The organism is Lewinella sp. IMCC34183 (assembly GCF_003390915.1).
Classification (GTDB): domain Bacteria; phylum Bacteroidota; class Bacteroidia; order Chitinophagales; family Saprospiraceae; genus Neolewinella.
Genome location: NZ_QMEM01000009.1, coordinates 1 through 57671 on the forward strand (window position 1 = coordinate 1; position 57671 = coordinate 57671).

Genomic DNA, 57671 nt, shown 5'->3' on the forward strand with positions numbered 1-57671 from the left:
GTCGCTCCCATCCGAGCACGCCGTACAGACGTACAGCGTAGCTAACATGGGCTCGGTCGTATTCGTTAATCTACGGCGTTGAACCTCGCCTGCCATTGATGTCAAAGATCGTGTCGCCGGTGCAGGCCCTCCGCTGAGAACCCCAACTCCGCACCGCATCAGTCCCCATGGACCCGCGCCGCGAAACCGGCTTTTTATCGTTTTTTGTTCGCCCCGTTTCCGAAGCGGCTGCAAAAGTACAGCAAGTTTTTCGTCCGTGCAAGTCAGAAGGAAAGTTTTTTCATTTTTCCTCCCGAGCTAAACCCGGGCAAAACCACCGCTCATTCGCGGGGGCCGCAAAGGTAGGCAGACTTCTTTCACTTCTGCAAGCATCTTGAAAGAAACTTTCAAAAGGCTTTTGAAGCACTTTGGTCACCGTCCGAAGCTGCACGTAACCCCCTGGGGGATGTTGTGCGTGCCGGGCAAACCCGGCCTCCGCTCGTTTGCGGGGGCGCAAAAGTACAACGCCTTCCACGACACCCGCAAGCCTACAGATGATTTATTTTCAAATCCTTTCGAGGCGAAGGTTTCAGCGCGCTGTGGCCGTTGCCACATGCGCCAGAACGCTACATACTGCCTGTTAAGGGGGGGCGCACCAATTCGACAAGGACTTGCCAGTGTTGGGGCGCAGGATTGTAAACGCACGGGCATAAGCATGGTTGAACGGGGGACCAATTTTTTTTGATCTGCCCGTATGTGGCCAACACGCCCCGTCCGGCTACCGGAGGACCTCCCCCGTGAAGGTAGCTGCGAAGGTGACGGTAGGTACGGTGGACATCAGCGCAAGTTCCTGCCATAACGAGCTTTCGCCATTTAGAAAGGCCAGCACCCGGTCCGCCGGGTTCTTGCGGAAGAGGTTCACGAATACCTGGTCTCCCGGCAGGGAGTTCTTCTCCAGAATCCTGAGCAGCGTGGCATCGTACAACAGATGACGGTTCGGCCACACCGGCTCTAGACCGATCTGCGGGAAGCGCGCGGCCATGGCGGCCAACTGCCGCTGCAGTCCGTAGAACGTATAGCCCGTCGACGGCCGCGCCGCGCCACCGCCGAGACCTATATATATAAGGTTACCCTGCCGCTGCGGAAAGGGATAGGTGGTCATAGGGATATTTCCGGCTTCCGTTTGCTCTATGCGGTAGCCGCCCCCGGTCCAGTGCTCGCGGATGTAGGTTGTCAGCAAGTCATCGTACTGCTCCGTACGCAGGTGATCGTTACTGAAGATAGCGATCTCCACTACCGCCCGCCGGGCGGTGAAGGGCAGCACGTAGAAGAACCGGGTTTCCCCCAGTTGCGGCGTACGGAAGTCCATAAGCGTTGCCCGTTCCGGATCGAAGACGTCTTCCTCCGTTTCCACGTACCACCCCCGGAAGTGCTGGTCCAGGTAGGGCTGCTTCACCTCGCGGTGATCAAGTGGATGCGGTAGGCTGCTGTACGCCACCCCGGACCGGTAGGCCTTTCCGGCTACCCGGAAGGTGACTTCCTTTCCATCGGTCTTCACGTCCGTTGCCAGTCCCGGCAGCCGCGTCAGCCCGTTGATGCCATCCACTACCCCATTCGCGTATGCGTAGAATTCGGTACTGCGGATCAGCTTATACGTGTAGGGGGCGAGGTCGCAGGTGCAGTGGTCGTTCGTGTTGTGCAGGGTGACCTGGTTCCAGTGCTTGTAGACGATCTCTTCGAAGGGCCCTTCCCCCCGTTCCCAGAAGGACCAGGTGCGGTCGTGGCCGCTTTTCCGCTCGGGATCGACCAGCAATACCTGCTTTCCCGCCAGCTTACCTGCCGTCTGCAGGTGGTACAAAATACTCAGACCCGCCAGTCCACCGCCTAGTACGGCTACGTCGTAGGTCTTCATAGCGCAATATTCAGGACCGCAAAGAAGAACAACTGCGCCAGCAGGTACACCAGCAACAACGGACTCCGGTACCGGATACCCAGCAGCTGCAGCGGCACGGAGATGACAAAGGCTACCAGGGCCCAGACCACGTAGTTCTGTAGCGGGATCTCTCCCCCGCCCCACTGCCAGTAGTCGAGGGTGATGGCAACCGGCTCAATGGCCACATCGTACAGCGCGATCAGCACGCTGGCCAGCGCAGCCACGGCCCATGGTCTGCGTCCTACCACACGTTCCGCCAGGTCGTTAGTCGCCAACGTGAGTACGCACCAGTTGAGCGCAATGACGAAGGGGACGCCCAGCCATTGCCACCACATCGTGGGACCGTAGGCGTATTCGCCGAAGACAGCACCGGTTGCCACCCCCACCGCTTCGGCGGTAAAGGTGAAGCAGTAGGCCACCACCAGCCACCACCACAGGCGTGCGTCGTCGTTGCGGCGGTACAGGCTGTACAGCAATAGTCCGTTGATGACCAACAATAGTCCGTCGGTGGTATAGCGGGTGACCGGCAGCACCGCCGGCAGAGTGTGGGCCAGGGCCCCGGAGGCGTAGGCAAAGAGCAAAAAGCCGGCCAGGTAGCGTTCCCACGAATTGGGTGCGGCGGAAGGATCGTCGATATCGGCCGATAGGGGCTGGGGCAAGGAGTCCGGTTTTGGATCAAGGTAAAGACGCGAGAGCTGCCAAATGGTTTGCCGGGGGAGCTGCCGGTCGTGGCTATCTTGGGCCTTGCCAACTACAAAGTACTCCTTCATGCGCAACCTTTTGAGTTTCCTGCTGGTCGCAATCTGCTTCCTGACCGCCGAAGCCCAGTCCGACTCCTCGTCCGCCGTACGGCCCCCGATCATCGACATCCACGTACACACCATTCCGGTCAACCCGGCCTTCTCGGCCCCGCTCTGTCCCTGGTTCCTGAGCGATATGCCCGGTGCCGACCCCAACGATCAGGCCCCGCCCTTCATGAACGCCGACTGCGTGGATCCCCTGCCCGCCGCCGCCAACGATGCCGAGCTGCAACAGGCTATCCTGGACCGCATCGAAAACATGAACCTGACCCTGGTCGCCTTCGGGGATTCCCGCATTCTCCACAACTGGGTCGATGCCGCCCCCGCCGGCCGCATCCTGCCGGGTATCGGGATCGACACCCGTATGCCGGTAGCGGACTTCCGAGATTCCCTCCGCAGCGGCTTCTACAAGGTAGTGGCCGAGGTGGCTCCGCAATACCAGGGGCTCTCTCCGAGCGATACAATCTTTACGCCCTACTTCTCCGTGGCTGAGGAGTTCAACATTCCGGTGGGTATCCATATGGGCACCGGCGGCAACGGGATGGCCAACCTTACCTCACCCAACTTCCGGGCCTCCCTCGGCAACCCCTTCCTGCTGGAGGACATGCTGGCTCGCCACCCGAAGCTTAAAATTTGGGTCATGCACGCCGGCTACCCCATGGTCGATGAGCTGATCGCGCTTATGGGTGCCAACGCCTACGTGTACCTGGACATCTCCGGCTTTATCTGGAGCTACCCGCTGGACGAGGTACACCACGTGATCCAGCAACTGGTGCGGGCCGGCTTCGGCAAGCGGATCATGTACGGTACCGATTTCCTCTTCTGGCCACGGATGATCGAGACCTCCATCGGCGTGGTACAGAACGCGCGGTACCTGTCTAAAGACCAGAAGCGCGACATCCTCTACAACAACGCGGCCCGCTTCTTCCGATTGGACTAGGCCGGCACCATACAGCATCACCTACTCCACAACTACGTCCAGCCCGAACCGGTCCCGTACTTCGGAGAGGATGCGCTTGCGGTTGGTATATATCAGGTAGCTCCCTAGACCGTAGGGTAGAACCCAGAACAGCACCATGCGCAACCAGGAAGGCCAGTCGGGAAACACGCCGAACAGGTGCGAGCCCCCGGCCATCACCAGGCCAACGTAGCTGAAGCACATCCACATATAGTGGTGGGCGAGCCACTTCCTGCGGTGGCGCAGGAAAAGCGCATAGACCATTCCCATGGACATCGTGACGAGAGAAACCAGGGCCATAATGTGAAACACCCCGAAGCCTCCGAAGAAGTCGTAAATGAACATTGAGGTAATAATCAGGATGAGCATGCTCAACACGTAGATCTTGCCCACCCGCACGTGCGACCTTGTCCCCTTTGCGTTCAGGAAAACGTAGCCGCCGGTTAGCAGAGCGGTGAGTGAGAAGGTCGTGTGGATCAGCGTGACAACGGTCATGACCTAATTTAACGGGCACCGGGCGTCCGGTAAAGGCTAACCGGCGATTAACCGACGGAGGATGCAAATTTTTGGATGAACCTGGCACCTGAGTCCCCGCCGCTTTTAGCAATCCGCCTATAGGAGATTGAAGCGGTGCTTGACGGCGGAGCTGGCCAGCAGGTAGACCTTTCGATGGTCGGCTACCCGGATGCGCCGCTCGGTCACGTGGCGGGCCGGGGCATTGCGGATCTTCTGGAAGAGCTTCGTGTAGTACACGTAGGCGAGGTAGACCCCGAAGCGGGCACTCGGCGGCAACTGTACGATACCGGTATAGGCGTGGTCGAAGTCAGCCTTGATATCGGCCTCGATGGTCGATTTGACGTCGTTGTCAAAGCGATCGTAGTCTACGCCGGGAAAGTACACGCGGCCGCGGTCGTGGTAGTCGGAGCGGATGTCCCGCAGGAAATTGATCTTCTGAAAGGCGGCCCCCAGGGAGCAGGCGGAGGCCTTCAGGCGCTCATACTCTTCGATGTCGCCATCCACGAAGACGCGCAGGCACATCAGTCCCACCACCTCGGCCGATCCGTAGATGTACTCCTTGTACAGGGAGGGGTCGTAGCGGGTGTTGTCGAGGTCCATCTCCATGCTGTCGAGGAACGGGTCGATGAGGTCGCGCCCGATGCCGTAGCGGTGGGCCACCTCCTGGAAGGCTTGCAAGATGGGGTTGAGGCTGATGCCGTGCTCCAGGGCGTGGTAAGTATCCTCCCGAAACCGCTGGAACAACTCCTGTTTGTCCTTGTGGTGGAAGGTGTCGACAATCTCGTCGGCGAAGCGCACGAAGCCGTAGATACCGTAGATGGGCGCCCGCAGGGGCTTGTCGAACACGCGAATACCCATGCTAAAGCTGGTGCTGTAGCGGCGGGTGACCAGGGAGGCGCACTCCCGGCAGACTTGTTGGTAGAGTTTAAGCATGCGCGGGGATAGCCTTGAGGATGTCACGGGCGGCTACTTCACCCGAAATGATACTGGGGGGCATACCGGGACCGGGCGTGGTCAGCTGGCCGGCGTACCAGAGGTTACTTAGTTTTTTGCTGCGGAGCTTGGGTTTGAGGAAGGCCGTCTGCCGCAGGGTATTGGCCAGACCGTAGGCGTTACCGCGGTAGGCATTGTAGTCCTCGCGGAAATCGCGGTGGGCGTAGCCGCGGCGGTAGACGACGTGGGGCCGGATGTCGAAGCCGATCCGCTGGGCGAGCCGGTCGCACATCAGGTTCCAGTAGTGGTCGCGCTTATCGTCGGCTTCGCTAAGGTCGGGGGCCAGGGGCAGGAGGAAGAACATATTCTCACAACCCGCCGGAGCGACGCCCGGATCGGTAACCGACGGCGCGCAGACATAAAAGAGCGGATCCGCGGGCCACTGGGGGTCCTCGTAAATCTCGCGGGCGTGACGGTTGAAGTCGGCATCGAAGAACAGCGTATGGTGGTGCAGCCCCGGCACCTTCCGGTCGAGCCCGACGTAAAAAAGCAAGCTCGAGGGAGCCATCGTGCGGCTGCTCCAGTACGCCTCGTCGTACACCCGGTCGGCCGGATCGAGTACTTCCTGCTCGAAGTGGTGATAATCGGCAGCGTTGACCAGTATGTCCGTGGGATAGACCGTACCGTCGGCGGTAGTGACCGTCCGTACCTCTCCCCCGGCGGTCTGTACGCTGGCTACGGCCTGCCCGGTGACGATCTTCGCGCCCTGCTCCCGCGCCACGGCAGCCATACCCTCGACGATGCGGTGCATGCCACCGAGGGGGTACCAGGTGCCGAGTTCCAGGTCTGCGTAGTTCATAAGGCTGTAGAGCGCCGGGGTGTTAGCGGGAGTAGCGCCCAGGAAAAGTACGGGAAACTCCAGTAACTGAATCAGTTGCGGGTGGGAGAAGAGCCGGCGTACGTAGGTGGCCATGTCGGTCAGCATCTGCAGCCGGAAAACGGACTTCAGCACTCGCGTGTCCGCGAAATCCATGACGCTGTGCCCGGGCTTCTGTACGAACTCGTTGATCCCGACGCGGTACTTGTATTCGGCCTCCTTGAGGAACTTGCGCAGGTTGTCCGAACTGCCCGGTTCCAGGCGCTCGAAGAGGGCAAACAGTTCCGAGGTAGTGGCGGGTACCTCCACGCGGTCCTCCGCCCCGAAGACCACTTCGTAACTGGGGTCCAGCCGCACAAGCTCGTAGTAGTCGGCGGCGCTGTGGCCGAAGGCGCGGAAGAAATCCTCGAATACCTCCGGCATCCAGTACCAGCTGGGCCCCATGTCGAAGGTGAATCCTTCGGCGGTAAATTGACGGGCGCGGCCGCCGATACCTTCGTTCTTTTCCAGGACGGTCACGGAATAACCCGCCCGCCCCAGGTAGGCGGCGGCGGACAATCCGGCAAAACCGGCGCCGATAATGGTAGCATGAAGACTCAAGCAGGCTGGGGATGGTGTATCGCCCTAACACCAATTCCCCGGATGGGTTTATCGGTTGTACGCACTCATGGTATTCGCCAGTCCGTGGGCGCAGAAGCTCAGGCTGGCCTCGGCGGCGTCCTCGATGACCTTGGGCAGGTCGATGCGCTCGTCCGGGGTCCATTCGCTGAGGACGTAATCGGCCTGTTGCCCGGGGTGAAAATCCTTGCCGATGCCGATGCGCAGGCGGGCGTAATTGTTGCCGCCGGTGAGGCGGTCGATGTCCTTAAGGCCGTTGTGGCCGGCGTCGCTGCCCTTGCCCCGCAGGCGCAGGCGCCCGAAGTCGAGGTGGAGGTCGTCCATGACCACCAGCAACCGCTCCTTGGGGATTTTCTCGGCCTGCAGCCAGTAGCGTACGGCCTTGCCACTGAGGTTCATATAGGTGTTGGGCTTGAGCAGCACGATCTGCTTGCCGCGGTGGGTGATGCGCGCAAGGTCGCCGTGGGTATCCGGCTTCCAGTCGTTGGTAATGTCTTCCAGAACCCGGAAGCCGATGTTGTGGCGGGTGTCTTCGTACTTGGGGCCGGGGTTGCCGAGGCCTACGATGAGGAACTTCATGGGACAAAGGTAATGGGTGGAGGGTCTCCAGGCCCGACTACGTGGAGTAGCAAGACATCGCGCCTGGAGGCGCTCAACCCGGGCTTCCCGGCGCCGCAGTACCTTCGCGGCCGATGCAGTTCGACCTACAGCACACCGACTCCGCCACGGCGGCCCGCGCCGGTACCGTAACCACCGACCACGGACAGATACAGACGCCCATCTTCATGCCGGTAGGCACCCTGGGCACGGTGAAGGCCGTCCATCAGCGGGAACTGAAGGAGCAGGTGAAGGCCCAGATCATCCTGGGCAATACCTACCACCTCTACCTGCGGCCCGGCACCGAAGTGCTGGAAGCGGCCGGCGGGCTCCACAAGTTCATGCAATGGGGCGGTCCCATACTCACCGACAGCGGCGGCTACCAGGTCTTCAGCCTCGCCCACCGGCGCAAGATCACCGAGGAGGGCGCCACCTTCGCCAGCCATATCGACGGCAGCAAGCACCTCTTCAGTCCCGAGAGCAGCCTCGGTATCCAGCGCTCCATCGGTGGCGATATCGTCATGGCCTTCGACGAGTGCCCCCCCTACCCCTCCACGCGCAAGTACACCGAAGACAGCATGCACCTCACCCACCGCTGGCTGGAACGCTGCGTGACCTATATGAAAGAGAGCACGCCCCTTTACGGCCACGGCCAGGCGCTCTTCCCCATCGTGCAGGGGGGCAGCTACGACGACCTCCGCCGCCAATCCTGTGAGTTTATCGCCGCCCGGGACCAGCCCGGCAACGCCATCGGCGGACTGTCCGTGGGCGAGCCCATCCCCGACATGTACCGCATTACCGAACTCTGCTGCGAGATCCTGCCGAAGGACAAGCCCCGCTACCTTATGGGCGTCGGCACCCCCGCCAACATCCTGGAGTGCATCGCCCGCGGCGTCGACATGTTCGACTGCGTCCTGCCCAGCCGCAACGCCCGCCACGGGATGCTTTACACCCGCGACGGCATCATCAACATCCGCAACGCCCGCTGGAAGAACGACCACTCCCCCATCGACGACCACCCCGAAGCGGCCCCGACCTCACAGATTCACAGTAAGGCCTACCTCTGCCACCTCCTCCGCTGCAATGAACTGCTCGCCGGTCAGCTGTCCACCCTGCACAACCTCACTTTCTACCTGTCCCTGGTCCGCGAGGCCCGCACGCGCATCCTCGACGGCAGCTTCCTGACATGGAAGAACGATTTAGTCCCCAACCTGGAGCGAAAACTTTAACCCCCTAACAGGGCCGAAGGCCCGTCTACCAGCGGGGAGCAAAGCGACCCGCGTCTACCAGGGCCGAAGGCCCGTCTACCAGCGGGGAGCAAAGCGACCCGCGTCTACCAAGCCCGCCAGGACCGTCTACCAGCAAGGGAGCGCCAGCGACCTTGCGTCTATTAACTACCTTTACGCAAACCCCAAATGACCATGGCCCTGAAATACCGCCGCATCATGCTCAAACTGTCCGGTGAGACCCTCATGGGGGAGCAGCAGTACGGCATCGATCCGAAAATGCTGGAGTACTACACCAAGCAGATCAAGGAGCTGATCGACATCGGCGTCGAAGTAGCGGTCGTCATCGGGGGCGGCAACATCTTCCGCGGCCTTTCCGCCGCCGAGTCGGGCGTGGAGCGGACCCAGGGCGACTACATGGGGATGCTGGCCACCGTGATCAACGGCATGGCCCTGCAGAGCATGATGGAGACACTGGGCGTCTATACCCGCCTGATCTCCGCCATCGAAATGCAGCAGATCGCCGAGCCCTACATCCGCCGGCGCGCCATCCGTCACCTGGAAAAGGGCCGCGTGGTCATCTTCAGCGGCGGCACGGGCAACCCCTACTTCACCACCGACAGCGCCGCCGCCCTGCGCGCCAATGAGATCGGCGCCGAGGTCATTCTCAAGGGCACCCGTGTCGACGGCATCTACACCGCCGACCCGGAAAAGGACCCCTCCGCCACGAAGTACGACCGCATCTCTTTCCGCGAAGTGATGAACAAGAACCTCCGCGTCATGGACCAGGCCGCCTTCGCCCTCTGCGCCGAGAACGACCTGCCGATCATCGTCTTCGACATCAACGAGCCCAGCAACCTGCGCAAGATCATGTTCGGGGAATCCGTCGGCACCCTGGTCTCTAACGGGGCCGCCGCCGCTCAAGCGCCAGCATAGCCCGCCCAAGCCGCCCGAAGAAGGGCATCCCGATCTCCTCGTATTCGTACACGCCGTCGTTGTAGATGCCGTTGGCGTTGGTGTGGATGCGCCCCGCCAGGATGAATTCCACTTCTCCGTCGGTGATGTAGGCCACGTCCGTTAGATAGCCGTAGGCCCACCCTACTTTGTTGAGGATACGGACGTTGTCCGGTATCCGGTAATCCTCCGGCCGGTCGCCGTAGATCCAGAATTTCACGTAGTTGTCGGGCTTGTCGTAGCGGGGAAAGTCACTCTCCCGCGGCCGCTCCGCCATGGCCCGCCGCAGCAGGGCGTAGTCGGCGTCGGTAAGCCGGAAGGGGTCGGCCACCGCCCCGGGCACCACCACCCGCAGCAGGATATCGTGGAGGTTACGCAGCGACAGGTAGTTCTTGTGGCTGAAGTCGAAGGGTTCATTGACCAGGCTGTCCCCCGCCGTGTAGCCCACGCCGCGCCGCTGTCCGGTGATGCCGGGCAGGGGGTCGTAATAGTCGTCGTACCGCTCCCCGATCTGGTACAGGCTTTCGTAGCCCGCCGCGAAGCGGACGGGGTTGAGGTAGCGATGCGAGAGCGTATCGAAGCCGCCCACGCCCACGCGGTGCAGGATCCGTCCGCCGGTGATCCCCACCTGCTGCAGGGAATTATTGATATAAGTTGGCCCCAGCCACTCGAAGAGTCGATTGTAGGCGTCGTTGTCGCTGGTCAGGAAGATCTTCCGGACGTAGTGGCCCACGCTCGGCAGCCCGTTGGCACTGCTCGTATCCCGGTCCACCGGGGTCTGTGGCGCGGACGCGGGTGCGGTGCCGGCACCGTGATACATCGGGGTGTGGCTATCCATCCCGATCACCCCCAGTTCATTCAGCCGTTGCAGGGCCAGCACGGCTACGGGTAGCTTGACGGTGCTGGCCGGGTAGTAGTAGTCGGTGGAGTCGCCCCAGTGAAAGGTGGTCAACTTGACTTCGCCGCCGGGCAGGCGATCGATCCGGGTGTAGAGCACCTCGATCTGGTACTGCTGGGGGGAGTCGACCCAGGGAATACTGTCGCGGATCGATTCGATGACCCCGTCCAGCGGGCTCGACTGAGCGACCAGGCACGTCGGAGCGGTCAGCACCGTCAGCAACACGATCAGCAGCGGGAGTAGTTGCGGCATCCCCAAATATACCTTCCGCCGGTCAGCACGTAATGGGCAGAAACCTGGCCACTTACCTTCCGGACCACAACTGGAGCGGGCTGGATGTCCTTACAACCGAAGACCGATCCGGAGCAGGGCATCCACGTTACTTTCCAGTGTATTGTCGTATGCGCGAGCAGCCAGGCGCAGGCCTAGGAGTACCCGGTCGGTAACGGTGTAAGTGTGATCTACGTACACCGCTCCACCGAATCCCCCGCGACGCTCATTTTCATACGTGGCGTGAACCACCTCTCCGTTTACCGTAGTTACCGTTGAACGCGCGGGGCTATCGACTGTAAGGTAACTGCCTGCCACACCGAGACGGAAGTCGTGCTTTCGTTGGTTGGTAAAGGGAGAGATGAACACTCCGACGTCGGAACGAAGAAAGGTGATCTTTGGTGAGAACTCCCCGGCGTCGCTGTCCGCGGCTCCCACGCTCCCCGCCAGGGTGAAGTACCGGTTGAGGGTGAAGTTGACCTCTCCCTCTACGCTGGCAATCACCCTGCTGTGCAGGGTCAGCAAGGTACTGCCGGCCCCAAATCGTACATCCCACCGGTGGTCTTGCGCGCTCGCCTCCGGTCGTATAAAGAGGAAGGAACAAAGCAGGAGTAGATAGCGAACTGCTGAGACCATAGTGGCGGGGTTTTCGGATTAAGGCAGGGGGTTGCAGAACGTATCCTGCTCGGCTAAAAGTAACGCGTTACTTTCCGAATCCCCCGTTTACCGTAAATATTCTCCGTCCACCATGCGCAGGATAGACAAGGGGTTGTCGTCCCGCAGCGCGGGGGGCAGCAAACTCTCCGGAAAGCCCTGGTAGCATACGGGCCGGGCAAATCGCAGGATCGCGCGGGTGCCCACCGAGGTCGTCCGACTGTCGGTAGTGGCGGGGTACGGGCCGCCGTGAACCATGGCGTGGCAGACTTCGACGCCGGTCGGAAAATTATTGACGATCAATCGCCCGGCCTTGCTTTCCAGAATGCTGACCAAGTCGCTATGCGCCTCGAGGTCTTCCGGGGTGCCGAACAGCGTCACGGTCAGGTGACCGCCGAGTCGACGGGCGCTTTCCAGCAACTGTTCCCGCGAGGCCCCGCCGATGAGTACGCTGGAGGGGCCGAATACTTCTTCCTCCAGGTCCGTGTTCGCCAGGTAGCGCTCGATGGAGGTAGTGAACAGGCGTGCTCGGCCGGTGTACCCGACGTTGCCTTCCGCCCCCTCTCCGACCAGTTCTACCCGCTCGGCCCCGCGGAGACGGGACACGCCCGTTTCGTAGGCGTCGCGGATCCGCTCGTTGAGCATCACGGCCGCGTCGACCCCCTTAAATTCCGAAGCAACCGCTTCAGTAAAGGCATCCGTATCCCCACTCGGCGGCAGGAACACGAGGCCCGGATTCGTACAGAACTGCCCCACCCCGAGGGTCACGGACTGGGTAAGGCCCTTGGCGATCTCGTCGCGGCGCTCGCGCAGGGCATTGGGGAGAATAAAGACCGGATTCGTACTACCCATCTCGGCATAAACGGGGATCGGCTGCTCCCGCTGGTTGGCCGCGCGGAAAAGCGCGGTACCGCCCCCGTAGGAGCCGGTAAAGCCGATGGCCTGGATGGCGGGATGCTCCACCAGCCAGGTACCGGAATCGTGGGAATCGCCCTGGACCAGGGAGAAGGTGCCGGCGGGCAGCCCGCACTTCTCCACCGCCCGGCCGATAGCCGTGGCGATCAGTTCACAGGTGCCGGGATGACTCGGATGCCCCTTCGCGACTACCGGACAACCCGCCGCCAGCGCCGAAGCGGTATCGCCGCCCGCCACGGAGAAGGCCAGGGGGAAATTGCTGGCTCCGAAAACTCCCACGGGGCCAAGGGGCCGCAGCATGGACCGGACGTCGGGCTTGGGTAGAGGCTCGCGATCCGGCTGAGCGCGATCGATGCGGGCGTCCACCCACGATCCTTCCTCCACCAAGTCGGCGAAGAGGCGCAGCTGACCTACCGTCCGGCCCCGCTCCCCCTGGATGCGACCGGCCGGCAAACCGGACTCCGCGGAGCACCGCTCCACGAGGGTGTCGCCGAGCGCCATAATTTCATCCGCAACGGTGCGCAGGAAAGCCGCCCGTTCCTGGGGGGTGATATCCCGGTAGCTGGAAAAAGCTTCCGCGGCGGCACGAGCGGCACGGTTGACTTCCGCTTCGGTGGCCGCGTGAAAATCGGTGGGTAGTTTCTCGCCGGTAGCGGGATTGACACCGCGGAAGGTGCGGGAGCCGGCGGCGCTCGTTTCGCCGGCGATAAAGTTCTTTCCTGTAAGGGTCATGCTACGGTATTTATGAGGGTTCCGATGGGTTCTATGGTAATGCGGATCTCGTCGCCGCTATGCAGCGTAAAGTCCGTATCCGGCACGATCCCGGTGCCCGTCATCAACAGGCAGCCGTGGGGGAAGGAGCACTCCCGGAAAAGGTAATCCACCAGTTCCGGCGGTTGCCGCTTCATCTGCCCCAGCGTCGTGGTGCCCTCGAAGACGTTCGCTCCGCTCCGGAGTACGCTCATGCTGATGGTCGTCTCGGCAGCTAACGGCTGTTTCGTGACCAGGATACAGGGACCCAAGCCGGCACAGGCGTCGAAAGTTTTCGCCTGGGGGAGATAAAGCGGGTTTTCCCCCTCAATGCTGCGGGAGCTCATGTCGTTGCCGATGGTGTAGCCGACGATCTTTCCGTTGGCGGTGACGACGAGGGTGAGTTCCGGCTCCGGCACGTCCCAGGTGGAATCCTTCCGGATGCGGACTTTCCCTCCCGACCCTACCGTCCGGGCGGAGGTAGCCTTGAAGAAGAGTTCCGGCCGGTCGGCCACGTACACCCGCTCGTAGAAGGTGCCGCCGCCCGCCTTTTCGGATTCCTCCTGCCGCGCCAGCTTGCTGTTGAAGTAGGTGACCCCACTGGCCCAGACCTCCTGAAGGCCGGCCGCTACGCTCAATTGAGCAGCCCCTTGCACCTGCGCACCGCCGCCCGCTGGTTGATCGATGGCGGCCAGTTTGTCGTAGAGGTTATCGTCGTTGATGAATTCGGTCCAGTCGGCGTCGATGCGGTGGACCTTGCCTTCCTTTTCCAGTACGATGGCATCGGGGGTACGGTAGAGTTTCATTAGTTGGTAGCGTTGCGGATCATCCGGCGATGAGGTGGATTAGAAAGAGGGTGACGGCGGCGGTGGTGCCGAGGACCAGCGACGAGAGGGTCATGAAGCGGTAGCCCGACTTGACGTCCATGCCCGACAGGCGGGTGACCACCCAGAAAAAACTGTCGTTGGCGTGGGAGACCACCGCAGAGCCCGCGCCGATGGCCACGACCACCAGCGCCCGGTCGAGGTCGCCGGTGAAGCCCAGGTCGCCGAGCATGGGCGCGACGATGGAGGCGGTGGTGATGAGGGCGACCGTGGAAGAACCCTGGGCCGTCTTGATGGAGGCCGCCAGCAGGAAGGGCAGCCAGATACTGAGATTTGCTCCGGCGAGCGCCTGCCCGAGGACTTCGGCGATGCCGGAGTCGCGCAGGATCTGGCCGAATACGCCCCCCGCGCCGGTGATGAGCAGGATGGAGGCTGCACCGGTGAGGGCCTTGCCGATCCAGCCGTCGGTGGAGAACATGTCACGCTCCAGGCGCTTGGGCAGGAGAAGGGAGAGCAGGCAGCCGATCAGTAGCGCGATGAAGGGCTCGCCCAGGAAAAAGACGATGCGGGGCCCGAGCGGCAGACTGCCGTAGCCTTCGGCCTCGTAGCCGAACGAAAGCAGTAGCGAGCGTACCACGATCAGAATGATCGGTACGAAGATCGGCACCGACGACAGCAGCGCGCCGGGGGCCTGCCGCATGCGCGCGTCGATCTCTTCCGGCGTGACCTCCGGCGCCGGGTCGATCCAGTGGGGCGCGACGAAACGGTGGACGAACAGCAGGGTCACCCCGAGGGCCAGCAGGCTGACGGGAATGCCGAGCAGCAACACCATGCCCAGGTCAGCCTCCAGGTAGTAAGCCGCCGCGATCGGTCCCGGGGTAGGCGGCACCATGGTGTGGGCGGCCATCAGTCCCATGGCCAGGGCGATCGCGGTGCCGGCCAGCGACAGACCGGCCTTCTTGGACAGGCTGCGGTTGAGGGGGGCCAGCAGCATGAAGCCGCTGTCGGCGAAGACCGGAATGGAGACCACCCAGCCGATGAGGCCCATGGCCAGCGTGACCCGCTTGCGCCCCGCGGCCCGCAGCACGCGCTCGGCCAGGGCGTAGGCCCCGCCGGTATTCTCGAGAAAGGCGCCGATGATGACCCCGAGGATAATGATCAGTCCGATGCCCCCGAGGGTGTTCCCGAAACCCTGGTTGACCGAGGCCACCACCAGGTCCAACGGCATGCCCGCCAGTATGCCGTACCCGATCGCCACCAGCATCAGCGCCACGAAGGGGTGGACATCGAGCTTCGCAGTGAGGTAGATGATGACGGCGACGCTGAGCAGCAGGAGGAGGACGGTCAGCATGGCGGATCAGTGCAGGTCACGATCCACGGTGGAGCCGGACTTGCCGGTGAGGATGTCCAGGTCCGCCCCCAGTTCGGCCTGCTCCACGTGGTCGAGGTAGACGCGCACCCAGCCGCGGGTGGCCCGTGGTGGCGGGGCTACCCAGGCTTCCTTACGCCGGGCGAGTTCTTCGTCGGTGATCTCGAGGCGGAGCAGGCGCGCCTCGACATCCAGCGTGATGAGGTCTCCGTCTTGCACAACGGCCAGCGTGCCGCCGACGGTCGACTCAGGCGAGACGTGCAGCACCACCGTGCCGTAGGCCGTGCCGCTCATGCGGCCGTCGGAGATACGGACCATATCCTTCACCCCCTGCTGTATCAGTTTATGGGGAAGGTCGACGTTACCCACCTCCGGCATGCCGGGGTAGCCCTTAGGCCCGACGCCCTTGAGGACGATCACGCAGTCGGCGTCGATGTCGAGGTCGGGCATATCGATGCGGGCGTGGTAGTCCTCCATGCTCTCGAAGACCACCGCGCGCCCGGTGTGCTTCATCAGGCGGGGGGTGGCGGCGCTCGGTTTGATGACGGCCCCGTTTTCGCAGAGGTTGCCCCGCAGCACGGCGATACCGGCGCTGTCCTGCAGCGGCTCCGAGCGGGAGCGGATGACGTCGCGGTTGTAGCAGGTGGCGGTGCGGCAGTTCTCGGCCAGTCCCTGGCCGTTAGCGGTGATGGCGTCGCCGTGCAGCAGGTCGCCGAGTTCACGCATGACAACCGAAAGACCCCCGGCGTAGTAGAAATCCTCCATCAGGAATTTCCCCGACGGCATGAGGTTGACGAGCAGCGGCACGCCGCTTCCGAGGCGGTCGAAGTCGTCCAGCACCAGGTCTACGCCGATCCGCCGGGCGATGGCGGTGAGGTGGATGATGAGGTTCGTGGAACCACCCACGGCGGCGTTGGTGACGATGGCGTTCTCGAAGGCCTGCCGGGTGAGTATCTTGGACATGGTAAGGTCCTCGCGCACCATCTCGACGATGCGGCGGCCGGAGAGCTGCTGCATCACCCGCTTGCGGGAATCCGCAGCGGGAATGGACGCGATACCGGGCAGCGTCAGGCCCAGGGCCTCGCTCATGACTGCCATGGTGGAGGCGGTCCCCATCGTATTGCAGTGCCCGATGCTGCGGGCGGCGCAGATCTCCGCTTCCCGCATGTCGTCGGCGCCGAAGGCCTCGTTGGTCTGCTTCTCCTTGATCATCCAGTTGAAGGAGCCGGAGCCGATGGTTTCCCCGCGGAAGCGGCCGTTGAGCATGGGCCCGCCCGGCACTACGATGGTGGGCAGGTCGACGCTGCAGGCGCCCATGATCGTGGAGGGGGTGGTTTTGTCGCAGCCGGTGAGCAGCACGATGCCGTCGAGGGGGTTGGCGCGGATGGACTCCTCGGTGTCCATACTCGCCAGGTTGCGGAAGAGCATGGTGGTGGGCCGCATAATGGTCTCCCCGAGCGACATAACTGGGAACTCCAGCGGGAAGCCGCCCGCCTCGATTACCCCGCGCTTGACCTGCTCGGCGACCTCACGGAGGTGGCCGTTGCAGGGGGTCAGGTCGGACCAGGTATTGCAGATGCCGATGACGGGCTTGCCGCGGAAGTAATCGTCGGGGTAGCCCTGGTTCCGCATCCAGGAACGGTGGACGAAGCCCATCTTGTCGTTGCCGCCGAACCATTCCTGGCTCCTGAGCTGTTGTGGCTTGCTGTTCTTTTCTTGCATGATCGTGGATAAGATAGCCCGCCTTCCATAGGTGGGAGGGCGATCGCTATTTTTTACGGCTGCCGGGTACGGCCAGGATGGCGTCTACCGCGGGCTTAGGCGATCCGTCGCGGTTAAAGGGAAGCACGTAATTGGTGCGGTTGGGTATGGGGTAGTCGTTCTTCCAGGACATATCGTCGGTGATCCCCCAGAAGGTGACGCGGTCGATCTTGTCGCGCCGGTCGTAGAAGATTTCGAACAGCTCCCGGTAGCGGTCGGTCAGTTGCTGCTGTACGCTGTCGGGCAGGCCTTCGGCGTAGGGGTCGAGGTACTCCTTGAACTCCTCCAGCTGGAACTGCGGGTGCATCATGCCGGTACCGATGATCTGGCCTTCGCGGGTCAGGGGCAGCACGTCTACGTCCAGCTCGGTGATCATCACCTTCACGCCCAGGGAAGCGAAGGAATCGATGGCCGCCTCGATGTACTCATTCTTCGGGAAGTTGAGTCCCCAGTGGCCCTGGATGCCGACGCCGTCGATGCGGATGCCCTCGGCCTGCAGCATGCGTACCATCCGCATGATGCCGTCCCGCTTGGCGGGCCGCCAGGCGTTGAAATCGTTGTAGTACAGCTCCGTATCCGGGCTGTACTGCTCGGCGTAGCGGAAGGCGAGTTTTACCAGCGTATCGCCGTTGCCGATGCCCTCCACCCAGGTGGTCGGCCGGTAGGAGCCGTCGTTGTCGATCACCTCATTGACCACGTCCCAGGCGTCCACCCCACCGGCGTAGCGACCCGCCACGGCCTCGATGTGGGAGCGCAGGCGCTCGGCCTGCTGTTCGGGGGTATTGGGTTCGCCGGCTTCGTTGGTGAAGAACCAGCCCGGGGTCTGGTTATGCCAGATCAGGGTGTGTCCCACGATAAACATATCATGCTCCTTGCCGAAGGCGACGTAGTCGTCGGCGTTCCGCCAGTCGTAGACGCCGGGCGCGGGATTGATGCGCTCGGCCTTCATGGCGTTCTCGACCGTGAGGGCGTTAAACTCCCGCAGGACGATAGTGGTGGTGGCGCTGTCCGCTCCGGAGACGATTCCGGGATTGACGGCCGTGCCCATCTTGAAGGCCCCCGCGTAGGCCTCCTTTAGGGTGGAGGGGGCTGCACCGGCAGCCGCCTGGGAAAGCAGGTAGTAGGGCATCGTCAATGCGAGGAAATAAAGTAGGCAGGTTTGCATGAGCGAGAAAGTAAGCGATAGTACCATCGATCACCTCGAAGACAATCGATGGCATAGAAAGCTGTAAGTTAATGGCCCGAGAGCGACCCGTCAAATAGCGTAGGAGAAGTCTGGCAGCAAATGGTCATTTAGACAATTAAGCGCTGACAAGCCCTATATTTCCCGCCGCTCGCTTCCCGGCTTAAATTCGACTGCTTTGTACACCCTCCCCTTTTCTTTCCTTCGCCTCGCTCCCCTGGCTCCGATTTGCTTTTTGCTACTGACGAGTCCGTGGTCATACTGCACCGCCCAGTCCGACGGTCCGGCGGCCCAGGATTCTTCGGCCCTGCTGCTGTGGTACGACGCCCCCGCCGCCATCTGGGAAGCGGCGCTGCCCATCGGCAATGGGAGAATGGGGGGCATGGTCTACGGCGATCCGGTTCGCGAGGTTATCCAACTGAACGAGGAGACCATTTGGGCCGGTGAGCCGGGCAACAACCTGCAGCCCGCCATCCGGGAAAGCCTGCCGGAGATCCGCCAGCTGTTGTTTGCCGGGAAATACGAGGAGGCCCAGCAACTGGCGAACAGCTACCTGCAGATGTCGCCGCCCGAGGACGGCAATAACGGCATGGCCTACCAGCCGGCGGGCAACCTGGTACTCACCTTCGCGGATACCTCGGCCGTGACCGACTACCGCCGCAGCCTCGATATCGGAAGCGCGGTCACCGACGTGCGCTACCGCCGGGGCGACGTCACCTTCCGGCGCGAGGCCATCGCCTCCCTGGCCGACGACGTCATCGCCATCTCCCTCACCGCCAACCGGCCCGGCGCTATCAATGTCACGCTCGGCCTGGAAAACCCGCACCCGGACCATAACATTGCCGTCGGCGACGACGGTTCCCTGCGGATGTCGGCGACCTCCAGCGACATGGAAAACAAGACCGGGCGGGTCAAATTCGCAGGCGTCGTCAAGCCCAAGCTCACCGGCGGAACGCTCACCCGTACCGACAGCACGTTGGTCGTGACGGATGCCGACGCGCTGGTTGTCTACGTTTCCCTGGCGACCAACTTCCAATCCTATAAGCAACTCGGCCGAAATCCGGAGCAGAAAGCGGATAGCCTGCTGGCCGCCGCCTATTCAAAGAGCTTCGCCGAGTTGAAGCAGGCCCACACCGACCGCTACCGGCAGTATTTCGACCGGGTAAGCATCGACCTCGGGACCACGGCTGCGGCACAACTGCCTACCGACCAGCGGGTAGAAAACTTCAAGGAGGGGGACGACCCCGCCCTCGCCGCCCTTTATTTCCAGTTCGGCCGCTACCTGCTCATCTCCAGTTCCCAGCCCGGTACCCAGGCCGCCAACTTGCAGGGGCTGTGGAACAAGGATCTGTTCCCGCCCTGGGACAGCAAGTACACCATCAACATCAACACCGAAATGAACTACTGGCCCGCCGAGGTCACCGCCCTGCCGGAACTCCACGAGCCGCTCTTCCAACTCATCGACGACCTGTCCGAAACGGGCCGGGCGGCGGCCGGTGAGCTGTACGGCGCCCGCGGCTGGGCCGCCCACCACAACACCGATACCTGGCGCATCTCCGGTGTCGTCGACGGGGCCTTCTACGGCCTCTGGCCCATGGGTGGGGCCTGGCTCAGCCAGCATCTCTGGCAGCACTACCTCTATTCGGGCGATACGGACTTTCTCCGGTCCAAGTACGATATCCTCAAGGGTGCCGCTCGTTTTTACCAGGACGTACTGCAGCGTGACCCGGCTACCGGTTACCTGGTGGTGGCCCCGTCCATGTCGCCCGAGAACGCCCACCACCCCGATGTCTCCATCGCGGCGGGGACCACGATGGACAACCAGCTCGTCTACGACGTATTCAACAACCTGATCCGCGCCTCCGAGGTCCTCGGCACGGACGCCTCCTATGCCGACACCATCAGCTCCCTCCAGCAAAAGCTCCCCCCGATGCAGATCGGCCAGTGGGGGCAGCTGCAGGAATGGATGGAGGACTGGGACAAGCAGGACGATCACCACCGCCACGTCTCCCACCTGTACGGCTTCTTCCCCTCCGACCAGATCTCTCCCTACCGCACGCCGGAGCTCTTCTCGGCGGTACGGACTTCGCTGGAAGCACGGGGTGACGAATCCACCGGCTGGTCCATGGGCTGGAAGGTGAACCTGTGGGCCCGCCTCCTCGACGGCAACCACGCCCTCAAGTTGATCCGCGACCAGCTCAACCCGGCCCTTCGTCCCGGCATGCGGGCGAAGGGGGGCACCTACCCCAACCTCTTCGATTCCCATCCCCCCTTCCAGATCGACGGCAACTTCGGCTGTACCGCCGGCATCGCGGAGATGCTGCTGCAATCCCATGACGGTGCCGTACACCTGCTGCCCGCCCTGCCCGGCGCCTGGGCCACCGGCGAAGTGTCCGGCCTGAAGGCGCGCGGCGGCTATACCGTCGGGATTCGCTGGAACGACGGAGCCGTGACCTCGGCCACGGTAACCGCCGAACGCGATGGCGTGGTGCGGCTACGCTCCTACACTCCCCTCGCCGGGGACGGCCTGACGACCGCCTCCGGTCCGAATTCCAACCCCCTGTTCGCGGTCAAGGCCATCCCGGCACCCCTGGTGCATACCGAGTCGGCCGCCGCCCCGGACGTGCGGCAAGTATTCGAATACGACGTGGAACTCAGGGCCGGTGAGACGCTCACCCTCAGGGGCAAATAGCGGCTACCCCCGAAGACCAGCACGAAGCCGTCGTTCGGGCCTACCGACAGTTCCTCGCGCCGGAAAGAGGGCCCGCCCGGCGAAAGTGCCGCGGCAACTATAGCGGGCCTCCTACCGCAAGTACCGCTCGATCAGCTCGGCGGTGACGGGCTGCATGTCGTTCCGGTGGGAATCGTACCGGACAATTCCCTCTTTGTCGATCAGGACGTACTTCGGCAGGCTTCCGGCACCGAAGAGGGTGGTGAGGGTACCACTCTTACGCCGGTTCCCTTCCTTGGTCTCGTCGTCAATGACCTGCGGCCACGGCAGCTCGTGGGAGGCGAGAAAGTCGCGCCACAGTTCGGGTTCGCTGTCCCGGGATACGCTGATCAGCACGAAATCCTCGTCCCGGTATTTGTCGTTCAGTTCCTTCATGTGGGGCAGTTGTGCGACGCACGGCGGGCACCAGGTAGCCCAGAAGTCGAGTACGATCACTTTCCCGCGCAGGGCGTCAAGATCGTACGACCGGCCCGCGGCGTCGGTCATGCGGAAGTCCGGGGACCGCTGGCCCGGCGGAATGCCGAGGTACGACTGCACCCACGCGCGGAAGGTTTCGGATGTCCCGGATGCGTACAGGTTGTCCACCCGCGCGGTGACCGCGCTCAGGTTACCTCCCGTGTGCGCCACGACGGCCCGCCGGTAGATCTCGCCGACGGTGGTCAGAACCCGGTGATCGTACTCCCCCCGCTTCGCCTCGAAGCGTTCGATGATCGGGGGGTAATCTTCTTCCTTTAGGAGCATAAAGTAGGCGTAAAGCTCCGCCTTGTCGCCGGTGATCTCGTTGGCGTGGCGGTCGTAGTAGGCCCGCAGCGACCGTACCGGTTCGCGGTAACTGGTGGTGTCGATCGCCCCGGCGTTGCTCTGTTCCCAGAGCGAGTCGATGTACCGGTTGAAGGTGGTGTCGATCGAGGGGTCGGTGTTCATCTCGTTCAGGTAGTAGCCGACGTCCTGACCGGACAGGGGTGCACCGACGGCAAAAACCGCGAGGAGGAGTTGAAGGGCGATTTTCGTCATTTCTGTAGGCTTATGTTTGCGCATCCCGGCGGGTAAGGCCAACCATCCAATATAGCGCAACTTTTCGCGGCAGGCCGTTACCGTTACTCCCCGAACTCGATCACGAAGCCGTCGCTGGGGCCCACGGATACCTCGAGCCTCCCGTCGGCCGGCAGGCTGATCTCCTCGCGCCGGAAGGAGGGCTGGTCGGCCGTCCCGTCCGCTCCGCCAGCGATCAGGGTGCCGGTGCGGCCGTTGAGGAAGCCGAGGTCGAGCGTGAAGGTCTTCGCCACGCCCTCGCCGTTGAGACCGGCGACGTACCAGCGGTCGCCGGTACGGCGCGCCACCACGTAATCCTTGCCGGGGTAGCCGGTCAGGAAGCGAACGTCATCCCAGTAGTCGGGCAGCCCGCGCAGGAAGTCGCGCACGTACTCCGGCACCTTCGCCATGCCTTCCGGCTGCTCGGCGTAGTGCTGGATGCCGGAGAGCAGCGCCACGGAGGTAGCCAGTTCGTAGGCCTCGCTCGTCACCCGCTTTACGCGCCCCGGGATGCCGCCGAAGTTGACCGGCGTGAAGTCCATCGGGTCGAAAACGTTGCGGATCATGGCCGAGCTCACGATGTGCTCCGGGGCCCGGTCGGCCGCGCCCTGCCCGAAGGTGATCATCTCGTAGCCGAAGACCGCCTCCGTGGTCATGAAGTTGGGGTAGGTCCGCTGCAGGCCCCGCGGCAGGGTGGCGCCGTGGAAGTTGAGCAGCAGGTCGTAGTCCGCCGCGTCCTCTAGGATGTCGTGGTAGTAGTTGATCATCGACTGCCCGTCGCCGCCGAAGAAGTCGATCTTGATGCCGCGGATGCCCATCTCCTTCAGTTTGGTAAACTCGGCAACGCGGCCCGCGTGGGTCAGCAGTTTATCCCGTGGCGTGAAGGGGACGGTGTTCCAGCTACCCGCCGAGTTATACCACAGGAGCAGTTCTACGTCCTTGGTGCGCGCGTAGTCGGCCAGCAGGGCGACGGAGTCGTAGCCGATCGTCACGTCCCAGTTCGCGTCGATGAGGCAGTACTGCCAGTCCATGTCCGCCGCGAAGTCGATGTAGTCCTTCTGCACCTCGTAGACCGTACCGGCGTCCTTCTTCAGGATCCAGCTCCACGCTGCCTTGCCGGGTTGGATGAATGAGCTGTCCATTTGTACGGCTGGAGCGGCCAGGTCGGTACCCAGGGTAGATTCCTGGATGGTCTTCAGGTCACCGATGGTGATGATGCGCCAGGGCGTCCTCCACGGCAGGGTAGATTCGGGCATCCGCGTCGGCGTGCCGTTCGTGAAGACCTCCTCCGGCTGGGGGAAGTTGACGGCGTATTCGTTGTCGGGCGACTCCTGCTGCAGGGCCGTGCCGCTGTAGGTCCGACCGAGATCGGCCTCCGTAAGCAGCATCCAGACGCTGTCGTAGCGGAACAGGGCCGGGTACACCCAGCCGTTGGGTCCGGGCGAGGGCGTACCGGTGGAGATATCCAGCTGGTAGTGTGCCTCGTAGCTCGGATTGCTGTGCTCGAAGCCGCTCTGCGCCTCGGTCTTGGGCTGCAGCCAGGCACGGGTACCCTCCCGGAAGTGGAAGGTGGTGGCCTCCGACACGATCTGCTTCACGTCGGCGCTCTCCCCCGGGAAGACGTAGCGGAAGGCCACGCCGTCGTCGGAGACGCGGAACACCAGGTTCATCCGTTGCCCGTCCTCGTTGCGGATTTCCCAGGTCCGTTCGGTGGCCTCGTAGGTGATGCTGCTTTTCTTGGCGTTGTGAGTTTGGTAGCTGTCGGTGACCACCGTCGGATCGGATACGGCGGCGGTGCGCAGGTGCTGTGAAAAGTCCCCGTCATCGCGCACCACACCGAACTTTCCTTCGTGCAGGATGACCTTGTCGCCGTAGCGGATGCTGTACTCCGCCCGGTCGACGTCGACAATTGCGGTAATGGCTCCATCCGGGCTGCTTACCGTTTGCTGCTCGTCCGTCGCGGCGGGGGCGTCCGTCCGGAAGGGGCGCGCGGGAAGGTCGGCGCTGTTGTAGAAATTGATGTGATCCGGGGCATCCGCCCAGGCGTAGCGTACGGCGACGGGGGCGGTCACTTCTTCGCTGCTAACGATTACGGTCTTGCCTTCGATGGTGGCGTTCGCCCGGACGAAACGGCCGTCCGCGCCGGCGATGGAGAAGTGGCGGAGGGGTTTGCCGTCGCTGCTCCGGAGGCCACCGGCCACGTGGTCGAAGCTGAGGATGGCGCGGTCGCCCGCGATCTTTAATTCACGGAAGGTAGGACCAGAGGCCACCACATCGTCGCCGTATACCTGCCGCTCGGCCAGGACCGCGAGGCGGTGGCCCACGTCCCGTTTATTCATGGGGTGGATGTCGTTCCACTCACCGATGTCGATGGTGGTAGCCAGCCCGGTGTTGTCCAACTGTAGGCTCTGCACCTGCGCTTCCCGCATAACGGCCCAGCCGCTTTCCCCGGGTGCGTCGCGGCGCTCTCCGAAGTTCGGCAGTTGCACGGACAGAAAGGGGAGCTCGGGTGCGTCCATGTTGGTACGCCAGTTTTCGATGAGGGCCGGGAACAGCGTGCGGTACTGGGTGGCGCGGCCTACGTTCGACTCGCCCTGGTACCAGAGTACGCCGCGCGTACCGTAGGACAGCAGTGGCGCGATCATGCCGTTGTAGAGGCCGACCGGTTTCCACTGGATGAAGGTCGGGCCCCGTAGTGGCTCCATTTTCGTGCCGAGTTTGTACTTCCAGGTGCCGGTGAGGTCCAGGGTATCGGTACCGGACACCAGGGCGTAGGTCTTGTCGGGCACGAACCCACCGCGGCCCGCCGGACTGACGACGCGTACCGCGATGTCGTTGGTGCCCGACTTTAGCACGCCCGCCGGGACGGTATACTGCCGGGGGATGTACTGCGATCCGCGGCTGCCGATGAAGGTGCCGTTGATCCACACCGAGTCCGCCTCCACGATGTTGCCGAAGGGCAGCTGCACTTCCTTGCCGACCCAGGCGGCGGGCACCTCCAGCTTACGGCGGTACCAGACCGCTCCGTTGACGGCACCGAGGGGCGTATCCTGCCAGAAGCCGGGCACTTCGGTGGATGCCCAGTCGGCATCGTCGTAATCCGGCAGGCTCCAGCTGCTCCCCGTGGCGGGGTAGCCGGCGTCGGAGGCAGCCAGCTCCCGGTACCAGTTACCGATGCGTTCGCGGTCGCCGTTGCTGATGGAAGAGACGTACGCCGTATCACGGTAGCGCACGGCTTCGTCGTACAGATCGGGAAAGGACCGCAGCGCGTCGGGACTCATCCAGGCTTCGGCGGGTGAGCCGCCGAGGGAGGCGTTGATCAGGCCGACGGGTACGTCGTAGCGCTCGTTGATCTCCCGCGCGAAGAAGTAGCCTACGGCCGTGAAGTCGAGGACGCTCTCCGGATCGGCGCTCGTCCACTCCCCGCCGGTATAGTCTTCGCGCGGTCCGTCAAAGTAGTGTTTCTTCGGCACGTTGAACTGACGGATCGCATCGTTCTTGGCGCTGGCGATCACGTCGGTGTAGCCGGCCCCGACCACGCGCATGGGGAGTTCCATATTCGACTGTCCGGAGCAGAGCCAGACGTCGCCGAACAGGATATCCCGTACCTCCACCGTGTTATTGCCGCTGACGGAAAGGACGAAGGGCCCTCCCGCGGCGTGGGGCGGCAGCTGCACCTGCCAGTGTCCGGAACTGGTGACTTCGGCCGGGTAGACCGTTCCTTCGAGGGAGACGGTCACCGCTTCACCGGTATCGGCCCAGCCCCAGAGGGTGAGCTCCGTATCGCGCTGCAGGACCATCCCGTCGCTGATTAACCGGGGGAGGCGAACCTCGGCGCGGACGGCGGTGGCCAGCAATACCAGCAGCAGAAGGGGAATTAGGCGGGTGGTGTGTTGTTGCATAGCGGGAAAAACTTACTTGAAGAGTTGTTGGGCGAATCCGAAGAGGTCGTGGCGCCACACCGGCCAGGCGTGGCCGCCGGCGTATTCGCTGTAGGCGTAGTCTACTCCCAGGTCATCGAATTTCTTCATCATGAGCTGGTTGTTCTTGTAGGCGATGTCCTCCTCGCCCCCCATGGAGATCCAGAAGAGGTCCAGGTTGTCGTTGATCCGGTCGGCGTTCTCCTCCAGGAAGGCGTACTGCGGGTTGGACAGCTCGGTATTCTCCGCCCACCAGCCGGAACTGAAGACGCCGAGGTAGTGGAACAGGTCGGTATTGCGCACGCCGGAGTACAGGGTGTGCAGGCCGCCCATGGACAGGCCGGCGAGGGCCCGTCCTTCGGCGTCGGTCCGGGCACGGAAGTCTTTCTCGACGAGGGGCATGACAGACATCTTCAACTCCGCCTCCAGCGCCTTGAGCTGGTTCTCGCCGAAGCCTCCGGGGCCGCCGCCGCCCGTATTGCCGTCGAACATGACGATCAGCATGGGCTCGGCCTTGCCGTCAGCGATGAGGTTGTCGAGGATCAGGTCCGCCTTGCCCTGGGTGGACCAGCCGCGCTCGTCTTCCCCGCCGCCGTGGAGGAGATACAGGACGGGGTACTCGGTATCGGTAGAATCATAGCCGGGGGGCGTGTACACATAGAGATCGCGCCACTCATTGAAGACCCGGGACCGGTAGCGCTTGCGGCGGACGTCGCCGTGGGGTACGTCCCGGAGGGCGTAGAAGCCGTCGTCCGGGAAAGGGATTTCGATGCCCGAGGCCATCCGGCCCATGCCGTAGAAAGTCTCGCTGGCGGGGTCGGCGATCGCCACGCCGTCGATGAGCAGAGAATAATAGTGAAAGCCGCGACTGACGGGCTCGGTGGTGCCGGTCCAGTAGCCGTCGTCTCCCTTCTCCAGGTCGTATTTCTTACCGAGATCTACCTGTACCTGCTGCGCTTCCGGGGCATTGACGCGGAAGCGGACGCGGTTATCGGGCATAATTTGTGGGTAGGTGGCGCCGGGCACGTTGGTGGACGCCGGGGTACCAAGCAGGCTGTACTGGTCCAGGGTCGACGTATCTACCGGCTGGAAAAGGAAGCGGGAGAACATGTACAGGCCGTTCTTCCACACCTTGAAGTCGTGGCCGCCGGGCTCGACGTAGTAGACGTGCGGCACATCGTTACGGTAGAGGTAGTCGTGCAGCCGGCGGCTGAAGGTGATCAGGCCGTCCTGGTCCCCGCAGGAGATCCAGAGCAGCTTCAGTTCCTCCCTGGCCTTCTCCGGATCGGGCACCAGCTCCTCGGGCAGCTTGGTATTGGGGGCGGAAGAGAATCCACCCACCCAGGCAAACCGGTCCAAGTTCTGCAGACCGAAGTTGAGCGACTGCCCGCCACCCATCGACAGTCCCGCGATGGCGCGGTGCTCGCGGTCGGTGAGCACGGGGTAGCGGTCCTCGATGAAGGGGATAAGGTCCTGCAGCAGGTCCTGTTCGAAGTCGGCGAAGGCCTGCACCTTGTCGGGCGCGAAGACGTTGCCCACCGCCCGGTCGTCCTTCATGGCCCGGCCGTTCGGCATCACGACGATCATCGGCTCGATCGCTTCCTCGGCGTAGAGGTTATCAAGGATGACCTCGGGGTGGCCGCCGTTGAGCCACTCCTTCTCGTCACCGCCAATGCCGTGCAGCAGGTAGAGTACGGGATAATCGGTATTGGCATCGTAGCCCGGCGGAGTATAGACCAGGGCCTTGCGGGTGGTGCCGACCGTGGCGGATGTGTAGGTCACACTATCGAGGATACCGTGGGCGATCCCTTGGCGGGGTACATCGAAGCCTTCCGGGGCTTCCATGACCATGTCCTGCGCCCGGAGGAGTAGTCCGCTGGATAGTGCCAGGATGAGAATTAGGAAAAGTTGTTTCATGATCGGTAGTGTTGGCTTTCCGTAAACGGGTGGTTAAAAGATGAGGCCGGCGAACTGCCGCAGCGAGCGGCGCCAGGTTTGCCACTCGTGACCCGTGCGCGGCGATTCGTAGTAGACGTGCTTGATACCGGCGTCCTCGAGCAGGCGGTGGAAGGCGTTGACACCCTGGTACATCCGTTCGGGCTCGTCGGTACCGATGCTCACGTACATCACCTTCACCTTATCGTTGAAAGCTTCTGGGTCCGCCCACACGCCATCGTACACTTCGGTGAGGTTGCCGTCGCGGACGAAGGCGGCCCCGCTGAAACCGCCGACGTAGGCGAACTTGTCCAGGTTGGTCATGGTCGTCTGGAAGGTCTGGAAGCCACCCATCGACAGGCCGGCCATGGCGCGGTGGTCGCGGTCGGAGACCGTGCGGAAAGTAGAATCGATCATGGGAATCACCTCCTCCACGAGGACTTCGGGGAACACATTACCGCTCATGAAGCCCCCGCCGGGCTGTACTTCCCGGTCGGGGTCGGTAGCGTAGCCGCGATCCATCACCACGATCATCGGCTTGGCGTCGCCGGACGCGATGGCGTTGTCAAGGATGAAGTCGGTTTTACCCTGGTTGGGCCAGCCGGTTTCGTCTTCCCCGCCACCGTGCTGCAGGTAGAGTACGGGGTAGCGGGCATCCGGGTCCTGGTCGTAGCCCGGCGGGGTGTAGACGAAGGCGCGGCGCCAGGCCTGGGTTATGTCGCTGTAGTAGTTGACGGAGCGGATCTGTCCGTGGGGCACGTCCTGCGGCTGGTAGTAGGCCATGTCGGCGTCCGGAATGTCAATTCCGCTGGCCATGCGCCCCATACCGTAAAAGGTCTGGCTGTTGGGGTCCATGAGGGCAATGCCGTCCACAATCAGGGAATAATAGTGGAAGCCTTCCACTACGGGATCGGTGGTCACGGTCCAGTAGCCACCGGTATCGCGTTGCATGTCGTACTTCTTCATGAGGTCGATCTGCAGGCTGTCGGCTTCCGGGGCGCGGACGCGAAATTCGACGCGGTTATCGGGCAGAATGCGGGGGTATTCCCGACCGGGAATGTTGGTTGACGCGGGCTCGCCGGCCGACTGTGCCGTGAGGCAGGGGGCCGCCAGAAGGGTGATGAGGAGGAGGTATAGTGGTTTTAGCATGATCGTATAAATTGAAGGATGAATCCCGGGTTCTATTCAGGCAACTCAGCTTCGTCCGTCACGTGGAAGTAGTCGAAGTCGGCGTGCCCGCCCGCAGTCTCGGTAGCGTAGTTGAACAGCGCGAAACGGTAGCCCATGAAGTGCGGCAGGGTGTAGGGCATCTTCAGCTGGTTGCCGATGGCGGTCCATTCCTTCCCGTCCAGGCTGTAGGCGAAGGTGGCCACGTCGGCCCGGTCGCGGAAATCGGCGACGGCCCGGAGGTATACGGTGGGTTGATTCAGTGGAAGCTGAGCGACCGTATCCGCCGTGCCGGTAGCGTTGACCATCAGCAGGTGGGGGGTTCCATCCGTGATTATTACCCCGACGAAGCCATAGTTCTTCTGTAGCAGGCCCAGGCCGGCGACGTCGCCTTCCTTCATCCCCGAGACGTCGAGCTTGGTGGTGCCGGTACTGGCCGGCCCGACCGTGCGCTGGGTCAGTGAATTGCGGGCCTGCACGAAGCTGGTGTCCAGTCGGCCGGTGGTCAGGCGCAGGTATCCCTTGCGTTCGCGTACGGACCACAGGTCGTCGTCCGGATTGTGGTTCCACTGCCAGACCAGTGGCAGGTCGGCGTCCTTTTTCTTCCGCTTGAATTCATCGGAAGCTACAATGCCCGGGATCAGGCCCTTGCTGACGGGCAGGTCGAGCGTATCCGGCACCTTGCCGTCTACGCCGAGTACGGGCCATCCGTCTTCCCACCGCACGGGGACGAGATAGGGGATGCGCCCTACCCCGCCGTAATCGCGGAAGAGGTAGGCGTACCAGTCGCCCTCGGGGGTATCGATCAGCCCCCCCTGGGCGACGCCCTTGTCCTGCAGCGCCACCCGGCCTTCCCAGGGGCCGGTGATCTTGTCCGCCCGGTGGATGACCACGGTACGCATGCCACCGCGCGGCCAGGTGATGTCGAAGAGGTAGTACTTGTCGTCGTGCTTGAAGAGCTGGGAGCCTTCGGCACCGAGCATGATGTTGTCGCCGGCCGGGGCGCTGGCGTTTTCGATCAGGACGGTGTCCAGGCCACCCGCCAGGGGGCCGCTCAGGTCGCCCTTCATCTCCTTGATGAATAGCTTGCCGCCACCCCAGATCATGTAGGTATGCCCGTCGTCGTCGAAGAACATGGTATGATCGTGGTACGACGGCCGGAAGGAGGTTTCGGTCCAGGGTCCGTTCTCGATATCGGGGCTGGAGTATACGTGGGTACGGCCCGAAGAGGCGGAGAAGGTGGAGACGTAGTAGGTGCCGTCGTGGTATACCAGGCTGCTCGCCCAGGAACCGCGGCCGTAGGCGTTCTCGCCATCGGTCAGGTTAAGTGCGCTGTTATCGGCCAGGGTATCGTAGGCGTAGCCGATGAGCTTCCAGTTGACCAGGTCCTCCGACTTCATGAGGGGCACGCCCGGACTCATGTGCATCGTCGTACTGCTCATGTAGTAGGTATCTCCGACCCGGATCATGGACATGTCCGGCACATCGGCGTGGATCAGCGGGTTGGTCGCCTGAGCGGCAAGTTCCCCTACCGGAAGTAGAAGCAAGAAAAAGAACAGGTTTCTGAACGGCATGATAGACGTATTTACACACCGGCTGCTGTAGTCCATGGAGGGCAACCGCAACCGCCGGCTTCGCAATGTAATAGTTGAAACGACAATTATTAAGTCTGAACGCGATCGATTGCGTAAATTCATCCGAAACCGGAGACCTATCTGATGTCCGGTTGGACCAAAATTACACCATACAGTTAAGCGAAAATTACCCAAATCGATGATACGTATTCTGTTTCTTACCCTGGTCAGCCTCGTGTGGCTGGGGTGCCAGCCCGCCCCGGACACCGTTGCCGACACCCAGGGTGGCGAGGCTTCCCACACCTTCCAAAATCCCATACTAGCCGGTTTCTACCCGGACCCCGCCTTCACGGAGGCGAACGGCAAGTACTACCTGACCCATTCTACGTTCAGCTACTTCCCCGGGCTTCCCATCTTCGAAAGCAGCGATCTCGTGAACTGGAAGCAGGTAGGCAACGCCATGCACCGCCGCGAACAGATGGACACCGACGGGGAGCCGATCACCCGCGGACTCTTCGCACCCGGGATCAGCTACCACGACGGCCTGTTCTACGTGATCTGTACCCGGATCGACCGCGGGGGGAACTTCATCGTCACGGCCAGCGATCCGGCCGGCCCCTGGTCGGATCCCGTATACCTGCCCGAAGTGAGCGGGATCGACCCTTCGCTTTTCTTTGACGGGGACTCCACCTACGTGGTGTACAACTCCGGACCGCCCAACGATGAGTCCCTCTACAGCGGCCACCGGACGATACGGATGTACGCCCTGGACCGGGAGACGCTCAAGGTAGAGGGCGAGCAGACGCTGTTGGTCAACGGGGGCGTGGACATAAGCCAGGAACCCGTCTGGATCGAGGCGCCCCACATTTACAAGATCGGCGAGTACTACTACCTGATGTGCGCAGAGGGCGGCACGGCCTACAATCACTCCGAAGTGGTGTTCCGCAGTACGGAGGTACGCGGTCCCTATGAGCCCTGGTCGGAGAACCCCATCCTCACCCAGCGGACGCTGGACCCCAGCCGACCGAATCCGGTGACCACCGCCGGTCACGCCGACATGGTACAGCTGCCCGACAGCAGCTGGTGGGCGGTATTCCTGGCCGTGCGGCCCTACGAGGGTAACTACTTCAATATTGGCCGGGAGACCTTTCTTACCCCCGTATCCTGGACGGACGACGGCTGGCCCGTCATCAACCCCGACTATGAGGAAATTCAGTACCGCTACCCCACCCCGATGAACAGCCGGATCGATACCAGCCTCTTCCCCCTCAACGGCAACTTCACGTTCCAAGACGACTTCGAAGACGGCGCGTTGGCGCTCCACTACCTCTTCATGCGGACACCGGCGGAACAGTGGTACTCCCTGGCCGGGGGTAAACTCACGCTGGAGGTTCGCCCCGAAATGGCCACCGAGCGTACGGTGCCTAGCTTCATCGGTCAACGGCAGCAGCACCACCGCGGGGAGATCTCCACCCTGCTGGAGTTCGATCCAAGTACGCCGGAAGAGAAGGCCGGATTGCTGGCCTTCCAGAGCGAAACCCACCATTACCTGCTGGCCAAGTCATTTGCCGGGGGGCAGCCCGTGGTACAATTGCTCAGGGCCGGTGAGAACGGTATGGAAGAACTGGCCAGTGCGCCCGTGGAGGCCGGCCCCCTGCGGCTTCGTATCTCCTTCGACGGCGGAGCATACGCCTTCTCCTACGCCCCGGAGGGTGGCGATTACCAGGAGCTGATCGCCGGCGTGGACGGCAAGTACCTCAGCACCGAGGATGCAGGTGGCTTCGTTGGTACGGTCATCGGGATGTACGCCACTTCCTCGGGTACTGCATCCGACAAGACGGCCTCCTTCGACTGGCTGCGCTACACCGGCAACGATGCGGTACTGGACCCCCGGGGTACCTGAGCCGGACAGAAGTAACCCCAAAGACAAAAGGGTTGCCCGCAAGCTTGCGGGCAACCCTTTTGTCTTTGGGATCGGTAAAGGAGCTACCAACCGACTACTCGTAGCCGGGGTTCTGGTAAAGGTCCTTCAGGTCTTCCTCCAGTTCCATGCCGTCGAGTTGGCCCTGGGGGATGGGACGTAGGTAGTGATACGGCTCAATGGTCCGCTGAACGGTGACGGGCGTATGGTCGCCGTAGGCGCTCCCGGCGATCATGTACTCTCCGGCCAATTCATTCCACGTCTGCGTACGCACCAGATCGTACCAGCGTACACCCTCGGCGTAGTACTCGCGGGAGCGTTCGGCCAGGAGGAAGTAGATGTCGACCTCGTCCGGGGTAGCCTCGGTAAGTTCCTCGCTGAAGTCGGCGTCGTAGACCATATCCTCACCGTTGTCGTAGCGCCACATGCCGGCCCGTGCGCGGATCACGTTGAGCAATTCACGGGCGGAACGGCCGCTCTCCGTGTTTGCGCCCATGATGGCCGCTTCGGCGGCGATGAAGTACAGCTCCGAAAACTTGACGATGTTGAACGGACGGGTACTGCCGGCGTTCGGCTGCCCCAGTCCGCCGTTGTTATCGGTACGGAAGGTTCCCAGTTTCCAGAGGCCGGGGTAGACGACGCGGCTGACGCCCAGGGGGCCGATCACGAAGTCCGAGCGACCCGGCAGGGTACCGGCACCGATGTTGCTGCGTCCCTGTCCTTCGGGATAGGAAATCCCGGGAGTCGGCTCGTCAAGGAAGGTCAGGATGGCATCGCCGGGGCTGACCGGCAGCCCGTTGGCGTTGTACAGGACTTCTTCCGGTGCACCCGCCCGGTCCCAGTTGCCGCGGTAGACCGAAGTGAACGTACCGTCGTAGCGCGAATCCTGATCTTTGTTTTCGAAGGTTTCGGTCAGTACGTCGACGGTGGGGGCCATCCGGGTCCAGGGGCGACCCAGGGGCTGGGCGGCTTCCCGCTGAACGGAAGCGATGGTGTTGGTAAAGTCGGGGTCGGTTCCGCTCCGGATGACGGTGTAGTTCCAGGTCATCATCCAGACGGCAAAGTTGTCGGGGGCTCCGCCACTTCCGTAGGTAAGGCTACCGCCGTTGTAGAACTCGCTTTCCTCGGTGTGATCGGCGTACAGCATGATTTCGCTGTTGCGGTCGTTCGGGGCGTAATGCACGTCGTAGTAGGTAGGCTGCAGGGCGAACGGGCCGGGGTTGTCGATACCCGAAAGCGCCATATCGTAGGCTTCCTGGAAGTACCAGGCCGCATCGTGACCGTCGGGGTCGGTGCGGTCGGTTTGCGGGTAGGTAGGGATGTTATTGGGGTTTTCCAGCCACCAGCCGTAGGTCAGATAGGCCTTGGCCAGCATCAGCCGGGCCAGCGGTTTGGTCACCGCTCCCGTTACGCGGGGCTGGTCGGGCAAATCCTCCACCGCCCGGCGCAGGTCGGGGAAAATGGCCAGGGTGTATACCTCTGGCACGGTATTGCGCGTGGAAACGCGCACCGGGTTGGTATTGAAGACCAGAGGGCCGGAACCCAGATCGAGGGGTACCCCCCCGTAGGTCTGCACCAGGTTAAAGTAGTCAAAGGCCCGGAAGAAGCGTGCCTCACCGATCAGCGCATCCGAGATGCCGACGTCCGTAGCATTCTCGATGATGCCGCTGGCGGTATTGATGTCACCAAAGGCCGTACCCCACAGAATACCGCCGGGGTACCAGGTGGAGTTGAGCTCACCCTGACCGGAAAGGTCGGCGACCAGGAAGTTGCCGTCGGCGCTTTGGGCGTAGGTAGCCTCATCGGTTCCCGTGATAAGTGAATTGTAGTAATACGCCTGCCCGTACAGGGACCGCAGGTTGGCGTAGAGCGCCGTAAGGCCGCCCTGTACGCCGCGCTCCGTCTGGAAGAAGCCGGGTTCGTAAAAACTGCGCGGTTGCTCCTCCAGAACATCCTGGCAGCCCGCCGAGAACACGAGGATCGCGGTGGCGCCAAGTAAGGATTTTATAGAGAATTTCATGATTCGACTGTTTAGAAAGTTACGTTAAGGCCCAGCAGGAAGACGCGGGTGGCGGGGTTGTTGTACCCGATCGTCAGCAGGCGGGAGTTGTAGCCGGCTACGGCGCTGTACTCATTTCCGCGGGCGTTGGTTTCCGGATCCATTCCCGTCATATCGTTGTAGGGCGAGAACAGTACGAAGGGGTTCTGGACGGAGGTGTAGATACGAAACTGGCTGAAGGCATCGGAGGTGAAGACGTTGCGGGTCAGGTCGTATCCGAGCGTAATCGTCCGGAATTTCAGGTAACCACCGTCGAAGTAGCTCAGGGTGGATCCGTACTCGGGGTTGTCGCCGCTCCGTACGCCGCTGGGTGCCGGGTAACGCGCACCGGTATTTTCCGGGGTGTAGTAGTCTACATCGATGTTGCTCTGCCGTCCGGAAAGCAGGTTGAGGTAGCTGGCTGAGCCGTACAGCGTACTGATGAGGGTACCTCCGCTCTGGAAGACGCCCACGGCGGTGAGGTCCAGGCCACGGAAGGTGAAGCGGGTATTGAAGCCGCCCTGGAAGTCGGGGCTGATGTCCAGAATCTGGCGGTCATCGGGACCGATCGCGCGGACCGGTTCGCCGTTCTCGCCGTACTCACCGGTGTACTCCACCTTGATCTGACCGACGTTGCCGCCGGGTTCGAGAATGTCCAGGTAGGGATCACCTTCCTGCCACAGTCCGATCCGGTTGTAGTCGTAGATCACGTTGATCGGGTATCCCACGAACCAGGAGTTGCCCTCGTCACGCTCCTGCCCGGAGGCCAGCGAGGTAAGGGTGTTTACGTTGCGGTATACGTTGAAGCCGGCTTCCCAGCTGAGTCCCTGCGGGTTGTCGACGATAAGTCCGTTGAGCGAGAACTCGACTCCCTTGTTCTGGGTGGTACCAATATTCGCCGTGTAACTGCCTACGCCGGACGTGCTGGGCAGGCTAACGCCCAGCAGGATGTCTTCGGTGTTGGTCACGTAGTACTCAAGGGTACCCGACAGGCGATTATTCAGCAAGGCGAAATCGGCACCTACGTTGGTGGTTACGGAGTACTCCCACCCCAGGTTGGGGTTGGGCAGCGTGCTGACGTAGTAGCCCGTGGCAAACTCCGAGCCGAAGTTGTACGGCCGGGTGGCCAGGCTACCGAGCGTGGAGTAGGGTGAGATGGCCTGGTTAGAGGTCTGTCCCCAGCCGACACGCAGCTTCAGGCGGTTCAGCCAGCTGAGGTCCTGCATGAAGGGCTCCTGGCTGATGTTCCATCCCGCGGATAGCGCCGGGTAGGTGTGCCACTTGTTGCCATCGGCCAGGCGGCTCGAACCGTCGGTCCGCAGGGTAGCCGAAAAAAGGTACCGGTTGTCGTAGTCGTACATGATCCGCCCCATATAGGAGATCAGACCGGTAACGCTGTAGTTCTGACTGCCGGGGTTAACGGTGATCTCACCGGCGGCCTGCCCGAGGTTGTAGTACTGGAAGGCTTCGTTCGGGATGTCGCGCGCGGAAACGGCGGAACTGTTGTAGCGGTCCTCCTGCACGGAGTAAAGACCCAGTACGCTCAGGTTGTGAACGCCGGCGAAGCTACGCTCGTAGTTCAGCAGGTTTTCCAGTACGTAGCTCGTCAGCAGGGAGTTGCCGATGCCGGCACCCGACAGGGTCGTGGGGTTGGTGGCGAATACGCCCTCGCCCGTGAAGTTTCCGTTGGTGTTGTTGCGCACGTTCAGGCCTAGGTTGAGGCGGTAGCTCAGACCATCAACGCCGGGAATGGTCAGTTCGCCAAACAGGGTATTGTAGGACCCCATACCCCGGTTCTCGCTCACGCGGCGATCGCCAAGCCGGTCGATGACGTCACGCGTGACCACGAAGGGCTCGTCCAGTGCCGTGCGGATGGTGCGGCGCGGGGCGCCCGTGGAATCGTACGGACTGGCCAGCGGAGACTGAAACAGTATGTTGCCGGGGCTCAGGTCGTTGCCGTAGGAGTGGGTATAGGTATTGTTGGTGGTAAAGCCGACCCGCAGCACGCTGCCGACACGCTGATCGAGCGAGCCGCGCAGGGTGTAGCGCCGGAAGCCCTGGTCGGGAATGACTGCCTGGTCGGTATTGTAGCCGGCACTGAAGCTGTAGGAACCCTTATCGGTGCCGCCGGCCAGGCCGAGGCTGTGGTTCATGAACAGTCCGTCGCGGTAGAACAGGTCTTGCCAGTCAGTATTGGTGCCCGCGACTTCGTCCTGCCCGTTGGTGTACAGGCCGGCATCCGCCCGCAGCTGGGCAAAATCATCGCCGCTCATGAGCGGGATCTTCGAAAAGAGGGTGTTTACACCCGCGAAGGAGTTGTAGCTCAGGCGCGCGCGCTGTCCCTCGAATCCGGTACGGGTGGTGATCAGGATGACGCCGTTGGCCCCCCGCGAACCGTAGATGGCCGTGGCAGAGGCATCCTTCAGTACGTCGACGCTCTTGATGTCGTTGGGGTTGATGTCGGTAAGGGAGCCCGCGAAGGGGATACCGTCCAGTACAATGAGGGGGTCGTTGCTGGCCGTGAGGGAGCGGGTACCCCGGATCCGGATCTGCGCCGAGGCGCCGGGCCGCGACGAGGTCGAGGATATGTCAACCCCGGGCAGGCGTCCCTGCAGGGACTGGGTGACGTTGGTAGCCGACACGTTGGTCAGTTCCTCCCCGTTAATGGAGGCCACGGAGCCGGTAACGGCTTCCCGGCGTTGGGTACCGTAGCCTACTACAACCACTTCGGAAAGGAGCTGGCCGTTGGGCTGCAGGGTAACATCCACAACGCTGCGGTTGCCGACGGCTTCCTCCGTAGTGGCGTAACCGAGGTAGGAAATGAGTAAAACGGCGTCGTCGCCCTCTACTTCGATAGAGTAGTTGCCGTCTACGTCGGTCGCGGTACCGCGGTCGGTGTCCTGTAGCAGAACGGTGGCGCCGATCAGCCCCATGCCGGAATCATCGGTGATGGTACCGGTCACCGTGCGTTGGGCAAAAGCAGCGGGTCCGCAGAGCAGGAGCAAAAGTAGTAGGAGCAAGTTCGCCGGACGTACCGGGAACGAGGCCGCCGGGGGGCGGGCAAAAAACTTGGTAATCATTGGTGCAAGATTGACGTGTGCTTAAGTTTCAAATTGACGCAGAGGACCGGTCGGCCGGCCGCATCAGGAGTTCCATGATTGAATACGGAGTAGGACGGAGCGAGCTGGGCTCCGGAATCGAGGACCGCGCGTGACCATAGCAGTCACCCCGCTCCGACCCATCCCGGGCCGGCAAACGATGAGGGGCGAGGTCACCGGGATAGTAGAAGTTTGCATGATCAAGCGCTTGGGCGGGCCTCCTGAGGGTGCTCCGGGAGGATGAAAATAGGAATTATTCGCAATCGATTGTCTCATTTCGCCGGAAAAATTTGTCGCGATGACATTTATCCATGTTGCTACAGTGATTTTCGGTCAGTTACCAAGGAGCCGCTTCCACAGATCGCTCAGCATAGTTTGCCGGTCCCCGCCGAAGTCCATCTCCCGCTGCATGACGCGTACGGGCCGGACCGTGGTGTCGATCTGCCAGGTAAAAAGGTAGGCATCGGCCACCGTCGGATCGTCTCCGAGGGCACCGTAGCGCAGGTCGCTGAGGGTTACCGTACCCGCTTCCCCCGGGCGGACCATATAGTAGTCTTGCGTGAACCACCGCAAAATTTCCATCCCCCGGTCTTCTCGGTAGGGCACTAGCAGGCCGCGGTGACCCGCAACGGGCGTAAAGGGGCTAAATACCGGCTCGCGGTCCAGGATGCTATACTGCCCTACGTAAAAGGTATCGTCGCTCACCTGTGCCGTGCCGGTCCACAGTAAATTGTTGCCCAGCGTGGGTCCGAGTACACTACGGTTAGCTGCCAGTCCGCGCTGCCGCAGCGTGTCGTCCAGCACCGTGCCCACGCGGTAGTGGTTCACGGCGGTAAGGAGGAGGTAGGCGGAGGAAACCACCAGACCCGCGGTGTTCAACCGCCGCCGCACCCGCGTCCCCCGCCCCCGGAAAGCCGCAATGAGCAGTAGCAAGAGAAATGGCAGGGTGTACAGGGGATCGACCACCGACACCGTATTCCAGGCTACGCGCAGGGCGGTGAAGGGCTGCAGTAACTGAGTGCCGTAGGACGTGAAGCAGTCCAACAGCGGATGGGTCACGATGGCGGCGAAGAAAAGGATCGTCCACCCGCCAGCACCTACGGTGGGCACGCGAGGGGTACTCCCCCGCCACCAGTCCCACGCCCCGACGGCACCGCACATGGCCCCGAAGACGAGCGTCATGACCGCCGCGATCGCGGGAATACCGAATACCGGTATCGGCATCAGGTAGCTTCCCATCACCAGTAGCACCCAGAAGGCCAGCAGGATGAGGGGGTAGAACAGCCGCCTGCGCTGCAGGGCATAGGTGCGCCCGCCGTAGATGCGGTGGACGGTCAGTCCGAGGAGGGGAGCGGCTAGTACCGCAAAGGAGATACTGTGGGTAAATGCACGGTGGTAGGCCAGCGCGCTCATGGGGTCGGTCACGAGACCGGAGAGCACGTCGAGGTCCGGCAGGGTACCGGCGATGCCGCCCCACACCATGGCACGATTGCCGACGCGGCGGCCGAGAACGGCTTCCCATACGGCCGCGCCGAGTACGACTTGGGTCAGTGAATCCACCCGCCCCTAGAAGCCGGTACCCCAGCCGCGGAACCCGACGGACAGCAATACCGAAACGCGGCTGCGGTCGGTGTTGATGGTTTGTCCGGAAATGTCGAGCGTAGTATATGGCAGCTGGAAGGAAGCGTAACTTTCGTACTGGGCAGCCAGGTCGACGAAGAACTTCCCGACGCTGTAGCCGACGCCCGCGTTATAGGTCAGGATGGCGGAGTCCTCGTTGTCGAAGATGTCGGCGTAGGGTATCTGCCGGTAGCCCACGCCGGCGCGCAGCTGCAGGGGATCGACGTTGAGCTCGCCACCCACCCGTACGGAAAAGGCGGAGGAGAGCAGGGCGTCGACATCAGCGTTCACCGCGTCCGATACTTCATTGGCGGTAGCGAAGTCGTCGAAACTGATCGTGTTGCCCTTGTAGTTTACGTAGTCGGCGTCGAGGCTTACGAAGCCGCGGGTACCGATCAGCGCGCCCACGCCGGCCAGAAACCGCCAGGGGGTGCGCAGGTTGTAGGCCTGGGACAGCTGGGGGCTCAGCTCCGTGCCCCCCTCGGGCGAGCCGGTATCGGGGTCGGTGTAGAAGTAACCGAAATTGGTAGCGAACTGCTCGTCGATCGTCCAGTACGTAGGCGTATGTACGGCGGCACTGATGCGGATCTGCTCGGTGGGCAGGGCGGTAAGGCCAAACTTGAGGTTGAAGCCGGTACCGGTATTGCTAAGGTTCTGGTCGTAGGTGCTGTTCTCGAATGCGGGGATTACGTCCTGGTCGTCCACTTCCTCGTAGGTGAGCACCTCGTCAAAACTGAAGAAGGGGACGCCCAGGCTGAAGCCCCAGAGCACCCGGTCGCGGTAGTTGCCGCCGATCCCCAGGGCCGCCTCATTGACGCTGCCCCGACGGTCGTACAGACCGTTGCGCTGGACGGGCTCGTTGCGGGGCTGCTGAGCGTCGAAGTCGTAAAAATCCGAGTATACGCGGTTGGTGGCGGGGTCCTCGATGAGGAAGGGCAGCGCAAGATCGGCCCCGTAGGGATCCGAAACGTTGATGTCGATGGTTTCGGCGAAACTTTCAATGATGCTGCCCGGGGTACGCCCGTCGAACCGGATCTGTTGGTTGAGGTCGGCCATCCGGGTAACGCTGACCCCGAAGTTGAGGGTAGACCAGTTCACCGACCGGGTCGTGCCGGCGAATACCGCGCCGATGCTGGGTAAATTGAAGTTGGCGGCGGACTCGTTGACGCTGGAGGCATCAACGTCTCCGGCCAGGTCGGCCCGCGTACCGGTGAAGGTAAAGCCCGGGGTCACCTGAGCCATATTGTAGCGGTTCCAGCCGATACCGGCGGGGTTGGTATGCAGCGTCGTGGCGTCGACGCCCATGGGCGTCAGGCTTCCTCCGGTTCCGGCGAAACGGGCTGATCCCTGCGGAGTCAGGAAGGAGTACCGCAGCACGTCGGTGTAGGTCTGGCCGCTGGCCGCGCCGATCGCAAACAAGACGATAAAGGCGCTCAGTAGGATTTTCATAGGACGGGAAAAATTAGCTTTCATGTAAGCGGGGTGCCGATGCAAAAGTTGGGCCCTGATATCCATTATCTGGTACGTTCCGTGACCAGACACAGAAAAGGGGGTGAGAACGGTTATTCTCACCCCCTTTTGGAGTCGTATCAATATCGGTCCGGGTTACTCACCACCACCGCCGCGGCGGCTGGGAGTGGAAGAGCGGCTCGGAGTGGCGGAGCGGCTGGGCGTGCTGCTCCGGCTCGGGGTTACCGAACGGCTGGGCGTGCTGCTGCGGCTGGGCGTGTAGCTGCGCTGGGGCGAGGCACTGCGGCTGGGCGTAACACTTCGCTGGGGAGTCGCGGAGCGGCTCGGAGTGTAGCTACGGCCGCTGTTGCTGCGGCTGGGTACGGCCCGGCGGGTAGGCGTAGTCGTCCGGCTCGGAGTGTAGCTGGGGTTGCTGCGCGAGGGCACGGCACGCTGCGGGCTAGCGCTGCGGCTGTTTGCACTGCGGGGGGCAACGGTCGTACGGGTACGGTCGATGCTACGGGTATCGTTCACCGAGCGGGTGCGGCCCACGGTACGGGTATTCTGACCGGTACGGGCAGGAGCAGCGCTGCGGGTGCCGTCAATCGAGCGGGGGGATACGGCGGCGTTGCGGCGGGCACGCTCTACGCGGTCGGCAATCGAGGTGGTAGCGGCACGGGGCGTATTCGATACGGTGCGGGCATTGCTGACGTCGTTGGGCACGGCGTAGGTGTTGCCGCCACCCCAGGCGGGGGGACAGTAGTATCCGCCACCTCCGAAGGCCGGGCCGCCGAAGGCACCACCGCCGAAGGCACCGTAGGAATTACCAAAGCGACCGTAGCCGAAGGGGTTACCGTAACCGGCACCAACCACGGGGTTGTAGGCACGTCCGTACAGGAAAGGATCGTTCCATCCGAAGGCACCGTAGGCGCCTCCCCATCCCCGGTTGAATCCGGCGTAGGCACCACTATTGATGTAGCGGACACCGAAAGCAGTCCGCACGGGGCGGTAGAACGACCGGTTGAAGTCGTTATAGATCAGCACCGTGGTACCGGCGGGGCGGAAGAAAGGATCGTAGTACGCCATGTCCACGTAGACCGGGTCGTAGTAGCCGAAGCCGGTATAGGGCCGGTTGAAGCGGCGGATACGGCTGGTATAGTAGTAATCGTAGTAATCGTCGTCGGCATACCGCTCGGAAGTCCGGCTGCGGTAATCGTCTTCGTTAAAATTAGAGGATTGCTCCTGGTTGGAGTAATCGGGGGCGCGCTCGACACTGCGGAAGTTATCCGGGTCGTAGTACATATCGTCGTACTGGGCCTGGGCGCTGGTGGAAACCAGCATCATCGCAACGAGCGAAGCGGCCGCGAAATATAGTTTTTGCTTGAGCATGATTGTTGAATTTAGGAGGTCCGGGGGTGGTACTTCTTCTTTACAAGGTCTAAAGTAGTAAGTTTGTGCCCCCCGATTGGTTAAAGCGGACTTAAAGCGCCTTTCTAATGCGTTAAAGGCCTGCTTTCCGACTAAAGCCTCTATATATCAACACATTACCCCCCTATAAAGTTGTCCCATGGCCAAAGCGATAACCTCCCGAGAAGCTAACTATTCGGAGTGGTACCTCGACATTGTCAAGAAGGCCAATCTGGCGGATAACAGCGCCGTCCGGGGCTGTATGGTGATCAAGCCCTACGGCTTCGGCATCTGGGAACGGATGCAGCGGCAGCTGGACGACATGTTCAAGGAGACCGGCCACGTCAATGCCTACTTCCCGCTCTTCATCCCCAAATCCTTCCTGAGCCGCGAGGCCGCCCACGTGGAAGGCTTCGCCAAGGAGTGTGCCGTGGTCACCCACTACCGCCTGAAGAACGCCGACGACGGCAGCGGCGTGATCGTCGACCCGGAAGCCAAGCTGGAGGAAGAACTGATCGTACGCCCCACCTCCGAAACCATTATCTGGCACACCTACCGCGACTGGATCAACAGCTATCGCGACCTGCCTCTGCTCATAAACCAGTGGGCCAACGTCGTCCGCTGGGAACTGCGTACCCGCCTCTTCCTCCGCACCGCCGAATTTCTCTGGCAGGAGGGGCACACCGCCCACGCCACCGCCGAGGAGGCCCTGGAGGAAGCCCTGAAGATGCAGGAGGTGTACGCCACCTTCGCCGAAGAATACATGGCCATGCCCGTACTGCGCGGCATCAAAACCGAGAACGAGCGCTTCGCCGGCGCCCTCGACACCTACACCATCGAGGCCCTGATGCAGGACGGCAAGGCTCTCCAGGCCGGTACCAGCCACAACCTGGGGCAGAACTTCGCCAAGGCCTTCGACGTCAAGTTCAGCAACGCCGAGAACCAGGAGGAGTACGTCTACGCCACCAGCTGGGGCGTCTCCACCCGCCTCGTCGGCGGCCTCATCATGACCCACAGCGACGACGAAGGGCTGGTGCTCCCCCCAAAACTGGCCCCCATCCAGGTGGTCATCGTGCCCATCCCGAAACCCAACGACACCCTCAATGCCAAGGCCAGGGAGCTGATGGATGAGCTGAAGGCGCGCGGCGTGCGCGTTAGCTACGACGACGACGAAAAACAGCGCCCCGGCTTCAAATTTGCCGAGAACGAGCTGAAGGGGATCCCCATCCGCCTCGGTATCGGCCAGCGCGACCTCGACAAGGGCACCATCGAGGTGGCCCGCCGCGACGAAAAGACCAAATCCAACCAGCCCATCGAGGGTATCGTGGACCACGTCGTCAACCTCCTCGACGAGATCCAGCAGAACCTCTTCGACCGGGCCGTTAAGTTCCGTGAAGAGCACAGCACCCACGTCGACACCTTCGAGGAGTTCGAGGAAGTACTCTCCCGCGACATCCCGGGTTTCATCTACGCCCACTGGGACGGCACCACCGAAACCGAACTCAAGATTAAGGAGCGGACCAAGGCCACCATCCGCTGCATCCCCAACGACGCCGCAGCAGAGGAAGGCACCTGCATCCTCACCGGTAAGCCGAGCAAGCAGCGGGTGGTGTTCGCGAAGGCGTATTGATGAAGAAACACCTCGTAGAACTGAAGGCCACCTCCACCGACCACGACCGGCAACGCGAACGCCTCCTGGCGGCCGGGGCGGACTTCCGCGGTACCGACCACCAGGTCGACCACTACTTCCGCGTACCGGAGGGCCGGCTCAAGCTGCGTGTCGGGAACGTCGAGAACAGCCTCATCTTCTACCGCAGGGAAAACACCGCGACGGCCAAGAACAGCGACGCCAACCTCACGCCGCTGGACCACGCCGCTACGGCCCGCGAACTTGCGGCCACCCTCGACGCCGCACTCGGCACCCTGGTGGTGGTCGACAAGCAGCGCGAGATCTACTTCATCGACAACGTCAAGTTTCACCTGGACACAATAGCCGGCCTCGGCACCTTCGTGGAGATCGAGGCCATCGGTGCGGCGGAGAAGGAGCGGGATGCCCTGCGCGGGCAGGTAGACCGCTACCAGCAGCTGCTCGGTATCCAGGAGACGGAGCTACAATCCGTGAGTTACAGCGACATGCTCCTCCAGCAACAAGCCGATGGAGCCGCGTAATTACCCCGCCAAGGTGCTGCTCTACGGCGAGCATACGGTACTGCGGGGCGGCCGTGGCCTGGCGGTCCCCTACCCTCCCTTCAGCCTGCGGTGGACGTCGGGAGCCCCTGACCCCCGGCTGCAGTCCTTCGCGGAGTGGCTACGGGCCCGGCCCGAATTGGCGGTCGATGCGGAGCGGCTGCTCGCCGATCTGGAACCCGGCAGACGCCTGGCGGGCGACATCCCCACCGGCTACGGACTTGGCAGCAGCGGAGCGGTCTGCGCGGCCATCTGGGACGAATACCGCATCCCGACGAAAGGCGACCCGCCGCTGGCCGACCTGCGCACCTCACTGGCGAAACTGGAGGCCTTCTTCCACGGCAGTAGTTCCGGCACCGACCCCCTGATCTCCTATCTCCGGCAACCCGTGGTACTGGAAGCCGGCGGGGCCGCGGGTGCGGCGTCCCTCCCGGGGAGCTGGGCGGACGGGTTTTTCCTCCTCGATACCGGCCGGGAACGCAGTGCTTCCCCACTCATCCAGCGCTTTCTGGCCACCTGGGACCGCGATCCGGCTCCCATCGTATCCGACTGGCGCGAACCCGCGGACGCCGCCATCGCCGCGCTCCTGAGCGGAGATCGCGAAGAACTCCACCGCTGCACGGCGGCCATCTCAGAATTTCAGCTGGCCCGGTTCCCCGATTTCATACCGGAAGCTTTCCACGCTGTCTGGAATGGGGGCGAGGATTACCGGCTGAAACTCTGCGGTGCCGGCGGCGGGGGCATGCTGCTGGGCCTGGCGCGCGACCGGGAAGCGACGGCAAGTCAGTTCGGTGATCAGGCCATCTGGCTCGCCTAGTACAATGCGGTCTCCGACCGCGGAAGTACAACGCTGCCTCCGGTAGCGCAGTGAGAAGCGGTCTCCGACCGCGCGCAACCTAGAGCCCGCTGGTCATCAGCAGGTCGATATCCGTGTGCCGCATCTCGAAACGCTGCCCCAGATACCGATTCGTCAGGCAACCCCGGAAGGTATAGATGCCGTGGCGCAGCCCCGCATGGTGAAACAGGAAGTGCTCGAAGTTGCGTGCCCCCTCCGCGCGGAGCAGGATGGGCGTCAGGATATTGCTGACCGCGATCGAGGCGGTGCGCCCTACCCGGCTGGCGATATTCGGTACACAGTAGTGGACCACGTCGTGCTTGAGGAAGGTGGGGTTATCGAGGCTGGTAAGCTCGCTCGTGGCAAAACAGCCACCCTGGTCGATACTCACATCGATAATCACGGAGCGCGGCTTCATGCTACGCACCATATCCTCGCTCACGACCACCGGCGCGCGGCCGTTCTCGGCGTGGATCGCCCCGATGGCCACCTCCGCATCCAGCAGCTCGCGCCGCAGGTAGACGGGATTCATCGCCGAGGTATACAACTGGCGCCCGACGCTCGTCTGCAGCCGCATCAGCTTGTGGATGTTATCGTCGAAGATGCGCACTTCGGCCCCCATGCCCAGGGCGGCCCGGGTAGCGTATTCGGCCACGACACCGCCGCCCAGGATGACCACCTTGGCACTGGGCACACCGGAGATGCCGCCCAGCAGGATGCCGGGCCCGCCGTGACTGGTACTGAGCAACTCGGCGGCCGTCTGTATCGCGGAAATGCCAGCCATCTCGCTCATTATGCGCACGATCGGGAAGCTGCCCTCCTCGTCCTGCATATACTCCATCGCCAGGGCGATGATGCGCTTGTGCTTCAGCCGGAACAGGTATTCGGCATTGATGATGGGCAGCTGAAGGGGGGAGATCAAGATACTGCCCTCCTGCATCATCTCGATCTCGTCGAGGGTGGGCGGGGCTACCTTGATGATCACCCGGGCCCGGCGGTATACCTCCTGGGCCGAATAGGCGATCTCGGCACCGCATTCGCTGAAGTCGTGGTCGGTAAAGTTGCTCGGTACGCCGGCCTGGGTTTCCACGAGTACGCGGTGGCCGCGGCTGCTGAGGGTATGCACCCCGCTGGGCACGATGGCAACGCGCTTCTCCTGTAGGGTGATCTCTTTGGGGATCCCGATGAACAGTTCCTCCGATTTGGATTCTACCGCCAGGGTCTCGGTCTGGGTCTGGGCGTACCCCGAGGTAAGCTCCCTGGGTAGGTTGATCTTCTCCTTTTCCTTTTCCTTACTGCTCATGGGTTAGCTTACGGATTACGCCGGGGTGATGGTTAGGTGACGCCGCCCCCTACCCTGCGGATCGTGGCCCAAGCGCAGAAAAACAACGTCCGCAGGCAATAAGGGTTCTATCACCTCCGGCCATTCTACGAACACCGCACCCGCGTCCGCGCCCAATACCTCCTCCAGGCCGGCGTCCAGGGCCTCGCCCGTATCCGCCAGCCGGTAGCAATCGAGGTGGTAGATCTCCCCCGCCGTACCGTCGTACACGTTGACGATGCCGTAGGTAGGACTGGAGACCGGCTCCGTTACGCCCAGCTGCCGGCACAGCTCGGCCACCAGCGTGGTCTTGCCGGCGCCCAGGTCGCCCGTGAGCGCGAATACCCGACCCCCACCGGCAAGGATGCGGGCCGCCACGGCCGGGAGTTCCCCCAGGGTATAGGTTAGCTGCATGGCCGCAAAGCTAGGGGAATAAAAAAGAGGCTGCCCGCTGCGCGGACAACCTCCTGAAAGTTATTGGTCAATGCGGGCTTACTTGCGCGCGATGAGGTTCAGGTTAAGTCCTACCTCGTCGTTAATAATCTTGTCCTGGGCCAGTTCCACGGCACCGGAACCGGAACCGTACTGCATGCCCCACTCCGTGCGGTCGATGACGAAGTCCGGGGTGTTGGCGGTGAGCTGGTTACCGTCCATGGTGATCATGGCGGGGATGGTGATGCTGCGGCTGGTGCCCTTCAGGGTCAGGTTACCGGTTACCTCGTGGTTGTAGTCCGACTCGCCGGTCACCGGGGTGACCTTGGTGATCTCGAAGGAAGCCGTGGGGTGCTGCTCGACGTCGAAGAAGTCGGCGCTCTTGAGGTGACCCTCGAGCTTACCCTTACCCTCGCCGTCGAGGTCGGAGTTCTCCAGGCGGGTGATGTCCAGTACGAAAGTGCCGCCGACCAGGTCGTTACCGTTGACGGTGAGCTGGCCGCTCTGTACGGGGATGTTGCCCTCGTGGCCGCTACCGATGAGCTTGGTTCCCTCCCACGTTACCGTGCTGGCGGAGGTATCGACCGTAAAGGTCGCCGTGGCTTCGGCTGCGGTGTTGGCCGCCTGGGCGTCGGAGGACGTCACTTCAGTGCCCGAAGGACCGCAGGCAACGATAAGGAGAGCGAAGAGAAAGAGAGATGCGTAGATTTTCATGCTATAAAAGACTGATGAGTAGGTCACGCTAGGTGATGATGCAGGCAGTACAACCCCACGAAACGACGCAGGGTTGAACCGGACTACAAATTTAATGTATCTACATGAATAAACCGCAAAAAATATTCTAGCCTTCCGCCCCGCTGGGTGGATCCATCACCTTGGGGGCGTTGGGATCGACGCGATCGCCCGCTTCGCCGGCCTTATGGATGACCTGAGCGTCCCAGCTGGTGTGGAATACGCCCTGCTCGTCGGTCCGCTCATAGGTGTGCGAGCCGAAGTAGTCGCGCTGGGCCTGTACCAGGTTGAGGGGCAACCGCTTCGAGCGGAACGCCTCGAAGTACTGCAGGGCCGAAGAGAGGCACATGGCGGGAACGCCGCGCTCGTTGGCCTGGTGCATCACCTCGGCTACGGAATCGCGGCAGGCGTGCAGGTCATCGCGGAACTCGATGGTGGCCATCATATTCTTCAGGCCGTCACGCTTGCCGTAGGCTTCGCGGATGGTTTCCAGCAGCTCGGCGCGGATGATGCAGCCGCCCCGCCAGATGCGGGCGATGCCTTCCAAGTCTAGGTTGTAGTTCATGTCCACGCTTGCCTCGGACAGTAGGTGCATCCCCTGGGCGTAGCAGATCACGAATCCGAAGTAGAGCGACTGCTCCACCGCTTCAGCGAGGCCCTCGCCCTTGAGGAGTACCTCGTCGGGGTGGATGCTGGTGTAGAGCTTGGAGTTATCCTGCCGGTACTCCTTGAAGGCGGAGATGGCACGCATCGTCACGGCCGCGTCGATGGTGGGGATGGGTACGCCCAGGTCCATGGCCGACTGCGTCGTCCACTTGCCGGTGCCCTTCTGCTTTGCTTTGTCAAGAATGACGTCGAGCAGGTGCTCGTTGGTCTGCTCGTCGCGGTACTTGAGGATATTGGCGGTGATCTCCACCAGGTAGCTGTTGAGCCGTCCCTCGTTCCACTTGCTGAAGAGGGCGGACATCGTATCGTTGTCCATTCCGCCGACGCGCTTGAGGATATCGTAGGCTTCGGCGAGCAGCTGCATGAGGCCGTACTCGATGCCGTTGTGCACCATCTTTACGTAGTGGCCGCTGCTGGTCTCACCGATGTAGGTGACGCAGGGTTCGCCGTTCACCTTGGCGGCGACGGTCTCCAGGATGGGCTTCACCTCTTCCCAGGCGGCCTTGTCGCCGCCGGGCATGATGCTGGGGCCCAGGCGTGCACCCTTGGCGCCCCCGGAGACACCGGTGCCCAGGAAGCGGATACCTTTGGATTCCAGGTATTTGTAGCGACGGTCCGTATCGGTGAAGTGGCTGTTGCCGCCGTCGATGATGATATCGCCTTCGTCCAGCAGGGGCAGCAGGCCTTCGATCACGTTGTCCACGATCTTGCCGGCCGGGACCAGCATCATGATCTTGCGGGGCTTGCTCAGCAGGCTGACAAACTCTTTCTGGGTACTTACTCCCTTCACCCGCATATCCTTTCCTTCCTCGTTGAGGGCATCCACCGATTCCTGGTTGATGTCGGTGCCGAGAGCCCCGAAGCCATCGTCGGCTACATTAAGCAGAAAGTTGCGGCCCATGACGCCGAGGCCGATCATGCCGAAATCATAAAGTTGCTGGTCCATAAGGTTGTATATTTTTTGCGGGAACGCGGGTGCAGGGGAAAATCGTAAAAGGTGGCGGAGCGCGTTTGGTTCGTTACTTATAGAAGTAGATGTGGCCGTAGCCCCGGTAGTCGGTGGTATCTTCCGGATCGTAGCGGGTCTCCACCGTGAGGGTATGCTCCCCCACCGCCAGGTCGTGGAGGGGCAACACGTACAGCAGTCCGTCCTGTTCCCGGCCCGCGTGGTGGTGGAAGCGCGGGGCCGTCCGTACCGTATCCGTACCGTCCAGCAGGACGCGGTGCAGCCGCGACAGCACGGCCAGCGTCCGCGAATAATCGGCCTCCGGATTGTAAAGCTCTCCTACCGTGAAGGCTCCCCGTAGTTTGATTCCCGGATAGCGGCTCGACGCCAGGTCCGGTGCCAGCGCCTCGATCACCGGGTCGTGGTAGCGGGGAAGGTAGGGCACGAACAGCTCCAGGTAGCCGTGGTCGGGATATTTCGAGGCCAGCGAGGAGCGCCGCAGGTATTCCGCGGGCTCGTAGGCCGTATCGTCGTAATTGTTGGCCTCTACGACATGCTTTCCGTCACGCGCGAAGTACGGCAGGTAAGCGGCCTCTTCGGACCGCACCGATACGCTCAGCAGGGCGACCAGGATGAATAACGGCAGCAGGCGAGCCAGGCGCCGCCCGAAGCGGTTGTCCACCAGATTGTGGTACAGGGGCCGGTACAGGGCGGCCAGCGTCACCCAGCCCATAAGCCGGTAGATGGGGTAAAAGGCGCCGGCCGTCCAGCGGTTACGCTTGAAAAAGCCCAGGCTCAGGAAGTCGATCATAAACAGCAGGCCCACCAGCAGAAGGATCAGGTTTAGCCAGCCTCCACCGCCGAAGATGCCGCCCTCCCACTGCCAGGCCTCGCCGAAGAGCCAGCTGTTGAGCACCTGCAGCACGACGCAGGCCATCGTGTAGGCCACCAAACTGAAGAAGCAGCAAATGATCAGGAACGCGAGGGAAAAGGCGACGCTGCACAGGCGTTCCAGGCGATCGAGGTAACTGTCGAACGAGCCGATCCGCCGCATGAGGAAGCGCTCGTAGCGCGGCCGGTAGCCCAGGCGCCCGTAATCGATGTCGCCCGATACGGAGCGCAGTCCGATCGCGGCGATCCACACGCCCCGCAGCAGCAGGTGCACCAGCAGGCAGATGATGAGGGCCAGGTAGCCGGTGCGCATGACGTAGTACGCGATGCTGACCGGCCGCCACGCTTCGTTGTTCAGCAGTTTCCGGCCCAGCGGGAGGTCCAGTTCGTAAAAGGAGGAGTAGCCCGCCAGCAGAAGAAAGATGGCAAAGCCGCTCAGGATCAGTTCCAGCTGCCAGCTTTCCTGCTGCAGCCGGTCGAGCCAGCTGTTGGGGTGGCGCCGGTCGGGGGGTACCGCGTCGGACTTCAGCAGTGGCGTTTCCATATCCTAATGTAAAGATTACTTGGCATTCACCGGCCTGGCACCCGCGGCCCCGCCTACTGCTCCAGGTCCGCTACCTTGCCCATGCGGCGCTGCTGTCGGGGCAGGTTCTGGTACTCGGCGCCCAGGAAGTTGTCGATCAGCTCCTTGGCCAGCTCGATGCCGATGACGCGGCCGCCCACGCAGATCATGTTCATGTCGTCGTGCTCGACGCCCTGCCGGGCGCTGTAGGACTCGGTGATGAGGCAGGCGCGGACGTTCTTGATCTTGTTGGCCGCGATACTGGCGCCCACACCGCTGCCGCACACCGCCACGCCACGCTCCACCTCCCCGGATCCGACGGCGCGGGCCAGGGGAACGACGAAGTCGGGGAAGTCATCCGCGGCGTCGTAGCTGAAAGCCCCGAAATCACGGATCGTGTACCCCTTCCCCTCGAGGTACTCCTGAATTTGCTGCTTGAGTTCAATGCCGCCGTGGTCGGTAGCGATGCCGATGGTCATGAAATTGATTTTTTGGCGTGAAGGCCTAAAATTACCTTGCAGCGGCGGTAAACCTTATAAAATGTGGGACCTTTGAGATAGAAACCGTTTTCAGAGCACCCATACACGCACATGGCCAATACAGTAGACCCGCACATCCTGATCATTTACGGCGCTTCCGGCGACCTCGCCCAGCGGAAACTCATCCCCGCCGTTTTCGATCTCTACCGGGGCGGTTACCTGCCGGACAATTTCGCCCTGCTGGGAGCCAGCCGCACCGACTTCACCGACGAAGCTTTCCGCCAGAAGGTCGTCTTCGAGAACGAGTTCTTCGACGACAAGCAGAAGGAGAGCGATAAACTGGAAGCCTTCTCCAAGCTCCTCTTCTACCAGGACCTAAAGGCCTACGACGGTGCGGAGGACGCCAAGAAACTCAAGGCCCGCCTCGATGACCTGAGCGAGCAATTCAGCACCGGCCACAATTACATCTTCTACCTCTCCACCCCGCCGAAGCTGTACAGCACCATACCGAAGGCCCTGGAAGCCGTCGGCCTCAACAAGCCCGAAGACGGCTGGTCGCGACTCGTCGTGGAGAAGCCCTTCGGCTACGACGAGCAGTCGGCCAAGGACCTCAACGAGGAACTGCAGTCGGTCTTCCGCGAGAACGACATCTACCGCATCGACCACTACCTCGGAAAGGAGACGGTACAAAACCTGCTGGTGACCCGCTTTGCCAACGGTTTCTTCGAGCCGCTGTGGAACCGCAACTACATCCAGTCGGTACAAATCACCGCCGCCGAAACCGTCGGCGTGGGCAGCCGCGGCGGCTACTACGACGAGAGCGGTGCCCTCCGCGACATGATCCAGAACCACCTCCTGCAGGTGCTGGCTCACGTGGCTATGGAACCTCCCATACGGGCCGACGCCTACTCCATCCGCGGCGAGAAGATGAAGCTATTCCAGAGCCTCCGCGAGATCAAGGGCGAGGACGTCGCCAAGCAGGTGGTCCGCGCCCAGTACACCGCCGGCGAGACCAAGGACGGGGAGGTCGTCTCCTACCGCGACGCCGAGGACGTACCCGACGACAGCAATACGGAGACCTACGTGGCGATGAAGTTCTTCATCGACAACTGGCGCTGGGCCGGCGTCCCCTTCTTCATCCGGACCGGCAAGTGTCTGCCCCTGAAGGTCACCGAGGTGGTCATCACCTTCAAGAACCCGCCGCAGGCGCTCTTCGCCAACCAGGACCGCTACGCCATGGAGTGCGACAACCAATTGATCATGCGCATCCAGCCCGATGAGGGCATGGCCATGGAGTTCGGCATGAAGGTGCCCGGCGAGGGCTTCCGAGTGAAGAACGTCGATATGGATTTCTTCTACCGCGACCTCACCACCAAGGACGTTCCCGAATCGTACAGTCGCCTACTGCTCGACTGCATGAAGGGCGATCCCACCCTGTACGCCCGCGGCGACAGTGTCGAACAGGCCTGGGCCTTCGTGGACCCCATCCTCGACGCCTGGAAAAAGAATGAAGCCCCCCTCGCCTTCTACGAAGCCGGCACCTGGGGCCCCGAGGAAGCCGAAAAACTCTGGGACGGTATCCCCCATGCCAACTGGCGTAACCCGCAGGAATCGCTTACTGAGGAGAAGCACTACACCAAGTTATAGTTGTTGCGTTGGTGCGTTGTTGAATTGCTGCGTTACCCGCAGGACAAGTCCTATCGCTCCGCTCCAGGGCGTACATTGGGCCTACGCGTAGTACCGACGATTCACTTTCCGGAGCAAAGCGACGGAACAGAGCCGCCCAAGGCAGTAATTCACCCATTCAGCAATTCACCAACGGTGCAATCCACCAACCAAAAATGACCACAGACGTATTAATCATCGGCTCCGGCATCGGCGGCCTCAGTACCGGCATCAAACTGGCCATGCTGCGCCCCGACCTGAAGATCGACGTGCTGACGAAGGTCAACGAGCGGGAAAGCAACACCAGCTATGCCCAGGGCGGCGTGGCGGCGGTGTGGGACCACGGAGCCGATACCTACGAGAAGCATATCGCCGACACACTGGATGCCGGCGCGGGGCTGTGCGACGAGCACATCGTCCGTATCGTGGTCGAGGAAGGCCCCGAGCGGGTGGAGGAGATCATCGAGTGGGGGACGCGCTTCGACCTGAATGCCTTCGAGAAATACGACCTGGGGCGTGAGGGCGGCCACTCAGTCAACCGCATCCTGCACTACAAGGACCTGACCGGCTGGGAGATCCAGCGCGCCCTGAGTGCCAAGGCGGCTACCCTGGACAACCTGACGGTCCACGAGCACTACTTTGCTCTGGACCTGCTTACCCAGCACCACCTCGGCCACATCGTGACGCGGCTCACCGAGGGGATCGAATGCTACGGCGCCTACGTACTCAATAAGGAGAACTGGGAGATCAGCACCATCCTCGCCCGCACCACCGTCCTGGCCGCCGGCGGTAACGGACAGATATACCGCAGCACCACCAACCCGGTGATCGCTACCGGCGACGGTATCGCCATGGCCTATCGCGCCAAGGTGCACCTGGAGAATATGGAATTCGTGCAGTTTCACCCCACGGCGCTCTACAATCCGGGATTGGAGAAGCAGGCCTTCCTCGTCAGCGAGGCGGTGCGCGGCTTCGGGGCCATCCTGAAGCGGCCGGACGGCACGGAGTTCATGCACGACTACGACCCCCGCGGCAGCCTTGCCCCCCGGGACATCGTGGCCCGCGCCATCGATAACGAAATGAAGGTGACCGGCGCGGAATACATGTGCCTGGACTGCACCCACCTCGACCAGGAGAAATTCATCGCCCACTTCCCCACGATCTACGACAAGTGCAAGGAAACCGGCATCGATCCCATGCACGACCTTATCCCGGTCACCCCCGCCTGTCACTATATGTGCGGCGGCGTGCAGGTCGATGAGTTCGGCCGCAGCTCCGTCAACCAGCTCTACGCCTGTGGCGAATGCACCAGCACCGGCTTGCACGGGGCCAATCGCCTGGCGAGCAACAGCCTGCTGGAGGCCCTGGTGTTCGGCCACCGCATCGCGCACTCGATCGCCGCCAACATCGACAACAGCGAAGGAGAATCCCGTATCCCCCAGTGGGAACGCACCGGGACCACCGAGCCGAAGGAGCAGGTACTCATTACGCAGAGCATAAAAGAACTCAAGGAGGTCATGTCGAGCTACGTCGGCATCGTCCGCAGCGACAAGCGCCTCAAGCGGGCCAAGGACCGCCTCAGCCTACTCCATAACGAGACCGAGGAGCTTTACCGCAACAGCCTCGTCAGCCCCCAGCTCTGCGAGCTGCGTAACCTGATCACGGTGGGCTACCTGGTTTCCAAGGCCGCCTCGCTACGTAAGGAGAGCCGGGGGCTGCACTTCACCACCGACTATCCTGAGAAGGCGGATTTCGTACAGTATTCGGTACTGTAGGGCGGGCAGCACATCGGATGTCCCGCACATCATCACTCATATTGCTGTCCCGGAAGTGCCGACCTGGCCTCAGCGAACCAACCAATCGGTTGCCACTAATCAGCCTCCGTAGGTCTCTAGGAGTGCATCAAGATCGGCCTTGGTATTCGCCTCATCTACGGGCTTGTCCTGCCGCCACCGCAGCATGCGGGGAAAGCGCAGCGCGACGCCCGACTTGTGGCGTGTAGACTTGCGGATGCCCTCGAAGCCGATCTCGAAGACCTGCTTCGGCTTTACGCTGCGAACGGGGCCGAAGCGGTCGACGGTATTGCGGCGCACCCACGCCGTGATCTTGTTGAATTCCTTATCGGTGAGCCCGGAGTAAGCCTTGGTGAAGGGCACCAACTGGTCGCCGTCCCATACCCCGAAGGTGAAGTCGGTGTAGAGGTTGGCCCGCCGCCCGTGGCCCCGCTGGGCGTACATCATCACGGCATCGATGGTGAGGGGGTCCACCTTCCACTTCCACCAGTCGCCCTTCTTGCGGCCCTGCTTGTACGCGCTGTCTATCCGCTTGAGCATGATACCCTCGCTGAACTTCTCCCGGGCGGTTTCCCGCTCGGCGGCCAGGTCGTCCCAGTTGTCGAAGGCGAAGACCGGCGACAGCTGCAACACGCCACCGGTATCGTGCTCCTCCATGATCCGTTCCAGCAGTTCGCGGCGCCCGGACAGCGGCAACTTGCGGACGTCGCGGCCCTCGTACTCGAGCAGGTCGTAGCACATGAGGATGACGGGGGCGTCCTTCAGTAGTTTCTTGCTCACCGTCTTGCGTCCGATCCGGGTCTGCAGTACGTTGAAGCCCAGCGGCTGCCCGTCCTTAAAGGGTAGAATCTCCCCGTCAATAACCGTGCCGTTCGGAATAGCGGAGGCCAGTATGTGATACTCCGGGTACTTATCGTTAACTAGCTCCTCCCCGCGCGACCAGACAAACACCTCGTCGTCGCGCACGATCACCTGTCCGCGGATGCCGTCCCACTTGTGCTCGGCCTGCCAATCGGCGGGATCGCCCAGGTCGGCGGCGGGTTGCTCCAGCTGGTAGGCCAGGTAAAAGGGATAGGGGCGGGAGATGTCGTCGGTGGCCGACTCACTGTGGATCAGGTCCTCGAAGGTGGTGTCGTTGGGCGTCCAGTTGCCCATCAGCCGGTGAGCCAGGTTGGTTTCCTCGATGCCCGTGGCGCGGGAGAGGGCGCGGGTCATCAGTTTCTGGCTCACGCCGACGCGGAAGCTGCCGGTAATGAGCTTATTGAACAGGTAGCGCTCCGTGGTGTCGAGGCCGTTCCAGGCTTCCTGCACCGCTTCCTTCTTTCCCTCCTCGTCGTATTTGGCGAACTCCTGGATGTAGTCGATCCAGTGGGTGAGGGTGTGGTCGTAGTCGTGCTCCGGCGGCGGCAGTACGAGGGCGATGGTTTCTGCCAGATCGCCCACCACGTGGTAGCTCTCCTCCAGGATCCAGGTATCGATGCCGCTCATTTCGGAAGCCCAGGCCCGCAGCAGTTTCGAGTTGACGGTCCGTCGCGGCCGGCGGTGACTGAGGAGGGCTACGGTCCAGAGCTTGTCCTCGTCGTCCACCTGCAGGAAATAATCGGCCAGGGCATCCACCTTGGCGTTGATCTTGGTGGTGCGGTCCAGGCGGCGGAACATTTCTGCGAAGTTCTTCATCGGGGGGAGGTTGCAGAGGTGGGCAGAGGGCACAAAGATTTACCGCAGAGGAAAGGAAGCACGCGAAGGTGCGCAAAAACGCTTGGCGAAACGTTGCGGTTCTCTGCGACTCTGCGGTAACCCTCGGCCGCTCTCTCCCTATCTCCGTGTTCTCTACTCCGCATCAGCAGCAGCATTTTCCTTCTCAGTCTCCTCATTCCCCTTCGTCTCGATCTCCGCCAGTTCGCCCTCGTACTCGGTGTGGAGCTCGACGGCGTTGAGGCCCTGCTCGCGGAGGTACTTGCTGAAGATGGCCGTGTAACCGTGGGTGACGTAGACGTTGTCGGCACCGGTAAGGTCGATGGCCTCGAGGAGGCTGGGCCAGTCGCAGTGGTCGCTGAGCACGAAGCCGCGGTCGGCACCCCGGCGGCGGCGGGCGCCGCGGAGGGTCATCCAGCCGGAGGCGGCCCCGATGGAGGCGTTGCCAAACTTCTTGACCCAGGGCTGGCCGATGGCACCCGGGGTGGCCACGACGATGTTGCCGGGGTAGTCTTTCTTGTTGATCTCGCGGGTGACGCGGGTGGTCGGGGGCAGTTTGACGCCCTGCTTCCGGAGCACCTCGTTGGTGTTCTCGATGGCCCCGTGGGTATAGATCTTGCCGATGCTGGTGTCGAGGCCGTCCAGCAGCCGCTGGGCCTTGCCGAGGGCGTAGCCGGTCAGGATGGCGGTGCGGCCCTCGCTGGCGGTCTGCCGCCACCAGTCGTTGATGTCGGCCATGACTTCCTCCTGCGGCGTCCAGCGGTAGACGGGCAGGCCGAAGGTGGACTCCGTGATGAAGTGCTGGCACCTGACCGGCTCGTAGGCCTCGGACAGGCCGTCGTCCTCCAGTTTATAGTCGCCGCTGGCCACCCAGATCTCCCCCTGGTACTCCACGCGAATCTGCGCCGAGCCGATGATGTGGCCGGCGGGGTGAAAACTGAACTTGACGCCGTTGATGGTTCTCACCTCCCCAAATTCGACCGTTTCCAGCTTGATGTCGCCGAGGCGGTAGCGGATGACGGGCGCCGCGGCGCGGGTGCAGAGGTAGTGCTTATTCCCCCAGCGGGAGTGGTCGGCGTGCCCGTGGGTAATGAGGGCGCGGTCGACCGGTTTCCACGGATCAATGTAGACGTCGGCGCGCTCGCAGTAGATCCCGTTATCGTTGAAGGTTAGGAGGGGCATTGCCCTTCTAACGTGGCCGTTTCGCCGCGGTTCCGTACTTGACAATCTAAAATTATCGTGATTTCTTTACAGGTGGCGGCCGATAGGTAAAGAAAACGCTCTTTTCTTTACCTATTTTTAGACGGTGCAAAGAAACTTCAACCGAGCCTGTCATGAAAGAATATAGTATTCCTGACCTGCCACTCCCACGGGAACTTGAGTCCAGGGCAATTCTAAAAGAGGTGCTGAAGGCGAGTCGGCAGTTGGCCGAGTTGAAGGGCGTTATAAAGACCATTCCCAATGAAAATATCCTGATCAACTCGCTGACCCTTCAAGAGGCGCAGGACAGCTCGGCAGTGGAGAACATCATCACCACTCAGGATGAGTTATACCAGGCAG

42 protein-coding genes (1 of these 42 running past the window's edge) are annotated in these 57671 nt (G+C 62.3%); 11 read left to right on the forward strand and 31 right to left on the reverse strand.

The window, feature by feature from the left end; all coding sequences use genetic code 11:
* Positions 1-757 precede the first annotated feature (757 nt).
* Together DQG19_RS17255 and DQG19_RS17260 are read right to left on the reverse strand one after the other, a co-directional pair.
* Positions 758-1891, reverse strand: coding sequence for a lycopene cyclase family protein (locus DQG19_RS17255; RefSeq protein WP_116127546.1), 1134 nt, complete (start codon positions 1889-1891; stop codon positions 758-760).
* On the reverse strand, positions 1888-2571 hold the full coding sequence (locus DQG19_RS17260) for a carotenoid biosynthesis protein (protein WP_232826551.1): 684 nt from the start codon (positions 2569-2571) through the stop codon (positions 1888-1890). The genes DQG19_RS17255 and DQG19_RS17260 overlap by 4 nt, the downstream gene beginning before the upstream one ends.
* Before the next feature lie 109 nt (positions 2572-2680).
* Between DQG19_RS17260 and DQG19_RS17265 the strand changes: the two genes are divergently transcribed.
* Positions 2681-3652, forward strand: coding sequence for an amidohydrolase family protein (locus DQG19_RS17265; RefSeq protein WP_116127548.1), 972 nt, complete (start codon positions 2681-2683; stop codon positions 3650-3652).
* A 21-nt stretch (positions 3653-3673) separates the two neighbouring features.
* Here the strand turns inward: DQG19_RS17265 and DQG19_RS17270 are convergent, their stop codons facing one another.
* The 4 genes from DQG19_RS17270 to pth all read right to left on the reverse strand — a co-directional run bounded on the left by DQG19_RS17270 (position 3674) and on the right by pth (position 7193).
* A complete protein-coding gene (locus tag DQG19_RS17270; protein ID WP_116127549.1) occupies positions 3674-4165 on the reverse strand; it encodes a DUF2306 domain-containing protein in 492 nt (163 codons plus the stop codon).
* A gap of 117 nt (positions 4166-4282) precedes the next feature.
* Positions 4283-5119 (reverse strand): phytoene/squalene synthase family protein, encoded by an 837-nt coding sequence (locus DQG19_RS17275; RefSeq protein WP_116127550.1) that lies wholly within the window; start codon positions 5117-5119, stop codon positions 4283-4285.
* Positions 5112-6596, reverse strand: coding sequence for a phytoene desaturase family protein (locus DQG19_RS17280; RefSeq protein WP_116127551.1), 1485 nt, complete (start codon positions 6594-6596; stop codon positions 5112-5114). The genes DQG19_RS17275 and DQG19_RS17280 overlap by 8 nt, the downstream gene beginning before the upstream one ends.
* A gap of 48 nt (positions 6597-6644) precedes the next feature.
* Positions 6645-7193, reverse strand: a complete 549-nt coding sequence (gene pth / locus DQG19_RS17285) for an aminoacyl-tRNA hydrolase (protein ID WP_116127552.1) — start codon at positions 7191-7193, stop codon at positions 6645-6647.
* Between the two features lie 113 nt (positions 7194-7306).
* Between pth and tgt the strand changes: the two genes are divergently transcribed.
* Positions 7307-8440, forward strand: coding sequence for a tRNA guanosine(34) transglycosylase Tgt (gene tgt, locus DQG19_RS17290; RefSeq protein WP_116127553.1), 1134 nt, complete (start codon positions 7307-7309; stop codon positions 8438-8440).
* Between the two features lie 192 nt (positions 8441-8632).
* Positions 8633-9373 carry a UMP kinase gene (gene pyrH, locus DQG19_RS17295; RefSeq protein WP_198661791.1) on the forward strand — a complete coding sequence of 247 codons (741 nt, stop codon included), beginning with the start codon at positions 8633-8635 and terminating at the stop codon, positions 9371-9373.
* Here pyrH and DQG19_RS17300 read toward each other — a convergent pair.
* The 7 genes from DQG19_RS17300 to DQG19_RS17330 all read right to left on the reverse strand — a co-directional run bounded on the left by DQG19_RS17300 (position 9339) and on the right by DQG19_RS17330 (position 17961).
* Positions 9339-10541, reverse strand: coding sequence for a serine hydrolase (locus tag DQG19_RS17300; protein WP_116127554.1), 1203 nt, complete (start codon positions 10539-10541; stop codon positions 9339-9341). The genes pyrH and DQG19_RS17300 overlap by 35 nt on opposite strands.
* A 90-nt stretch (positions 10542-10631) precedes the next feature.
* A complete protein-coding gene (locus DQG19_RS17305) occupies positions 10632-11195 on the reverse strand; it encodes a hypothetical protein (protein ID WP_116127555.1) in 564 nt (187 codons plus the stop codon).
* Between the two features lie 87 nt (positions 11196-11282).
* Positions 11283-12860: an aldehyde dehydrogenase (NADP(+)) gene (locus tag DQG19_RS17310; protein ID WP_116127556.1), complete on the reverse strand. Its 1578-nt coding sequence runs from the start codon at positions 12858-12860 to the stop codon at positions 11283-11285.
* Complete coding sequence (locus DQG19_RS17315; RefSeq protein WP_116127557.1) at positions 12857-13684, reverse strand: fumarylacetoacetate hydrolase family protein; 828 nt, start codon at positions 13682-13684, stop codon at positions 12857-12859. The genes DQG19_RS17310 and DQG19_RS17315 overlap by 4 nt, the downstream gene beginning before the upstream one ends.
* A 19-nt stretch (positions 13685-13703) precedes the next feature.
* Positions 13704-15053, reverse strand: a complete 1350-nt coding sequence (locus tag DQG19_RS17320; RefSeq protein ID WP_116127558.1) for a GntP family permease — start codon at positions 15051-15053, stop codon at positions 13704-13706.
* Between the two features lie 6 nt (positions 15054-15059).
* Positions 15060-16793: an IlvD/Edd family dehydratase gene (locus DQG19_RS17325; RefSeq protein ID WP_116127559.1), complete on the reverse strand. Its 1734-nt coding sequence runs from the start codon at positions 16791-16793 to the stop codon at positions 15060-15062.
* Between the two features lie 46 nt (positions 16794-16839).
* Positions 16840-17961 carry an endo-1,4-beta-xylanase gene (locus DQG19_RS17330; RefSeq protein WP_116127560.1) on the reverse strand — a complete coding sequence of 374 codons (1122 nt, stop codon included), beginning with the start codon at positions 17959-17961 and terminating at the stop codon, positions 16840-16842.
* 232 nt (positions 17962-18193) lie between these two features.
* On the opposite strand from DQG19_RS17330, the gene DQG19_RS17335 reads away from it, so the two are divergent.
* Positions 18194-20707, forward strand: a complete 2514-nt coding sequence (locus tag DQG19_RS17335; RefSeq protein WP_157974574.1) for a glycosyl hydrolase family 95 catalytic domain-containing protein — start codon at positions 18194-18196, stop codon at positions 20705-20707.
* A 111-nt stretch (positions 20708-20818) separates the two neighbouring features.
* Here DQG19_RS17335 and DQG19_RS17340 read toward each other — a convergent pair whose 3' ends face one another.
* The 5 genes from DQG19_RS17340 to DQG19_RS17360 form a co-directional block, all read right to left on the reverse strand.
* Positions 20819-21760: a TlpA family protein disulfide reductase gene (locus tag DQG19_RS17340; RefSeq protein ID WP_157974575.1), complete on the reverse strand. Its 942-nt coding sequence runs from the start codon at positions 21758-21760 to the stop codon at positions 20819-20821.
* An 83-nt stretch (positions 21761-21843) separates the two neighbouring features.
* Entirely contained in the window at positions 21844-25680 is a 3837-nt protein-coding gene (locus DQG19_RS21235; RefSeq protein ID WP_198661793.1) for a glycoside hydrolase family 97 catalytic domain-containing protein, read from the reverse strand.
* 12 nt (positions 25681-25692) lie between these two features.
* Complete coding sequence (locus DQG19_RS17350) at positions 25693-27615, reverse strand: alpha/beta hydrolase-fold protein (protein WP_116127563.1); 1923 nt, start codon at positions 27613-27615, stop codon at positions 25693-25695.
* A gap of 33 nt (positions 27616-27648) precedes the next feature.
* Positions 27649-28782: an alpha/beta hydrolase-fold protein gene (locus tag DQG19_RS17355; protein ID WP_116127564.1), complete on the reverse strand. Its 1134-nt coding sequence runs from the start codon at positions 28780-28782 to the stop codon at positions 27649-27651.
* Between the two features lie 32 nt (positions 28783-28814).
* Positions 28815-30374, reverse strand: coding sequence for a glycoside hydrolase 43 family protein (locus DQG19_RS17360; RefSeq protein ID WP_116127667.1), 1560 nt, complete (start codon positions 30372-30374; stop codon positions 28815-28817).
* A gap of 199 nt (positions 30375-30573) precedes the next feature.
* Between DQG19_RS17360 and DQG19_RS17365 the strand changes: the two genes are divergently transcribed.
* Positions 30574-32277, forward strand: coding sequence for a glycoside hydrolase family 43 protein (locus tag DQG19_RS17365; protein WP_116127565.1), 1704 nt, complete (start codon positions 30574-30576; stop codon positions 32275-32277).
* Between the two features lie 94 nt (positions 32278-32371).
* Here the strand turns inward: DQG19_RS17365 and DQG19_RS17370 are convergent, their stop codons facing one another.
* From DQG19_RS17370 to DQG19_RS17390, 5 genes are all read right to left on the reverse strand, one after another.
* Complete coding sequence (locus DQG19_RS17370; protein ID WP_198661794.1) at positions 32372-34315, reverse strand: RagB/SusD family nutrient uptake outer membrane protein; 1944 nt, start codon at positions 34313-34315, stop codon at positions 32372-32374.
* Positions 34316-34326: 11 nt separating this feature from the next.
* Positions 34327-37353, reverse strand: a complete 3027-nt coding sequence (locus tag DQG19_RS17375; RefSeq protein WP_198661795.1) for a SusC/RagA family TonB-linked outer membrane protein — start codon at positions 37351-37353, stop codon at positions 34327-34329.
* A 411-nt stretch (positions 37354-37764) separates the two neighbouring features.
* A complete protein-coding gene (locus DQG19_RS17380; RefSeq protein WP_116127568.1) occupies positions 37765-38991 on the reverse strand; it encodes a metal-dependent hydrolase in 1227 nt (408 codons plus the stop codon).
* 6 nt (positions 38992-38997) lie between these two features.
* Positions 38998-40500, reverse strand: a complete 1503-nt coding sequence (locus DQG19_RS17385) for a hypothetical protein (protein ID WP_116127569.1) — start codon at positions 40498-40500, stop codon at positions 38998-39000.
* A 156-nt stretch (positions 40501-40656) separates the two neighbouring features.
* Entirely contained in the window at positions 40657-41889 is a 1233-nt protein-coding gene (locus DQG19_RS17390; protein WP_116127570.1) for a hypothetical protein, read from the reverse strand.
* Between the two features lie 178 nt (positions 41890-42067).
* On the opposite strand from DQG19_RS17390, the gene proS reads away from it, so the two are divergent.
* Genes proS through DQG19_RS17405 form a run of 3 tightly spaced genes read left to right on the forward strand, consistent with a single transcriptional unit; the run spans position 42068 to position 44911 of the window.
* Positions 42068-43537, forward strand: coding sequence for a proline--tRNA ligase (gene proS, locus DQG19_RS17395; RefSeq protein WP_116127571.1), 1470 nt, complete (start codon positions 42068-42070; stop codon positions 43535-43537).
* Complete coding sequence (locus tag DQG19_RS17400; protein WP_116127572.1) at positions 43537-44076, forward strand: class IV adenylate cyclase; 540 nt, start codon at positions 43537-43539, stop codon at positions 44074-44076. Before proS ends, DQG19_RS17400 begins: the two co-directional genes overlap by 1 nt.
* Entirely contained in the window at positions 44063-44911 is an 849-nt protein-coding gene (locus tag DQG19_RS17405) for a hypothetical protein (RefSeq protein ID WP_116127573.1), read from the forward strand. The genes DQG19_RS17400 and DQG19_RS17405 overlap by 14 nt, the downstream gene beginning before the upstream one ends.
* Positions 44912-44990: 79 nt before the next feature.
* Here DQG19_RS17405 and DQG19_RS17410 read toward each other — a convergent pair whose 3' ends face one another.
* The 6 genes from DQG19_RS17410 to DQG19_RS17435 all read right to left on the reverse strand — a co-directional run bounded on the left by DQG19_RS17410 (position 44991) and on the right by DQG19_RS17435 (position 50958).
* Positions 44991-46232: an alanine dehydrogenase gene (locus DQG19_RS17410; RefSeq protein WP_116127574.1), complete on the reverse strand. Its 1242-nt coding sequence runs from the start codon at positions 46230-46232 to the stop codon at positions 44991-44993.
* 15 nt (positions 46233-46247) lie between these two features.
* Positions 46248-46664: a tRNA (adenosine(37)-N6)-threonylcarbamoyltransferase complex ATPase subunit type 1 TsaE gene (gene tsaE, locus DQG19_RS17415; protein ID WP_116127575.1), complete on the reverse strand. Its 417-nt coding sequence runs from the start codon at positions 46662-46664 to the stop codon at positions 46248-46250.
* A 78-nt stretch (positions 46665-46742) separates the two neighbouring features.
* Positions 46743-47396 (reverse strand): YceI family protein, encoded by a 654-nt coding sequence (locus DQG19_RS17420; RefSeq protein WP_116127576.1) that lies wholly within the window; start codon positions 47394-47396, stop codon positions 46743-46745.
* A 127-nt stretch (positions 47397-47523) separates the two neighbouring features.
* On the reverse strand, positions 47524-49026 hold the full coding sequence (gene gndA / locus DQG19_RS17425) for an NADP-dependent phosphogluconate dehydrogenase (protein ID WP_116127577.1): 1503 nt from the start codon (positions 49024-49026) through the stop codon (positions 47524-47526).
* A gap of 73 nt (positions 49027-49099) precedes the next feature.
* Positions 49100-50461, reverse strand: coding sequence for a hypothetical protein (locus DQG19_RS17430; RefSeq protein WP_116127578.1), 1362 nt, complete (start codon positions 50459-50461; stop codon positions 49100-49102).
* Between the two features lie 53 nt (positions 50462-50514).
* A complete protein-coding gene (locus DQG19_RS17435; RefSeq protein ID WP_116127579.1) occupies positions 50515-50958 on the reverse strand; it encodes an RpiB/LacA/LacB family sugar-phosphate isomerase in 444 nt (147 codons plus the stop codon).
* Between the two features lie 111 nt (positions 50959-51069).
* On the opposite strand from DQG19_RS17435, the gene zwf reads away from it, so the two are divergent.
* Together zwf and nadB are read left to right on the forward strand one after the other, a co-directional pair.
* Positions 51070-52605: a glucose-6-phosphate dehydrogenase gene (zwf, locus tag DQG19_RS17440; RefSeq protein WP_116127580.1), complete on the forward strand. Its 1536-nt coding sequence runs from the start codon at positions 51070-51072 to the stop codon at positions 52603-52605.
* 194 nt (positions 52606-52799) lie between these two features.
* Positions 52800-54398, forward strand: coding sequence for an L-aspartate oxidase (gene nadB, locus DQG19_RS17445; protein WP_116127581.1), 1599 nt, complete (start codon positions 52800-52802; stop codon positions 54396-54398).
* A 99-nt stretch (positions 54399-54497) separates the two neighbouring features.
* Here nadB and DQG19_RS17450 read toward each other — a convergent pair whose 3' ends face one another.
* Positions 54498-56093, reverse strand: coding sequence for an ATP-dependent DNA ligase (locus tag DQG19_RS17450; protein ID WP_116127582.1), 1596 nt, complete (start codon positions 56091-56093; stop codon positions 54498-54500).
* 153 nt (positions 56094-56246) lie between these two features.
* Positions 56247-57293 (reverse strand): ligase-associated DNA damage response exonuclease, encoded by a 1047-nt coding sequence (locus tag DQG19_RS17455; RefSeq protein WP_116127583.1) that lies wholly within the window; start codon positions 57291-57293, stop codon positions 56247-56249.
* 152 nt (positions 57294-57445) lie between these two features.
* Here DQG19_RS17455 and DQG19_RS17460 point away from each other — a divergent pair, with 152 nt between their 5' ends.
* A protein-coding gene (locus tag DQG19_RS17460; protein WP_116127584.1) for a Fic family protein crosses the window boundary here: on the forward strand, positions 57446-57671 show its 5' portion. Its footprint extends 848 nt past the window's final position; 226 of the gene's 1074 nt are visible here — the first part of the coding sequence; its start codon is at positions 57446-57448; its stop codon lies beyond the right edge, outside the window.

Excerpts from the sequence above, each read along its gene's own strand:
- DQG19_RS17305 (WP_116127555.1), bottom strand. The coding sequence starts at position 11,195 with ATGGTCTCAGCAGTTCGCTATCTACTCCTGCTTTGTTCCTTCCTCTTT.
- DQG19_RS17270 (WP_116127549.1), bottom strand. The coding sequence starts at position 4,165 with ATGACCGTTGTCACGCTGATCCACACGACCTTCTCACTCACCGCTCTG.
- DQG19_RS17430 (WP_116127578.1), bottom strand. The coding sequence starts at position 50,461 with ATGGAAACGCCACTGCTGAAGTCCGACGCGGTACCCCCCGACCGGCGC.
- DQG19_RS17410 (WP_116127574.1), bottom strand. The coding sequence starts at position 46,232 with ATGAGCAGTAAGGAAAAGGAAAAGGAGAAGATCAACCTACCCAGGGAG.
- DQG19_RS17255 (WP_116127546.1), bottom strand. The coding sequence starts at position 1,891 with ATGAAGACCTACGACGTAGCCGTACTAGGCGGTGGACTGGCGGGTCTG.
- DQG19_RS17450 (WP_116127582.1), bottom strand. The coding sequence starts at position 56,093 with ATGAAGAACTTCGCAGAAATGTTCCGCCGCCTGGACCGCACCACCAAG.
- proS (WP_116127571.1), top strand. The coding sequence starts at position 42,068 with ATGGCCAAAGCGATAACCTCCCGAGAAGCTAACTATTCGGAGTGGTAC.
- pth (WP_116127552.1), bottom strand. The coding sequence starts at position 7,193 with ATGAAGTTCCTCATCGTAGGCCTCGGCAACCCCGGCCCCAAGTACGAA.
- DQG19_RS21235 (WP_198661793.1), bottom strand. The coding sequence starts at position 25,680 with ATGCAACAACACACCACCCGCCTAATTCCCCTTCTGCTGCTGGTATTG.
- DQG19_RS17340 (WP_157974575.1), bottom strand. The coding sequence starts at position 21,760 with ATGACGAAAATCGCCCTTCAACTCCTCCTCGCGGTTTTTGCCGTCGGT.
- DQG19_RS17315 (WP_116127557.1), bottom strand. The coding sequence starts at position 13,684 with ATGAAACTCTACCGTACCCCCGATGCCATCGTACTGGAAAAGGAAGGC.
- DQG19_RS17355 (WP_116127564.1), bottom strand. The coding sequence starts at position 28,782 with ATGCTAAAACCACTATACCTCCTCCTCATCACCCTTCTGGCGGCCCCC.
- DQG19_RS17435 (WP_116127579.1), bottom strand. The coding sequence starts at position 50,958 with ATGACCATCGGCATCGCTACCGACCACGGCGGCATTGAACTCAAGCAG.
- DQG19_RS17420 (WP_116127576.1), bottom strand. The coding sequence starts at position 47,396 with ATGAAAATCTACGCATCTCTCTTTCTCTTCGCTCTCCTTATCGTTGCC.
- DQG19_RS17265 (WP_116127548.1), top strand. The coding sequence starts at position 2,681 with ATGCGCAACCTTTTGAGTTTCCTGCTGGTCGCAATCTGCTTCCTGACC.
- DQG19_RS17325 (WP_116127559.1), bottom strand. The coding sequence starts at position 16,793 with ATGCAAGAAAAGAACAGCAAGCCACAACAGCTCAGGAGCCAGGAATGG.
- DQG19_RS17310 (WP_116127556.1), bottom strand. The coding sequence starts at position 12,860 with ATGACCCTTACAGGAAAGAACTTTATCGCCGGCGAAACGAGCGCCGCC.
- DQG19_RS17370 (WP_198661794.1), bottom strand. The coding sequence starts at position 34,315 with ATGAAATTCTCTATAAAATCCTTACTTGGCGCCACCGCGATCCTCGTG.
- DQG19_RS17390 (WP_116127570.1), bottom strand. The coding sequence starts at position 41,889 with ATGCTCAAGCAAAAACTATATTTCGCGGCCGCTTCGCTCGTTGCGATG.
- tgt (WP_116127553.1), top strand. The coding sequence starts at position 7,307 with ATGCAGTTCGACCTACAGCACACCGACTCCGCCACGGCGGCCCGCGCC.
- DQG19_RS17365 (WP_116127565.1), top strand. The coding sequence starts at position 30,574 with ATGATACGTATTCTGTTTCTTACCCTGGTCAGCCTCGTGTGGCTGGGG.
- DQG19_RS17360 (WP_116127667.1), bottom strand. The coding sequence starts at position 30,374 with ATGCCGTTCAGAAACCTGTTCTTTTTCTTGCTTCTACTTCCGGTAGGG.
- DQG19_RS17330 (WP_116127560.1), bottom strand. The coding sequence starts at position 17,961 with ATGCCCTACTACCTGCTTTCCCAGGCGGCTGCCGGTGCAGCCCCCTCC.
- DQG19_RS17350 (WP_116127563.1), bottom strand. The coding sequence starts at position 27,615 with ATGAAACAACTTTTCCTAATTCTCATCCTGGCACTATCCAGCGGACTA.
- DQG19_RS17405 (WP_116127573.1), top strand. The coding sequence starts at position 44,063 with ATGGAGCCGCGTAATTACCCCGCCAAGGTGCTGCTCTACGGCGAGCAT.
- DQG19_RS17385 (WP_116127569.1), bottom strand. The coding sequence starts at position 40,500 with ATGAAAATCCTACTGAGCGCCTTTATCGTCTTGTTTGCGATCGGCGCG.
- pyrH (WP_198661791.1), top strand. The coding sequence starts at position 8,633 with ATGGCCCTGAAATACCGCCGCATCATGCTCAAACTGTCCGGTGAGACC.
- nadB (WP_116127581.1), top strand. The coding sequence starts at position 52,800 with ATGACCACAGACGTATTAATCATCGGCTCCGGCATCGGCGGCCTCAGT.
- gndA (WP_116127577.1), bottom strand. The coding sequence starts at position 49,026 with ATGGACCAGCAACTTTATGATTTCGGCATGATCGGCCTCGGCGTCATG.
- DQG19_RS17400 (WP_116127572.1), top strand. The coding sequence starts at position 43,537 with ATGAAGAAACACCTCGTAGAACTGAAGGCCACCTCCACCGACCACGAC.
- DQG19_RS17275 (WP_116127550.1), bottom strand. The coding sequence starts at position 5,119 with ATGCTTAAACTCTACCAACAAGTCTGCCGGGAGTGCGCCTCCCTGGTC.
- zwf (WP_116127580.1), top strand. The coding sequence starts at position 51,070 with ATGGCCAATACAGTAGACCCGCACATCCTGATCATTTACGGCGCTTCC.
- DQG19_RS17455 (WP_116127583.1), bottom strand. The coding sequence starts at position 57,293 with ATGCCCCTCCTAACCTTCAACGATAACGGGATCTACTGCGAGCGCGCC.
- DQG19_RS17320 (WP_116127558.1), bottom strand. The coding sequence starts at position 15,053 with ATGCTGACCGTCCTCCTCCTGCTGCTCAGCGTCGCCGTCATCATCTAC.
- DQG19_RS17300 (WP_116127554.1), bottom strand. The coding sequence starts at position 10,541 with ATGCCGCAACTACTCCCGCTGCTGATCGTGTTGCTGACGGTGCTGACC.
- tsaE (WP_116127575.1), bottom strand. The coding sequence starts at position 46,664 with ATGCAGCTAACCTATACCCTGGGGGAACTCCCGGCCGTGGCGGCCCGC.